The 57,671-nt window shown below is 69.6% G+C and carries 44 protein-coding genes (2 of these 44 running past the window's edge); 8 read left to right on the plus strand and 36 right to left on the minus strand.

What is annotated here, in order from left to right:
* Both OHA11_RS03455 and OHA11_RS03460 read left to right on the plus strand, forming a co-directional pair.
* Positions 1-611: the 3' portion of a mechanosensitive ion channel family protein gene (locus OHA11_RS03455; RefSeq protein ID WP_266491826.1), read on the plus strand. It extends 463 nt beyond the left edge of the window; only the last 611 of its 1,074 coding nucleotides appear in the window; its start codon lies beyond the left edge, outside the window; the stop codon is at positions 609-611.
* 107 nt (positions 612-718) lie between these two features.
* Positions 719-2,203: an FGGY-family carbohydrate kinase gene (locus OHA11_RS03460; protein ID WP_266491829.1), complete on the plus strand. Its 1,485-nt coding sequence runs from the start codon at positions 719-721 to the stop codon at positions 2,201-2,203.
* 34 nt (positions 2,204-2,237) lie between these two features.
* Here OHA11_RS03460 and OHA11_RS03465 read toward each other — a convergent pair whose 3' ends face one another.
* The 5 genes from OHA11_RS03465 to OHA11_RS03485 form a co-directional block, all read right to left on the minus strand.
* Positions 2,238-3,320 carry an Ldh family oxidoreductase gene (locus tag OHA11_RS03465; RefSeq protein ID WP_266491831.1) on the minus strand — a complete coding sequence of 361 codons (1,083 nt, stop codon included), beginning with the start codon at positions 3,318-3,320 and terminating at the stop codon, positions 2,238-2,240.
* A gap of 20 nt (positions 3,321-3,340) precedes the next feature.
* On the minus strand, positions 3,341-5,080 hold the full coding sequence (locus tag OHA11_RS03470; RefSeq protein WP_266491833.1) for a thiamine pyrophosphate-dependent enzyme: 1,740 nt from the start codon (positions 5,078-5,080) through the stop codon (positions 3,341-3,343).
* Between the two features lie 22 nt (positions 5,081-5,102).
* Positions 5,103-5,963, minus strand: a complete 861-nt coding sequence (locus tag OHA11_RS03475) for an amidohydrolase (protein ID WP_266491834.1) — start codon at positions 5,961-5,963, stop codon at positions 5,103-5,105.
* 148 nt (positions 5,964-6,111) lie between these two features.
* Positions 6,112-7,347 (minus strand): L-2-hydroxyglutarate oxidase, encoded by a 1,236-nt coding sequence (gene lhgO, locus OHA11_RS03480; RefSeq protein WP_266491835.1) that lies wholly within the window; start codon positions 7,345-7,347, stop codon positions 6,112-6,114.
* A gap of 78 nt (positions 7,348-7,425) precedes the next feature.
* On the minus strand, positions 7,426-8,874 hold the full coding sequence (locus tag OHA11_RS03485) for an aldehyde dehydrogenase (RefSeq protein ID WP_266491837.1): 1,449 nt from the start codon (positions 8,872-8,874) through the stop codon (positions 7,426-7,428).
* 232 nt (positions 8,875-9,106) lie between these two features.
* Between OHA11_RS03485 and OHA11_RS03490 the strand changes: the two genes are divergently transcribed.
* Positions 9,107-9,394 carry a putative quinol monooxygenase gene (locus OHA11_RS03490; protein WP_266491838.1) on the plus strand — a complete coding sequence of 96 codons (288 nt, stop codon included), beginning with the start codon at positions 9,107-9,109 and terminating at the stop codon, positions 9,392-9,394.
* Positions 9,395-9,451: 57 nt separating this feature from the next.
* Here the strand turns inward: OHA11_RS03490 and OHA11_RS03495 are convergent, their stop codons facing one another.
* From OHA11_RS03495 to OHA11_RS03550, 12 genes are all read right to left on the minus strand, one after another.
* A complete protein-coding gene (locus OHA11_RS03495; RefSeq protein ID WP_266491839.1) occupies positions 9,452-10,492 on the minus strand; it encodes a methionine synthase II (cobalamin-independent)-like protein in 1,041 nt (346 codons plus the stop codon).
* Between the two features lie 3 nt (positions 10,493-10,495).
* Positions 10,496-10,993, minus strand: coding sequence for a heme-binding protein (locus tag OHA11_RS03500; protein ID WP_266491841.1), 498 nt, complete (start codon positions 10,991-10,993; stop codon positions 10,496-10,498).
* 100 nt (positions 10,994-11,093) lie between these two features.
* Positions 11,094-11,879, minus strand: coding sequence for an alpha/beta fold hydrolase (locus tag OHA11_RS03505; RefSeq protein WP_266491842.1), 786 nt, complete (start codon positions 11,877-11,879; stop codon positions 11,094-11,096).
* Positions 11,880-11,905: 26 nt separating this feature from the next.
* Positions 11,906-12,277 carry a VOC family protein gene (locus OHA11_RS03510; protein ID WP_189839368.1) on the minus strand — a complete coding sequence of 124 codons (372 nt, stop codon included), beginning with the start codon at positions 12,275-12,277 and terminating at the stop codon, positions 11,906-11,908.
* Positions 12,274-13,062 (minus strand): fumarylacetoacetate hydrolase family protein, encoded by a 789-nt coding sequence (locus OHA11_RS03515; RefSeq protein WP_266491844.1) that lies wholly within the window; start codon positions 13,060-13,062, stop codon positions 12,274-12,276. The genes OHA11_RS03510 and OHA11_RS03515 overlap by 4 nt, the downstream gene beginning before the upstream one ends.
* Positions 13,063-13,068: 6 nt before the next feature.
* A complete protein-coding gene (locus OHA11_RS03520; protein WP_266491846.1) occupies positions 13,069-14,517 on the minus strand; it encodes an NAD-dependent succinate-semialdehyde dehydrogenase in 1,449 nt (482 codons plus the stop codon).
* Between the two features lie 34 nt (positions 14,518-14,551).
* The gene (locus tag OHA11_RS03525; RefSeq protein WP_266491848.1) at positions 14,552-15,472 is read right to left on the minus strand and encodes a VOC family protein; all 921 of its coding nucleotides are present in this window, start codon (positions 15,470-15,472) and stop codon (positions 14,552-14,554) included.
* Between the two features lie 129 nt (positions 15,473-15,601).
* Positions 15,602-16,513, minus strand: coding sequence for a LysR family transcriptional regulator (locus tag OHA11_RS03530; RefSeq protein ID WP_266491850.1), 912 nt, complete (start codon positions 16,511-16,513; stop codon positions 15,602-15,604).
* Positions 16,514-16,564: 51 nt separating this feature from the next.
* Positions 16,565-17,527 carry a sugar ABC transporter substrate-binding protein gene (locus OHA11_RS03535; protein ID WP_266491852.1) on the minus strand — a complete coding sequence of 321 codons (963 nt, stop codon included), beginning with the start codon at positions 17,525-17,527 and terminating at the stop codon, positions 16,565-16,567.
* 154 nt (positions 17,528-17,681) lie between these two features.
* Positions 17,682-18,710: an ABC transporter permease gene (locus tag OHA11_RS03540; protein ID WP_266491854.1), complete on the minus strand. Its 1,029-nt coding sequence runs from the start codon at positions 18,708-18,710 to the stop codon at positions 17,682-17,684.
* Complete coding sequence (locus tag OHA11_RS03545; RefSeq protein WP_266491856.1) at positions 18,707-20,194, minus strand: sugar ABC transporter ATP-binding protein; 1,488 nt, start codon at positions 20,192-20,194, stop codon at positions 18,707-18,709. The genes OHA11_RS03540 and OHA11_RS03545 overlap by 4 nt, the downstream gene beginning before the upstream one ends.
* Positions 20,191-20,754, minus strand: coding sequence for a carboxymuconolactone decarboxylase family protein (locus OHA11_RS03550; RefSeq protein WP_266506908.1), 564 nt, complete (start codon positions 20,752-20,754; stop codon positions 20,191-20,193). Before OHA11_RS03550 ends, OHA11_RS03545 begins: the two co-directional genes overlap by 4 nt.
* Positions 20,755-21,015: 261 nt before the next feature.
* Between OHA11_RS03550 and OHA11_RS03555 the strand changes: the two genes are divergently transcribed.
* On the plus strand, positions 21,016-21,420 hold the full coding sequence (locus tag OHA11_RS03555; RefSeq protein ID WP_266491858.1) for a cupin domain-containing protein: 405 nt from the start codon (positions 21,016-21,018) through the stop codon (positions 21,418-21,420).
* Positions 21,421-21,437: 17 nt separating this feature from the next.
* On the opposite strand, the gene OHA11_RS03560 is transcribed toward OHA11_RS03555, so the two are convergent.
* From OHA11_RS03560 to OHA11_RS03600, 9 genes are all read right to left on the minus strand, one after another.
* The gene (locus OHA11_RS03560; RefSeq protein WP_266491859.1) at positions 21,438-23,084 is read right to left on the minus strand and encodes a carboxylesterase/lipase family protein; all 1,647 of its coding nucleotides are present in this window, start codon (positions 23,082-23,084) and stop codon (positions 21,438-21,440) included.
* A 323-nt stretch (positions 23,085-23,407) separates the two neighbouring features.
* On the minus strand, positions 23,408-24,358 hold the full coding sequence (locus tag OHA11_RS03565; protein ID WP_266491860.1) for a catechol 2,3-dioxygenase: 951 nt from the start codon (positions 24,356-24,358) through the stop codon (positions 23,408-23,410).
* A 27-nt stretch (positions 24,359-24,385) separates the two neighbouring features.
* Positions 24,386-25,528, minus strand: coding sequence for a 4-oxalomesaconate tautomerase (locus OHA11_RS03570; RefSeq protein ID WP_266506910.1), 1,143 nt, complete (start codon positions 25,526-25,528; stop codon positions 24,386-24,388).
* Between the two features lie 8 nt (positions 25,529-25,536).
* Complete coding sequence (locus OHA11_RS03575) at positions 25,537-26,274, minus strand: 4-carboxy-4-hydroxy-2-oxoadipate aldolase/oxaloacetate decarboxylase (RefSeq protein WP_266491861.1); 738 nt, start codon at positions 26,272-26,274, stop codon at positions 25,537-25,539.
* Positions 26,271-27,056, minus strand: a complete 786-nt coding sequence (locus tag OHA11_RS03580) for a PIG-L deacetylase family protein (protein WP_266491862.1) — start codon at positions 27,054-27,056, stop codon at positions 26,271-26,273. Before OHA11_RS03580 ends, OHA11_RS03575 begins: the two co-directional genes overlap by 4 nt.
* Positions 27,057-27,307: 251 nt before the next feature.
* On the minus strand, positions 27,308-27,958 hold the full coding sequence (locus tag OHA11_RS03585; RefSeq protein WP_266491865.1) for a GntR family transcriptional regulator: 651 nt from the start codon (positions 27,956-27,958) through the stop codon (positions 27,308-27,310).
* 172 nt (positions 27,959-28,130) lie between these two features.
* Positions 28,131-28,907 (minus strand): FAD:protein FMN transferase, encoded by a 777-nt coding sequence (locus OHA11_RS03590; RefSeq protein ID WP_266506912.1) that lies wholly within the window; start codon positions 28,905-28,907, stop codon positions 28,131-28,133.
* Positions 28,908-28,930: 23 nt separating this feature from the next.
* The gene (locus tag OHA11_RS03595; RefSeq protein WP_266491866.1) at positions 28,931-29,644 is read right to left on the minus strand and encodes an FMN-binding protein; all 714 of its coding nucleotides are present in this window, start codon (positions 29,642-29,644) and stop codon (positions 28,931-28,933) included.
* A 10-nt stretch (positions 29,645-29,654) separates the two neighbouring features.
* Positions 29,655-30,995, minus strand: coding sequence for a ferredoxin reductase family protein (locus OHA11_RS03600; protein ID WP_266491868.1), 1,341 nt, complete (start codon positions 30,993-30,995; stop codon positions 29,655-29,657).
* A gap of 151 nt (positions 30,996-31,146) precedes the next feature.
* On the opposite strand from OHA11_RS03600, the gene OHA11_RS03605 reads away from it, so the two are divergent.
* Entirely contained in the window at positions 31,147-31,845 is a 699-nt protein-coding gene (locus tag OHA11_RS03605; RefSeq protein WP_266491871.1) for a response regulator transcription factor, read from the plus strand.
* On the plus strand, positions 31,842-33,278 hold the full coding sequence (locus OHA11_RS03610; RefSeq protein WP_266491873.1) for a HAMP domain-containing sensor histidine kinase: 1,437 nt from the start codon (positions 31,842-31,844) through the stop codon (positions 33,276-33,278). The genes OHA11_RS03605 and OHA11_RS03610 overlap by 4 nt, the downstream gene beginning before the upstream one ends.
* 47 nt (positions 33,279-33,325) lie before the next feature.
* Here OHA11_RS03610 and OHA11_RS03615 read toward each other — a convergent pair whose 3' ends face one another.
* Together OHA11_RS03615 and OHA11_RS03620 are read right to left on the minus strand one after the other, a co-directional pair.
* On the minus strand, positions 33,326-34,771 hold the full coding sequence (locus tag OHA11_RS03615; RefSeq protein WP_266491875.1) for a family 43 glycosylhydrolase: 1,446 nt from the start codon (positions 34,769-34,771) through the stop codon (positions 33,326-33,328).
* Positions 34,772-34,835: 64 nt separating this feature from the next.
* The gene (locus OHA11_RS03620; RefSeq protein ID WP_266506914.1) at positions 34,836-36,272 is read right to left on the minus strand and encodes a family 43 glycosylhydrolase; all 1,437 of its coding nucleotides are present in this window, start codon (positions 36,270-36,272) and stop codon (positions 34,836-34,838) included.
* 422 nt (positions 36,273-36,694) lie between these two features.
* Here OHA11_RS03620 and OHA11_RS03625 point away from each other — a divergent pair, with 422 nt between their 5' ends.
* Positions 36,695-41,911 carry a family 43 glycosylhydrolase gene (locus OHA11_RS03625; protein WP_266491877.1) on the plus strand — a complete coding sequence of 1,739 codons (5,217 nt, stop codon included), beginning with the start codon at positions 36,695-36,697 and terminating at the stop codon, positions 41,909-41,911.
* Positions 41,912-41,965: 54 nt separating this feature from the next.
* A complete protein-coding gene (locus OHA11_RS03630) occupies positions 41,966-42,958 on the plus strand; it encodes an RNA-binding protein (RefSeq protein WP_266491879.1) in 993 nt (330 codons plus the stop codon).
* Positions 42,959-43,391: 433 nt separating this feature from the next.
* Here OHA11_RS03630 and OHA11_RS03635 read toward each other — a convergent pair whose 3' ends face one another.
* The 8 genes from OHA11_RS03635 to OHA11_RS03670 form a co-directional block, all read right to left on the minus strand.
* Positions 43,392-44,270, minus strand: a complete 879-nt coding sequence (locus tag OHA11_RS03635) for a phosphotransferase (protein ID WP_323186513.1) — start codon at positions 44,268-44,270, stop codon at positions 43,392-43,394.
* Between the two features lie 200 nt (positions 44,271-44,470).
* A complete protein-coding gene (gene yjfF, locus OHA11_RS03640) occupies positions 44,471-45,493 on the minus strand; it encodes a galactofuranose ABC transporter, permease protein YjfF (RefSeq protein ID WP_266491881.1) in 1,023 nt (340 codons plus the stop codon).
* Entirely contained in the window at positions 45,493-46,584 is a 1,092-nt protein-coding gene (locus OHA11_RS03645; RefSeq protein WP_266506918.1) for an ABC transporter permease, read from the minus strand. Before OHA11_RS03645 ends, yjfF begins: the two co-directional genes overlap by 1 nt.
* A gap of 5 nt (positions 46,585-46,589) precedes the next feature.
* Positions 46,590-48,128 (minus strand): sugar ABC transporter ATP-binding protein, encoded by a 1,539-nt coding sequence (locus OHA11_RS03650; protein ID WP_266491882.1) that lies wholly within the window; start codon positions 48,126-48,128, stop codon positions 46,590-46,592.
* A gap of 181 nt (positions 48,129-48,309) precedes the next feature.
* A complete protein-coding gene (locus OHA11_RS03655) occupies positions 48,310-49,320 on the minus strand; it encodes an ABC transporter substrate-binding protein (RefSeq protein ID WP_266491884.1) in 1,011 nt (336 codons plus the stop codon).
* A gap of 138 nt (positions 49,321-49,458) precedes the next feature.
* Complete coding sequence (locus tag OHA11_RS03660; protein WP_266491885.1) at positions 49,459-50,517, minus strand: LacI family DNA-binding transcriptional regulator; 1,059 nt, start codon at positions 50,515-50,517, stop codon at positions 49,459-49,461.
* 624 nt (positions 50,518-51,141) lie between these two features.
* Positions 51,142-52,218, minus strand: a complete 1,077-nt coding sequence (locus tag OHA11_RS03665; protein ID WP_266491290.1) for an IS630 family transposase — start codon at positions 52,216-52,218, stop codon at positions 51,142-51,144.
* Positions 52,219-52,297: 79 nt separating this feature from the next.
* A protein-coding gene (locus tag OHA11_RS03670) for a toxin TcdB middle/N-terminal domain-containing protein (protein ID WP_266491886.1) crosses the window boundary here: on the minus strand, positions 52,298-57,671 show its 3' portion. 452 nt of this gene lie beyond the right edge of the window; only the last 5,374 of its 5,826 coding nucleotides appear in the window; the start codon falls outside the window, past its right edge — the gene reads right to left on this strand; it ends in the stop codon at positions 52,298-52,300.

Below are 57,671 nucleotides of genomic sequence, written 5' to 3' on the forward strand. Positions count from 1 at the left end.
TCGGGGTCGGCGGTCTCGCGGTCGCCCTGGCTCTCCAGGACACCCTCGCCAACCTCTTCGCGGGCATCCACATCCTCGCCTCGAAGACGATCCAGCCCGGCGACTACATCCGTCTCACCAGCGGGGAGGAGGGGTACGTCGTCGACATCAACTGGCGCAACACCGTCGTACAGAACCTCTCCAACAACCTCGTCATCATCCCGAACGCCCAGCTCTCCAGCACCAACATGACCAACTTCAGCCGTCCGGAACAGGAGATGACCCTCACCGTGCAGGTAGGCGTCGGCTACGACAGCGACCTCGACCACGTGGAGCGCGTCACCTCCGAGGTCGTCGCCGAGGTCATGACGGAGATCGAGGGCGCGGTTCCCGAGCACGAACCCGCCATCCGCTTCCACACGTTCGGGGACTCGCGGATCAGCTTCACCGTCATCCTGGGTGTCGGGGAGTTCAGCGACCAGTACCGGATCAAGCACGAGTTCGTGAAGCGGCTGCACAAGCGGTACCACGTGGAGGGCATCCGCATCCCCGCCCCCGCGCGCACCGTCGCCCTCCAGCAGAACGGCGTGGCGATTCCGCCGCAGCGCGACGGATCCCTGTCGATCCCGTAGAACATCGGGGTGGGGCGAGCCGCGAGTGAAGGCCGCCCCGCGCCGGGCCGGGTCGGACATGACCCAGCGCCGGGCCGCGTGGCGAGTGAGCGGGGAGACGTGAGCGTATGACGGTGGTCGGCGTCGACATCGGTACGTCCAGCGGCAAGGGCGTGCTGGTGGGCGAGGACGGAACCGTCCTCGCCACGGCTGTCCGCCCGCACACCGTCGCCCGTCCGCACCCCGGGCACGTCGAGATGGACGCACAGGTGTGGTGGGACGAGTTCACCTCCATCACCCGGGAGTTGCTGAAGTCCGCGCCGGACGGCACCTCCGTCACCGCGGTCGGAGTCAGCGGCACGGGCCCGTGCGTCGCCCTCACCGACGAGGCGGACACGCCGCTGCGCCCGGCGATCCTGTACGGCGTCGACACCCGGGCCACCGAGCAGATCGCCCGCCTTGACGCCGAGTTGGGCCGCGACGCCGTACTGCGGCGGTGCGGTTCCCTGCTCTCCACCCAGGCGGTCGGCCCCAAGATCGCCTGGCTGGCGGAGCACGAGCCCGACGTGGTCGCGCGGGCCCGGCGCCTCTACATGCCCAGCTCGTACCTGGCGGTCCGGCTCACCGGGGCCTATGTGCTCGACCACCACTCGGCGAGCCAGGCCGTCCCGCTGTACGACTCCGTGGCCCAGGAGTGGTACGAGCCGTGGACCCGGCACATCGCACCGTGGCTCGAACTCCCCCGCCTGCTGTGGCCGGGAGACATCGCCGGTCGGATCACGGCCGAGGCCGCCGACGCCACGGGGCTGCCCGCCGGGATCCCGGTCGTCGCCGGCACGATCGACGCCTGGTCCGAGGCGCTGAGCGTGGGCGCACAACACACCGGCGACCTGATGCTCATGTACGGCAGCACCATGTTCCTCATCAACACCCTGTCCGAGCGTCTGCTGGTGCCCGAGCTGTGGAGCACCGTCGGGGCGTTGCCCGGAACGCGCAGCCTCGCCGGTGGCATGGCCACCTCCGGCATGATCACGGACTGGCTCCGGGAGCTGTTCGGCACGCCCGAGCACACCGAGCTGCTCGCCGGGGCGGAGGCGTCCGGGCCCGGCGCGCGGGGGCTGCTGATGCTGCCGTACTTCGCGGGCGAGCGGACGCCGGTGGCCGATCCGTTCGCGCGCGGGGTGATCGCCGGGCTGACGGTGGAGCACACGCGGGGCGATCTCTACCGTGCCGCCCTGGAGGCGACGGCCTTCGGGGTGCGGCACAACGTCGAGGCGATGCGTGCCGCGGGCGCGGACATCCGCCGGGTCGTCGCGGTGGGCGGAGGCACCCGGGGCGGCCTGTGGACCAGGATCGTCTCGGCCGTGACGGGCCTGGAGCAGGAGATCAGGACCGTCACGCTCGGGGCGAGCTACGGTGCGGCGTTCCTCGCGGCGGACGCGATCGGCGACCCGCTCATCGACGTATGGAACCCGGTGCGCGAACGTGTCACCCCGGACCCGCAACTGCGCTCCCACTACGACGAGTTGTACGCGCTGTACCTCCGGCTGTATCCGGCGACGCGCGACATCACCCACGCACTGGCCGAACACCGGCGGCACACCGCCGGCTGACGGGCGGGACGCGGGGGCGGCCCCCGCTCTCCCGTCAGACGACCGGCGTGGGCGGGGCGATCCCGAACTTCTCCGCGCTCTCCGTCAGTTCGCGCCACACCTTCGGAGCCACCGGAACTCCCTTCTCAGCCCGCTCCACCGCGACGGCGGCACTGCGCTCGCCCGGGTAGAACACGCCCGCCGCGCCGTCCGCCGACGGCAGTCCCTTGAGGGTGCTCAGGGTGGTGCCGACGTCCGCGGTGAAGCGGTCCGGGTCGCCGAAGGCCGCCGGGTCCAGGGCGATGAGCAGGGCGTTCTGCCGGTGCTTGCGGGCCTTGGGGTCGTCCGAGTGGAAGGCGGAGAAGATCGGCGCACCGACGAGCACGCTGGTGAGCAGCTCGAACGCGAGTGACATGCCGGACCCCTTGGCGCCGCCCAGCGGCAGCGGCATGACGGCCTTCTCCGGGTCGGTGGTGGGCGTGCCGTCCTCGGTGGCGGCGGCGCCCTCGGGCAGCGTCGTTCCACTCGCCCTGGCCTGGCGGATCTTCCCGAGGGCGATGGTGGCGGTGGCCATGTCGAGCAGCAGCGGGGCGTGCCCCGACGACGCGGCGGTGGGTACGGCGATGGCGAGCGGGCTGGTCGCCACGGCGGCGCCCCGCACCCCCGTATAGCCCATGTTCGGCATTCCGGCGACGAACCCGATGCCGACCAGGCCCTGTTCGGCGATCTTCGACACGTAGTAGCCGATGGCGCCGGTGTGGACGGTGCCGCGCACGCCGACGGAGGCGATGCCGGTGGTCCGCGCTCGGCTCACGGCCTCCTCGGCGGCGGCGCTTAGGGCCACCGGGCCGGGGGCGCGGTCGGCGTCCAGGACGGCGGCGGCCGGCGTGGTCGACTCGACGGTGATCTCGGCCCGCGCGTTGGCCACGCCCTTGGCGAGGAGCTCCAGGTAGGCGGGGACGCGGGCGATGCCGTGCGAGTCGACGCCACGCAGGGCGGCCCAGACGAACACGTCGGCGGTGGTGGCGGCGTGCTCGGCGCTGAGCCCGCCGTTCTCCAGGAGGGCGGCGGAGAAGGTGCGCAGGTCCTCGGCTCGGACGCGGACCTTACCCGGCTTGGGGGTGGGGGTGTCGGTCATGGTGGCGAATGCCTCCTGGGTCAGCGGGTGACGAGGACGTCGACGACGGCGGTGGTGCCCTCGGACACGGCCTTGAGGGCACGCTCCAGCGCGGGAGCGAGCGCGTCCGGCGCGTCGACGGTCTCGGTGTGCATGCCGAACGGCTCGGCGAACGCGGCGAGTCGGGGCAGCCGGTGCAGCTCGGTGCCGAGCCACTCCCCCGTCTCGGCGGCGGCACCCTCGGGGTAGAACCGGCGATGGTTGAGGTTCATCGACTTGTAGGCGCGGTTGTTGAACACCACGATCAGCAACGGGAGTTCGTACGCCCTGGACGCGTCGTACGAGGGGATGACCGGGTTGTAGGCGAAGGCGCCGTCGCCGATCGTGAGCACCACCGGGCGTTCCTGGGCGGCGAGTTTGACGCCGAGCGCGACGGCGATGCCCTGGCCGAGGCCGCCCTGCACGTAGAAGTACGAGTCGGGTGCGTCGGTCCGCAGATGGCGCTTGACGATCCGGCTGTGGGTGATGGTCTCGTCGACGACGATCCCGTCCCGGCCGTCGAGCAGCGTGCGCAGGGTGGCGGCGAGGAGGACCGGGTCGATGCCTTCGGTCTGTTGCTCGGCCTTCGCCTCCGTAGCGGCGACGGCCGTTCGCTCGGCGGCGAACCGCGTTTCCTGCGCCGACCGGCGTTCGGCGACCGCCCTCTCGTCGAGATCCTTCGCCCGCTTGGTGAGCCGGCGCAGGGTGTTGGCGGCGTTGCCTTCCAAGTACGTGTCGGCGAACAGGACTTGGTAGACGACGTGCGGGCGTTGCGGCACCTCGTCGATGACGACGATCCGCGCTTTGGACGGCTGGCGCGAGGGCGGGTAGAAGGGCGCGCGGCAGTTGACGAGCAGGATCAGGTCCGCCTCGTCCATCCAGGGCCCGATGTCCGAGCCCGCGTGCAGCGGGTGGGTGCGCGGGAAGTTGCCGCACACCGCCGAGTCCGGCTCGACGACCGGGATGTGCCAGGCCTCGGCGAAGGCGACCAGTGCCTCGAAACCGCCCGCCTCACGGCCGGACGTCTCGGTCACGATCACGGGATCGCGGGCCTCCCGGATCAACCGCGCGACGGAGTCGGCCTCTTCGGGCGAACTGTGCGTGGAACCCGGCGGCACGACGGGCTTGGCCGCGCGGCCGTCCCAGTCCTCCAGGAGGATCTCCAGCGGGATGTTGAGGTACGCCGGTCCGGCCGGGGCGCGCCAGGCCAGTTCCGCCGCCCTCGTGATCATCGTGGGCAGGGTGTGGACGCTCGCGGCCTCGTTGGACCACTTGGTGAACGGCTGCGCGACGCCGTGCGGGCCGCCCACGATGGACAGGTTGCGGTACCACTGGCCGCCCGGGTCCTGGCCGGGCCCGTCGCCGTAGGTGGTCGACTCCGAGGAGGCCACCACCATCGGCACTCCGGCCAGCAGCGCCCCGTGCACGGCCATGGAGCCCTGCAGCAGGCCGGGAGCCGCGTGCAGCAGCACGCCCTGCGGCCTGCGCCTGACGAGTCCGTAGCCGGTGGCCATGCCGACGGCGACGGTCTCGTGCGTCAGGTCGAGGTACCGCGGACAGGGCAGCCCGTCGCGGTGGCGCCGGGCCAGGGACTCCCACACCGGGGCCCACTCGGACCCCGACGAGCAGAAGAGGTAGTCGGCGCCGACGGCGTCGAAGGCGGATACGAGAGCGTCGCCGCCGTCACCGCCATCGCCGCCATCAGCGCTGCCGGCGCCCGGGGTTTTCTGGGTGTCCGTCATCTCTGGCGCTTCCTCAGCTTCCTCAGCCCTCGATCGGCCAGTCGAGGACCTCGGAGATACCGCGGCCCATGATCCACTCAAGCTCCTCGGGCGTGAAGTCCCAGTGCTTGGTGAACTGTTCGATCGTGTCGGTGTACGTGATGCCGTGGCCGAGCAGCCGGGTGATGTCGGTGCCGTAGAAGCAGCGCCGCGGGCCCATCTTGTCGACCATCTCGCGCACGTACTTCTCGATGTTCTTGTTCGGGAAGGGCTGCGTCGAATAGCCGGGGAGCGCCGAGAGCTTGACGTAGATGTTCGGGTGCGCGTGCAGGTCGGCGGTCTCCTGGACCCAGTAGCCGATCGCGTCGTCGACGCAGCGGGCCATGATGCCCATGTGGTCGATGATGATCTTCAACTCGGGGTGCTTGCCTGCGATCCGGCCGAGCTCCCGCTTCCAGATCGGGGCGTGGACCATGGTGGGGACGCCGAGTTCCTCGGCGATCGGCCAGTACCAGTCGTTCGTGCCGTCGATCATCCAGTTGCGGTCCTGCGGGCGGTGGAAGGTGAGCCGGGTGCCCTTGATGTACGGGTTGCCGGCGAAGTCCTTGAGCAGGGCGGTGCCCTCGACCGGGTCGTCCTGGGGGACGCGGGCCATGATGCCGAAGCGGTCCGGGTGCGCCTCGCAGGCCTCCAGGGCGTAGTCGATGCGGTTGCCCTCCCACGACGGGGGCAGGATCAGCGCCCGGTTGACGCCCGCCTCGTCCATCAGCTCCAGGGCCTCCTCGTACGAGAAGGGGTCCTCGCGGTGGCCGTTGAGGCGGATGCGCTCCCGTGCCCCCGGGACCCAGGGGCGGTCCGGGGTCTCTTCCTTCCAGATGTGGATCTGCGTGTCGACGACGAACATGTCTTCAACTCTTCCTCTAGAACGACGTGGTGGGGTGGGGTGGGGTGGGGTGGGGTGTGGAAGGAACGCTAGGCGGGACGTGAGGCCTTGCAGAGCGCTGGGAGCGCAAGCTGTTGTTGCGCGGAAGTGCGGTGTGAACAGCGCGTTCTCAGGGGGCGGAGGCATCGCCGAGTACGGCGTCGACGATGTGTTCGGCGATCGCCATGGAGGCGGTGGCGGCCGGCGAGGGCGCGTTGCGGACGGCGGTGATCCGGCCCGCCCGGTGGATGCGGAAGTCGTCCACGAGCGTGCCGTCCCGGTCCAGGGCCTGGGCGCGTACGCCGGCTCCGCCGCGCACCACGTCCCGGACGCCGACGCCGGGCACGTACCGCTGGGCGTCCCTCATGAAGGCCGTCCTGGACAGCGAGCCGCGGTACTCCTTGATGCCCGTCCGCCAGTGCCGGGCGGCCATCTTCCAGGTGCCGGGGTAGGCGACGAGTCCGGCGAGGTCCCTGGGCGAGACGCTGCCGAGCCGGTAGCCCTCCTTCGCCAGGGCCAGGACGGCGTTCGGACCGACCTCGACGGAGCCGTCGACCCGCGGGGTGAAGTGCACGCCGAGGAAGGGGTAACGCGGGTCGGGCACCGGGTAGATCAGCCCGCGGACCAGGTCCCTCGACTCCGGTTTGAGGAGCAGGTACTCGCCTCGGAAGGGCACGATCCGCGGTTCCTTCCTGTCGTGGGCCAGCTTGGCGACGGAGTCCGAGTGGAGCCCCGCGCAGAGGATCAGCCGGTCGACGCGGACCCTCCCCCCGCCTTCGTTCCGATGAGCGTGTTTCTGCCCGGAGGCCACCTCGACGCCGCCCGGGACGTCGGTGATCGAGGTGACCGGGAAGCCGAGCCGCACCTCGCCGCCCGAGGCCTCGATGTCCTTGGCGAACTCCCGGGCGATCGCCGGGTAGTCGGTGATCGCGGTGCGCGGTGAGTGCAGGGCCGCGATGCCTCCGGCGTGCGGCTCGATCTCCTTGATCTCCTCCTTGGAGATCTTTCGGAGGTCGGGCACGTGGTTGTTCCGCGCCCGCCGGTAGAGGTTCTCCATCCGGTCCAGCTCGTCCTCGCGCACCGCCAGGACGAGCTTGCCGGTCTCCGCGTACGGCAGGGCCCGTTCCTGGCAGTACTCGCGGAGCATGGACACGCCCCGGACGCACAGGGCCGCCTTGAGGCTGCCGGGGGCGTAGTAGATCCCGGCGTGCACGACGCCCGAGTTGTGGCCGGTCTGGTGGACGGCGATCCGCTGTTCCTTCTCCAGCACCACGACCCGGGTGCCGGGGCGGCGCAGGGCGATCTCGCGGCCGGTGGCGAGGCCGACGATGCCGGCGCCGACGATGCCGATCGTCTCGTCAGCCATCGGCGTCCTCCTCTCTCCTTCTGCCGACGCCGGTCCTGCCGCTCCCCCGAGTCACGACCCGCACAACCGCCACGACCGTCACGCGCCGAAGTGGACGGCGACGGTCTTGACGCGGGTGGAGAAGCGCAGGACCTCGTCGCCCTGCTCCTTGTAGGCCGTTCCGGAGTCGCGGAACCCGCCGAACGGCAGGTGGACGTCCCAGCCGGTGGTGGTCGTGTTCACCGCGACCTGCCCGCACTCGGCCTCGTCGGCGAAGCGGTACGCGGCCGTGAGGTCGCGGGTGAAGACGGCGGCGGCGAGACCGAAGCCGGAGTCGTTGACCGCCTCGACGGCCCGGTCGAAGTCGTCGACCGCGCGTACGGCGAGGACCGGGCCGAAGACCTCCTCGCGCCAGATCGCCGTCTCGGGGGTGACGTCGGCGAGGACGGTCGGCCGTACGTAGCAGCCGTGGGCGCGGTCGCCCTCGGTGTCCGCGCCGCCGCCGGTGAGGACGGTGGCGCCCTGGTCGATCGCCCTGTTCAGGTCAGCGAGGACGCTGTCGCGCTGCTGGGGGCTGGACAGCGGGCACAGGGTGGTGGCCGGGTCGCTGCCCGGGCCCGTCGTCAGCGCCTCCACCTCGGTGACCAGGAGCCGGGTGAACTCCTCGTACACCGGCCGCTCGACGACGACCCGACTGGTGGCGGTGCAGCGCTGTCCGGCCTGGCCGAAGGAGGCCGCGACGACGGCCTTCGCGGCGGTCGGCAGATCGGCGTCGCGCAGGACGACGGAGGCGTTCTTGCCGCCGAGTTCGCCCTGGAAGCGGACGTTGCGGTCGGCGAGGCGGCGGCGGATCCGGTTGCCGACCGCGTTGGAGCCGGTGAAGGTGATGCCCGCGATCCGCGAGTCGTCGAGCAGCGCCTCCTCGATGTCGGCCGTGCGGCCCGTCACCACGTTCAGGACACCGGCCGGCAGGCCCGCGTCGTGCAGGGCTCGGGCGAAGTGCAGGCCGGAGAGGGGGGTCTGGGTGGCGGGCTTGAAGACGGCCGCGTTGCCGGCCGCGAGGAGCGGGGCGAGCTTGCGGGCCGGGGTGATCAACGGGTCGTTCCACGGGCTGATCACGAGGATCACGCCGATCGGCTCCCGCTGGGTGTGCACCCGGGTATCGGGGCGGACGTCGTGCAGCAGGGTGCCGTAGCCCTGGCGGGCCAGACCTGCGTAGTAGTCGAGGAAGTCGGCGGACTTGAGGGTCTCGCCGCGGGCCTCGGCGCCGGTCTTGCCGTTCTCGGCGGTGACGTCGGCCGCGATCCCGTCGGCCCGCTCCCGGATCAGCCGCGCGGCTTCGGTGAGGATCCGGGCGCGTTCGAAGGGGCTGGTGCGTTTCCAGGCGGCGAACCCGCGCTCGGCGTGGTCGTAGGCGCGGGTGACGTCCTTGGCGGCGAGGGCGGGTACGCGCGCGAACGGGGTACGGACGTCGGCGGGGTCGTGGACGTCGATCCACTCGCCGGTCGCCACCCACTCTCCACCGGAGAGGGTTTCCAGGGTTCGCATGAAGATCACTTCCTTCGTCCGCCGCGGCGCGGGTCCGCGGTCTGCACAGGGAGCACCCGTACGGGCCGGATGCGACAACACACCATGGGGGAACTGGCCACCAGCCCCGCGGAGGCAGTCATTGCTTGCGCCGCGCGCAGGTCGGCGGGCGGTTGATCCGTGCTGGAATCGGCAGGCCGGACGGCATGTGGCAGGCCGCCGGGAGCCGAGATTCCGCTGAGGAGAGACAGACATGGCGTACGCGGTCATCGCCCGCTACCACTGCGAGCCCGCCGACGAGGCATCGGTGCGTGCCGCGCTGCTGAAGGCGCGCGGGCACACCCGCGCCGAGCCGGCGAACCTGGCGTACGAGGTGCACGCCGAGGCGGACCGCCCGGGGAGCTTCGTGCTGTACGAGCAGTACACCGACCGGGCCGGATTCGACGCGCACAGGGCCACCGAGCACTTCGACGAACTCATCGTGGGGACGGTGTGGCCGCTGCTGACGGAGCGGACGGTGACCTTCGCCGAGGTCCTGTAAGGCCGTGCCCCGCCGGGAAGCGCGGGCGCTCTTCCCGGCCGTATCGGGGCCATCGGCTCAGAACTCGTTGCCCCAGCAGTAGCGGGCGACGGTCTCCACCAGGACCAGCTTGCGGCGCTGGTCCTCGGCGCTCAGCAGGGGCCGGGCGGCCGAGTCGGCGAAGCCGCGGGACGGTGCGACGGCCATGTCCTCGATGTCCTTGACCTCGGCCCCGGCGTCGAGGCGGGCCAACACCGTGTCGATGTCCTCCAGTTCGGGCACGGCCGGGTCCACCACGCCCAGGCAGGCGTCCCGGTCCTCGGGCAGCGCCCTGAGCAGGTCCAGCTCGGCGGCGGTGCCTTTGTCGTACGGCAGGATCCAGCGGTCGGCCGGGACCTCGCCGAACAGGCTCTCGGCCCCGGCCCGGTCCACCACCGCGGGCGCCGCCCAGCCCGGGCAGAGGCCGATGCGCACGCCTGTCGGTCGCACGTCGAGGCGTACGGCCTGTGCCTCCACGGCCAGTGCGTCCACGAAGGAGAGCGGGCCGGGCTCGGCCGGGTCGGCGGCGACCTGGCCGAGGAGGAGCGGGTTGTTCAGCTGGATCAGCCGGACGCCCCGGGAGACCAGCAGCTCGATCTCCGCGTGGATGATCTCCGCGAGGGCCTCGCCGAGTTCGCGGGCCGAGGCCGGGCCGCCGGAGCCGACCAGCTCCGGGGCGAAGGTGGTCGCGGCCAGGTAGGCCGGTGACGGCAGTGAGACCTTGGGCGCGATCACCGTCAGGTCCGCGATCCGCCCGGCCCAGTCGGCCGGCAGCGGGCCGTTGGCCTTGGGCAGGGACTCCGCCACCCAGCGGGGCAGCCCGTCGGCGGTCCGCTCCTCCGTACGCCGGAAGCCGGAGACTGCGTCGAGGACGGCACCGCGGAAGTCCTCGCGGGGGAAGTCGCCGTCGGTGACGACCGTGGAGCGCAGCCTGCGCTGGTAGGCCACCGCCTCCTCGACCGCGGCGAGTTCGGCCTTGTGCAGGGCCTCGGGGTCGCCCGCTGCCCGGGCCGCGAGGAGTTCGGTGGGGCGGACCAGGCTGCCGTGGTGGTCGATGCGGTAGTTGAAGGTGTCCGCCATGACTCAGGCCTCCTTTTCCGTGGTCCCGGCCTGTTCCGTAGCCCCGGCGGGCTTGCCCGCGACGCCCCACGCCGCGAACTCCAGCTCGTAGCCGAGGGATTCGAGTACGTCGTCGGCGACCTGCTGGTCCTCGTCGGCGGTGCCGCCCGCGATGCCGAGGCCGCCGATGATCTCGCCGTCCTTCTTGATGGTGACGCTGCCCTCGGTGGCCATGATCGGCAGGGCCGCGCCCGGGAGTTGGGACAGCTGGGCGAAGAAGACCGGCTGGCTCTCCTGCCACTTCTTCAGCATCTTGCCGGGCCGCTGCATCACGGCCGCGGTGTACGCCTTGGCGCGGGCGATGTCCGGCGTCAGCGGGCGGGCGCCGTCCGAGCGGCGGACGCTGATGACGAAGCCGCCCGCGTCCACCACCGCGACGCTCACCGCCTTCCCCAGGGACCGGGCGCGCTTCAGTGCGGAGTCGACGATCTCGTCGGCGGCGTCGAGCGTGAGGGTGCTCATGCTGCTTCCTTCGGTGCGGAGGTCATGCGGCTTCCTTGGATGTGGTGCTCATGCGGATTCCTTGGATGTGGTGCTCATGCGGCTTCCTTGGATGTGGTGCTCATGCGGCTTCCTTCGGTGCGGTGAGGGTGCGGCGCAGGCGGGCGACGGCGGCGTTGTACGGCTCGGGCGTCTCCCAGTACATGGAGTGCGGGGCGTCCGGGACGATCTCCAGGTGGGAGCCGGGCAGCAGTTCGTGGGCGCGGGTCACCGTCTTCACGCTGAGCACCGCGTCCCGCTCGCCGGCCAGGAAGGCGACGCGGATTCCCGAGTCCTGGATGTCGTCCAGGGACGGCCCGTCGGCGTCGAGGTTGCGCAGGTCGGCCATCTTCGCGACGTTGAAGGTGCCCATCTGCTGGAAGAGGAAGGTGAGGTCGGGGCGCTCCGCCTGGAACCGCTTGGTCAACAGGCGGTCGATGACGGGGAGTTTGACGGCCTCGGCGCGGTCGGCGGCGGCCAGCTCCCTCAGTTCGGGGTGGCTGATGCCGCCGAGCGAGTGGCCGAGGGCGACCGAGGAGACGCGTCCCGGGCGCAGGAGGGCGGCGCGCAGGGCGGCGACGGAGCCGATGGACTGGCCGACGAGCATGACGTCGGTGAGGTCCTCGGCGTCCAGTACCGCGACCACGTCACCGGGGAAGTCCTGGCCGTCGAACTCGGACATGGACGAGTCGGACGTGCCGAAGCCGCGCAGGTCCACAGTGAGGACCGTGAACTCCTCGCGCAGCGCGGCCACTTGCTGCCACCAGGCAGCGTGGTGCCCGCCGCTGCCGTGCACGAACAGGATCGCCGGACCGCTGCCGTGGCGTTCGTAGTAGATGGAGGTACCGTCGAAGTCGACGAGAGGCATGTGGGTGAACTCCCGGTCGTACGCGGTCAGTTGGGGCGCTTGCTGTGCCAGACCAGCTCGATCATGGTGTGGTCGGGGTCGTGGATGTAGCAGAACTTGGACTGGTTCTCGGGGCGTTGGATCGGGCGGGTGTGCCGGATGCCCAGGTCCTTGAGATGGGCGAGGAAGTCGTCCCAGTCGTCGACCTCGACGGCGAAGTGATAGGGCGCCATGCGCTCCATCTCCTCGACCGGGGTGAAGTGCAGATCGAAGTTGCCCCGGGTCATCAGCACCACACGGGTGTTGGACTTGGGCATGATCCGCTTCATTCCGAAGACCTTGGTGTACCACTCGGCGGTCCGGTCGGCGTCGGTGGTGGGGAAGTTGACGTGGTGGATGTAGCGGGGTGCGCTGCTCATGACTGCTGCTGCCTTTCCGTGACGGGGGCTTCTCCTTGGACCGGGTTGGACAGGACGCCGATGCCGCTGATCTCGATGTCCACGGTGTCCCCGGGTTCGAGTTGGCAGGTGGACTCGGCGCCCATCCACAGCACGTCGCCCGGGTGCATGGTGATGTGTCTGGTGATCTCGACGATGTGGTCGAAGGGGTCGAAGACCATGTCGCCGGTGGCGAACGAGACGCGGACCTCCCCGTTCACACGGAGCGTGGTGGTCTGTGCGAGGGCGTCGACGTCGGTCTCGATCCAGGGGCCCATCGGCTTGAACGTGTCGCTGTTCTTGCTGCGCCAGAAGGTGCGGTCCTGGTGCTGCCAGGTGCGGGCGCTGACGTCGTTGCCGATCGTCCAGCCGAAGACGGACGCGCGCGCTTCCTCCTGGGTGGCGTGCCGCAGCGTACGGCCGATGACGGCGACGAGTTCCGGTTCGGCCTCGAACCGGCCCTCGACACCGGCAGGCCTGACGATGGGCTGCCCGTGGCCCGTGAGCGCGTTGTTGGCCCGGTAGCCCACCTCCGGGCGGGCGGGCATCTCGGCGCGCGCGTGCTCGATGTGCCGCCGGTAGTTCATGCCGACCGCGTAGAACACGGGCGGGACGACGACCGGCAGCCAGGTCGCGGTGGCGCGCGGCACCGTGCCGGTCACGGAGGGGTCTCCGTCGATCGGGGACCCGGACAGCAGCTCGATGTCCTGCTCCGCCACGCGTCCCCACACCGCCCGGCCGTCGGCCGAGACCCGGGTGTACCTCATGGCTTCTCAGCCCGCCAGCAGATGGGAGACGCGCTTGGTGACCAGGTAGGCGTCCAGGGCTTCGGGGCCGCCCTCCCTGCCGTAGCCGCTCTCCTTGACACCGCCGGAGGGCGCCTCGCTGACGGAGCCGCCGCAGTGGTTGAGGGAGAGGATCCCCGCCTCCAGTTCGCGTACGAGCCGCTCGGCGGTGGCGGCCGACTCCGTGAAGCCGTACGCGGCCAGTCCGTACGGCAGTTCGTTCGCGGTCGTGAGGGCCTCGTCGAGGTCGGTGAACGGCACGATGGGTGCGATCGGCCCGAACGGCTCCTCGCGCATCAGGTCCGCGTACGGCGGTACGTCGGTGAGGACGGTCGGTGCGAAGAAGTACCCGGCACGGTCGAGCCGTTCGCCGCCCGTGCGTACGGTGGCGCCACGGTTGACGGCGTCCGCGGTCAGGCGCCGCATCGCCCGCAGCCGGCGGTCGTTGGCGAGGGGCCCCATGGTGGTGCCCCGGGCCATGCCGTCGCCGACGACGACCGCCTCGGCGGCCTTCACGAACTCGGCGGTGAAGTCCTCCACGAGGCTTTCGTGGACGAGGAAGCGGCTCGGCGAGGTGCACACCTGGCCGGCGTTGGCGAACTTCGCCTGTGCGGCGCGGCGGGCGGCCACCGCCGGGTCGGCGTCGGCGCACACGATCACCGGGGCGTGCCCGCCCAGCTCCATCACGGAGGGCTTCATGACCTTCCCGGCCTCGGCGGCGAGCAGCTTGCCCACGGGGACCGAGCCGGTGAAGGCGACGAGGCGGGTGACCGGGGAGGCGATCAACTGGGCGGAGACTTCTGCCGGTTCACCGAAGACGAGGTTCAGCACCCCGGCCGGCAGACCCGCGTCCACGAAGCAGCGGACCAGGGCCGCGGCGGTGGCGGGCGTCTCCTCCGAGGCCTTGATGACGATCGAGCAGCCGGCGGAGAGCGCGGAGGAGATCTTCCGCATCGGGCCGCCCGCGGGGAAGTTCCACGGGACGAACGCGGCGACGGGGCCTATCGGTTCACGTCGTACGGAGAGCAGGGTGCCGGGTGCGGACGGGATGATGCGGCCGTACGCGCGGCGGGCGTCGTCGGCGTGCCAGCGCAGGGTGTCCGCGACGCGGCGGGCTTCGCCGGTCGCCTCCGCGAGGGGCTTGCCCTGTTCCAGGGTCATGGTCCGGCCGACGGCGGCGGCCCGCTCGGTGAGCAGGTCGGCGGCCGTGTGCAGGATCGCGGTGCGCCGGGCGACGGGCGTGTCCCGCCAGGTCCTGAAGCCCTCGGCGGCCGCGTCGAGGGCGCGGTCGAGGTCGGCACCGGTGGCAAGCGGTACGTCTCCGATCGTCTCCTCGGTGGCGGGGTTCACGATCGGGGCGGTACGGCCGGTGCCGCCCTGACGCCACTCGCCCGCGATGTACATGCGGACGGCGGGACAGCCGTGGTCGGTGGTCATGGGTGGGTGCCCTCTCAGGCCGGCTGAAACGGGATCAGGAGGCGGGTGCGTCCTGCTGGTCGCGGTTGGTGCGCAGCGACCAGATGTGGTGGGGCGGCGTGGTCTCGTGGACGCGGGTCCCGTACGTGTCGTCGACCCGGTCCATGTCGGCGGCGTACTCGACCCGGCCGCCGCAGGGCGCGTGCAGGAAGCGGAAGACGTTGGATCCGATGGTGTGGCGGCCGAGTTTGCGGGCTTCCCGCCACCCCTGGTCGATCATGTGGTTGCCGCCTTCGACGACATCGTCGAAGCCCGGGACCTCGTACGCGATGTGGTTGACGCCGGGCCGGTCGGGGCGGTGGCAGAGCAGCATGGTGTGCTGGTCGTCGTCGCCCGGTGCCTGGAGGAAGACGCCCATGGGCTCGACGACGTCGGTGGGCCGGAAGCCGAGGCGCTCCGCGTAGAAGGCGACGGCTTCCGCGCGCCCCCGCTTGGCGATGTTCAGGGCGACGTGGCACATGCGCAGCGGGCGTACGCGGGTGATCGGCTCCAGTGCGGTGTTCCAGCGGTTGACGTTGCCCAGTGCGTTGGCGGGCCTGGGGGTGACGGGCGTGGCCTTCGGCCGGGCCAGGGCCAGTCCCACTCCGAAGCCGGTCTCGTCCACGGTGTGGTGGGCTCCGTCGGCGCTCTCGTGGACCTTGCGGTCCCGGCTCGCCGCGGCGACCAGGCGCTCCAGTTCCCGCGGGGTGTCGACGCCCCACACCACCTCGCGCAGGGTGGGTCCGGCTTCCACCGGTGGCGGCAGGTGCGGGCCGGGGCGGGTGTCCAGGTGAAGGGTCTGTCCGGTGAGCGTCTCGAACACCGCGTGCTCGTCGGTCCGCTCCACCGGGAACAGCCCGAAGTCGTCGAAGAAACGCACGCATTCGTCGACGTCGTCGATGCCGTAGGTGACCGATTCGATGCGCTGGATTCCCATGGATGCCTCGTTTCGCGGGTCGCCTGGCGAGCGTAGATTTCGAGTGGGGAAGGCCTCAATGACCTGAGCTCTACGGGATGCGCAATCGTTTCTTGCGGACCGGCCCTAAGACCGGCCCTAAGACCGTCCCTAGGACTGGATCGTGGGAATCGGATTCTGCGAGAACCACGTGGCGAGGAAGTCCAGGAACACACTGACCTTGCGGGGCGTCGCCTGACCCGGGCCGTAGATCGCGAACAGGGGGCGGTCGGGCACCGCCAGTTCGGGCAGCAGCACCTGGAGAGCGCCGGACACCAGGTCGTCGTATGCCGAACGCTGCGGCAGCAGGGCGATGCCACGGCCGTGAACGGCCGCTTTCTGCAGGGCGAGGTACGAGTTGGACGAGAACGCGATGTTGCGGATCTTGTGGAGGGTGCTCGCGTGTCCGTGCCCGATGCGCCAGACCGGGTCGTTGACGTGCACGAGGCAGTCGTGGTGGGCGAGGGCGTTCGGCTCGGTGAGCGGGCCCTCGCGGTCCAGATATTCCTTTGCCGCGCAGAGCACGAACGGCAGCGAGGCGATCTTCTTCAGGCGGACGCTCGAATCGCGCAGATCCCGGGTGTGAAAGGCGATGTCGAATCCGCTGTCCAGAAAGTCGTAGGTGCGGTCGGACATACCGCCGAGCTCGAAGCGGACGTGGATTTTCGGATGAGCGGCGGAAAAGGCGGCGATCGCGTCTCCGAGGTCCAGGCTGCCTATCCACTTGGGGCAGATGATGCTGAGCGAGCCCTCGGCGCGGTCGTGGAGGTGCGAGAGGTTCGCGTCCTCGGCCTCGATCTCGTCGAGGATGCGCGCGGCGAACTCGGCGTACCGCTGGCCGGGTTCGGTGAGGCTCACCGACCGGGCGGTGCGGTTGACGAGGCGCACGCCCACCTGTCGTTCCAGTTCGGCGACGTGCCGTGACACCAGTGAGCCCGAGGAGCCCAGCTTCTTGGCGGCTCCGCTGAAGCTGCCGGCCTGCGCGACGGTGACGAAGCTGTGCATGAGGAGCAAGCGATCCATGATTCCTCCGAAGGACGGGTGCGACGGCCACCGCTTCCCGATGGGGCCCGCTCACTTGGGGCAGTACTGGGGTGCCTCGCCCACGTTGTCCTTGGTCACCAAGACAAGAGGAATGTTGGCAATTTTGTCAACACCTTGTTTCTCGTCCAGCAGGCCGATGGTGTTCTTCACCGCCGTCTGCCCGATCGTCATCGCCGAGTTGGCCACGGTCGCGGAGAACTTCCCGCTCGTGACGGCGGCCAGACCCTCGTCGGTGCCGTTGACGGTCACGATCTTCACGTCCTCGGCGCCCGCCGTGTCGAACGCCTTGCGCACGGCGAAACCCATCTCCTCGTTGGCCACGAAGGCGTAGTCCAGGTCGGGATGGGACTGGATCATGTTCTCGGCGACGTCCTGTGCCTTGGCCGGGTTGAACATGCCTGGCTGGTTCGCCACCACTTTGGCGGTCGACGGCAGGGCGTCCTTGAATCCGCCCACGAGCAGGTCGGAGGCGGCGCCGGGGGCACCGGCGACGATTCCGACGTTCACGTTCTTGCCCGCCGCGTCCTTCTCGATCCAGCCCGCGTCCAGGCTGCCGGCCTTCTTGAGGTCGACGACCGCGGCACCGAGTACGTCCGACATGTCGTCCGTGGCCACGGAGGTCAGGTAGATCGGGATACCGGCGCTCTTGGCCTTGGCTATGTCCCCTTCCAGGGCGTCGACGTTGACGGTCTGGACGATCAGCGCGTCCACACTCCGGGAGATCATGTCCTCGATGTTGGACAGCTCGGTCCCGGCGTCCTGCTTGGAGTTGGCCGAGTAGATCTTGGCCCCGTCCGCCTTCGCGGTCTCCTCCACCGACTTGAGGAGACAGGTGTGGAAGTGGGTGTTGGCTCCGTTGACGAACCCGAGGGTGACCGAGCCGTCGGCCGCGCCCGCCGCGTCGTTCTCCGAGCCGCATCCGGAGAGGATCAGCGCGGCGGCGCCGACGAACGAGACCGCGGTGGCGCGGCTGGAGCGGACCGTGGGCTTCATGGGGTTGGCCTTTCCTTCGTCATTGAAGAGAGGTGCGTGGCGGAGTACGGGAGGGGAGCGCGCGAACGCCGGAGGTCGCGCGCACGACGTCCCGTGTGGGGCCGCGCGAGCGAGACGGGTGTTCCTGACCTGACCGGCCCGGCCCGGCCCGGCGCTAGTGCCCCGGCTCCGTCTTGCGCTGGAACTCGTTGATGATCGCCGCGACGAGCAACACCCCACCGGTGACGACGAATTGGTAGTAGCTGTTGACCTGGAGCAGGTTGAGCGCGTTGGCGACAACACCGAGCAGCATCACGCCGAGGACCGTGCCCACGACGGTGCCGTGGCCGCCCGCGAGCGAGGTGCCGCCGATCACCACCGCGGCGACGGCGGTCAACTGGAGTTGCAGGCCACCGGTGTTGGGGGCGGCGGCACCGAGCCGCGAGAGCAGCATCAGTCCGGCCAGACCCGCGAGGGCGCCCGCGAGCGCGTACAGGGCGAGCTTGCGTCCGGAGACGTTGATGCCGCTGAGCCGTGCCACGTGTTCGTTGCCGCCCATCGCGAAGGCGTCGCGGCCGAAGGTGGTGAACCGCATGGCCAGTCCGACCGCCGTGAGCACGAGCAGCGCCACGATCAACAGGTAGGGGATACCGAGGAACTTGGAGTTGCCCAGCGCGGACATCTTGTCGCCGATGGTGACGCTCATGCCGTTGAGGACCAGAAGCGCGACGCCGTCGAGCAGCATCGCGGAGGCGAGCGTGGCGACGAAGGGGGCGACCCGGGTGAACGTCACGACCAGGCCGTTGACCAGGCCGACCGCCGTCGCGAGGAGCAGGCTGATCAGCACGGTCAGGGGCGTGGACCAGCCGTCGTGCAGCAGTTGGGCCGCCACGGACACGGTCACGGCCGCGTTGCTGCCCATCGAGAAGTCCATGCCGCCCGCGGTCATCAGCAGGGTGAGCCCGCCCGCGATGACGGCGGTCACGCTGATCTGCCGCAGCACGTTGAGCAGGTTCTGCGAGCTGGTGAAGGAGTCCGCCTGCAGTGCGGTGAACAGCGCCACCAGGACGAGGACGGCGATCAGTCCGGCGTGCGGGACCCTGAGCAGAGCCCGGGGTGTCAGGCGGTACGCGGTGCGTGCGGGCGGACTGTCCACGACTTCCGGGGAGGCAGGGGAGGCGGCGGAGGGAGTCTTGAGGCTCACTGGGGTTGACCTCCGAGAGCGGTGGCGACGAGCTCGTCGCGGGTGATGGCGGTGATGTCGTGCTCGGCGACCGGGCGGCCGGCGCTGACGACGACGACACGGTCGGCGAGGCGCATCACCTCCTCGGCGGAGGAGGAGGCGAGCAGCACGGCCACCCCGCTTGCGGCGAGGTCGTCCACGAGGGCGTGGATGTCGGCCATGGCCGACACGTCGACGCCGTTGGTGGGGTCCTCCAGGAAGCAGGCGACCGGGTCGGTCTCCAGCCACTTGCCCAGCAGGACCTTCTGCTGGTTGCCGCCGGACAGCGCGCCCACCGGCGGATTCCCGGCGAGGGCGACCACTCCGTAGCTGCTGCGCAAGGGGGCCGCCCGGCGGGCGAGTTCGCTGCGGCGGTGCAGCCTGCGTCGTGCGAGGCGGTCGCCGGCGAGCATCAGGTTCTCGTCCAGGGACAGCCCTTGGACCAGGCCCAGGCTCCGGCGGTCGCCCGTGACGCAGCGCAGTCCACCGGCGAGCGAGGCCGCCACCCGGCCGAAGGGGACGGCTCTGCCGTCGATCCGCAGTTCGCCGGCGTCGGGGCGCCGCCGTCCGGACAGCAGGTCGAAGAGCCGCGACTGCGCGTCGCCCGCGGGCCCGAGGACGGCGACGATCTCGCCCTTGCGTACGTCGACGGTGAAGTCCCGCACGGCCTGTCCGTGGCTCAGTCCGCGGACGGAGAGACCACTCTCGTCCTTCGGTGCGGGACGCTCGGAACGCCGCGAGACCACGTCCCGGCCGACCATGCTGCGGACGAGTCCGCCGTGGTCCATCGCGGTGACCGGTGCGGCGGCCACCACCGCCCCGTCGCGCAGGACGGTGAGGCGGTCCGCGACGGCCATGACCTCGTCGATGTAGTGCGAGATGTAGACGACCGCGACACCCTCGTCGCGCAGCTTCCGCACCAACTCCCGTATCCGGTCGGCGTCCTTGGCGCTCAGACAGGCGGTCGGCTCGTCGAGGATCAGGATCCGCCCGCCGCGGCGGACCTCCCGGGCCACCTCGACCATGGTCTGTTCGGCGACGGTGAGGGATCCCGCGACGCGCCGGCCGTCGATGTCGATGCCGAGTGCGGACAGTGCCGACCTCGCCTCGTCCCTGACCGCCTTCCAGCGCACGACGCGGCGCCGGGTGGGCAGATCGCCGAGCAGGACGTTCTCGGCCACGGTCAGGCCCATGGCGAGTTCGCGACGCTGGGGCACGGAGGCGATGCCGAGTCGACGGGCCTTGCGTACGGTCAGTGAGGTATGCGGCTGTCCGTCGACCTCGATGGTGCCCGCGTCGGCCTGGTGGACCCCGGAGAGGATCTGCACCAGCGTCGACTTGCCGGCGCCGTTCATGCCCATCAGCGCATGGATCTCGCCGGGGTACAGATCGAGGTCCACGTCCTTCAGCGCGGCCGCTCCGCCGAAGCTCTTGGTGACGCCTCGTACGCGCAGGAGGGGATTCACGGCCGCGGCCGGTCGGCGCCGGGGACGACCCGCTCGTAGCCGCGGATGTCCGGGAAGGGGGGTTCGCGGTCGGCCTGCAGGTCCACCTGGAAGGTGTTCAGGCACATGCCGAGCATGGTGAAGTTGCCGAGCGCGCCGATGGTGTCGACCAGTCCCTTGGGGCCGAAGTGGCCGAGTGCGCGGGCGAAGGTCTCGTCGGTGACGAAGTGCTCGTCGAGGATCTCGCGGCAGAACTGGTAGAAGGCCTGGTCCGACTCGGTGTCGAAGACCGCCTCGCGCTTCTCGGCGATGGCCTTGACGGCGGCCTCCGGGATGCCGGCCGCGATCGCCTGGCGCACATGCGCGTTCCAGGAGTACTGCGCGTCCCAGTTCCGGGCGGCCATCAGCAGGGTGAGTTCGCGCAGGTGCTCGGGCAGCGCGCAGTCGAAGCGGGCGAAGGCACCGAGGGACTCGGCGCGTTCGCACATCTCCGGGCTGTGCAGCCAGACCCGGAAGGGACCGCGGACCCCGCCGCGGCGGCCGGCGATACGGGCGGCCAACTCCTGCTGCCGCGGATTCATTTCCTCATCGCTGAGAACGGGGAGCCTCATGTGGCCGATACCTGCCTTTGCTTTCCGGCGCGTTGTCGGCACGGATCGAGAAGCCGTGCGGTGGCAGCCGACGGTACAACCGGGTTCGAGAAGCTCACCCCTCCCGGAGCGCAAGGTAAAACTGCACGCCGGAGGGCACCCATTCACGGGCGCGCGACCTAACGTCGTTCGACGCAGCATCGCGAAACCCGAGAGACCCGAGAGTCCCCGGAGAACGGTGAGGAACCCTGGATGACCACCATCGTCAAAGTCGCGTCCGTGCCCCCGCTCAGCCGGGGCGGTGCCGTCGTGAGCACACCGCTCATCACGACCACGTCGGCGGGCGGGGAGAACCGGATCACCAGCGGGATGAGCGTGTATCCGGTCGGCTCCGGGGCGCCGTTGCACTCGCACAACTGCGACGAGCACGTGACGATCCTCGAAGGAGAGGCGGAGGTGGTGGTGGACGGTGAGGTGACGAAGCTGGAGCGGTTCGACACGACGTACGTCCCCTCCCCCCTCCCCCATCTCTTCCGCAACACCGGCGACACGCCTCTGCGCATCCTGTGGGTCTATACGTCGGGGACGGTGACCCGCACGTTCACCGAGACCGGGGTGACGGTGGAACACCTGTCGGCGCAGGACCAGATGGGGTGAGGCACCACGTCCCGGGTTCAGGAGGCAAGACTCCCCCAGAACTCCGTGTTGTGCTCGGTGCCGAACCGGTCGGTGGTCTTGGAGCACGCGGCCGGAGGCAGACCGGTGGCCGGTGAGGTGTCGCAGGCCGACAGCGACATCATCGCGTCGGTCCTGGGGTCGTACTTCGGCCACTTCGGGGTGTGTTCGCCGTTCGGGTCACCCTTCGCCGCGAACCTGCCCCAGTACCGGATCATCTGGTCGGACAGCTCCAACTGGTCGTCGCTGTACGGCAGGGTCTGCCCGAGGTATTCCCACAGGTAGCCGAGGTCGTCGACATGGGTGGCGCCGAACGGGAACTTACGGGCGACCTCGCTGTTCTGCTGGATCAGGTAGATGGACGTGAACTGCGGTGTGTCGCTCTCGGTGAACTCATAGGCGTACGTGGGCACATACCGCGCCAGCTGTCCCATGATCTGCTGACGGGTGTACGAGGTCGAGTCGTTCTGCACGGTGGTCCATGCCACCCCTGGGGAGTCGAATTCGGTGACGGGATACTCGGCGAGGACCAGGTCCGCGTCGGTGCCGTACGTCGACTTCACCAGTGCCTCGTACTGCGGCGCGGTCAGCGGTTTGCCCAGGTAGTCGTAGTTCTGGAAGGTGAACAGCGACCGCTCGCTGCTGACTTGTCCGAGCATGACCGGAACGCGGTTGAACTTCCCGGCCGGGACCGCGACCGCGGGATCGGCCGGGAAGGCGGCGCCACCGAGCGAGGGCCGGACGCCCGCCCTCTGCTGGGCGGTGACGATGTCGGCGGCGGGCTTGCCGCGCAGACACGCGAGGACGTCCGAGGCGGTCGAGCAGCCAACCTCCTTGACGAACGCGAGACTTGACGTCTCCCCCGCGCCAACGGACTGGAGACTGCAGCCGCCGCTCATGATGACGGCCCGTGAGAAGAGTCCCTTGGCGGTCGGTGAGGCCAGCTGTGCGCAGACCGACGAACCGCCGGCGGACTGGCCGGCGATGGCGACGTTCCGTGCGTCACCGCCGAAGCGGCCGATGTTGGCCTGTACCCAGCGCAGGGCCGCCTGCTGGTCGAGCAGCCCGAAGGTGCCGGGGCCGTCGGCGTTCTCCTTCCGCAGCTGGGGCAGGTTCAGGTATCCGAGGGCGCCCAGCCGGTAGTTGACGGTGACGACGACCGCGTTCGCCTGCTGTGCGAACTTGCGGGGGTCGGTGTCCTGGCCCGCGCCGCCCGTGAAACCACCGCCGTGGATCCACACGAGTACCGGAAGCCGTCCCCGGGCTCCGTCCGGCGTGTAGACGTTGAGCGACAGGCAGTCCTCGGTGAGCGTCGGGTCTTCGTAGCCGGGGTCCCAGCCACTCGCCTGGGCACAGCGGTCGCTGAACCGCGTGGCGTCACGCACCCCGGTCCATCGCGCGGCCGGCCGGGGAGCGGTCCACCGCAGCTTCCCGGTCGGGTCGGCGGCGTACGGGATGCCGAGCCACTGGTCGTACCCGGTCCGGCTGCTGCCGCGTACCTTGCCGTTCGTCGTCTCCACCAGCGTGGACGTGGGCCGGGCCGAGTCCTGTGCGGACCGTGTCTGCGCCACCCCCGGGGACAGCAGCCCGAGGCCGATCAGGCTCGCGCTCACGAGGGCGGTCACAGCTGAGCCGAGTGGTCTCATGCGTCGCATCGATCCCTGCTTCCTGTTGACGTGCCGGGCATGAACAACCAGGAGAGGTGGGCTTGTTGAGGGCGGTCTCGGTGGGCGGCGAGAGGCCGGCTCCGTGACGGTGAACGTAACCGCGTGACCAATGCGTCGGCAAGATGCAGAACGAGATTGTTGACAATTCTTGGGGCGGGTGAGGTGGCTCGGTTTGTCTGGATGAGTACCGATACGCTCGTGGGCCGAGGGACCGCGCGGGACCGCGGAGGGAGCGCTGAAGGACGGCCGGGCGGCACACGGCAGAGGCGTGCCGCCCGCGAAGAGCAACGGGGATGCCGGTGTCAGCCGACCGGCGGTGTTCCGTGGGTGTGGAAGGACTCGATGGTCTTCAGGCCCCAGGCCTGGCCCTTCTTCCGCTCGTCCTCGGTCCAGGTGATCAGCGGCCAGTCGGGCGCCAGGACGAGGCGGGTGAGCGGGTTGCACAGCTCGACGCGGTTGCCGCCGGGCTCGTAGACGTACAGGAAGAACGTCTGCTGGATGGCGTGCTTGTGCGGGCCGGTCTCGATGAACACACCGGTGTCCAGGGCGAGATCGGCCGCCCGCAGGATGTCCTCACGGGTGTCCGTGGCGAACGCGATGTGGTGCAGGCGTCCGCGGGAGCCGGTCCAGTCCTCGGTGTAGACGATGTCGTACGACTTGCTGCTGAAGGTCAGCCACTGGGCGGCGATCTTCCCGCTGTTGAGCTGGATCTGCTCGGTGGGGCGGGCACCGAGCACCTCGTGAACGAAGTCTCCGTTGGACGCGACATCGGCGGCGAGGAAGTTGACGTGGTCCAGGCGGCGTACGCCCACGCCGTGGCCGGGCTTGGCCTGTGGCTGGTTCTTCAGGCCGGGCTTCAGCTCGTCCGGTGCCTGGTACCACTCGCTCTCCCAGTAGAGGGCGAGTTCATGGCCGTCGGGGTCGGTGGTGACGTACAGCGGGCCGAGGCCCGGCTCGTCCTCGGTCCAGCGGCCCGTGCGGCCGTCGTTCTCGATCTCCTTGACCCGGCGCTGGAGCGCTTCCTCGCTGGAGGCGCGCAGGGCGGTGCGGCGGATCCCGGACGTCGCGTGGGCGGTCAGGGTCAGGCTGTGGTGCTCGTAGTCGTCCCAGGTCCGCAGGTAGACGGAGTCTCCGGAACGGCCGTTCTCGGTCAGGCCGAGGTAGTCGGTGAAGAACCGGACGCTGGCGTCCAGGTCGGGGGTGAGCAGTTCGACGTGCCCGAGGTGGGCGATATCGCCGAGCGGCGGGGCCATGGGGCCTCCTCAGGGGTGTGATACGGCTCAGGCAGGCCGGGGAAAGACCGTGCCGTCGAAGATCTTGCGTGCGGTACGGACGACGGCGGTGCGCCGGGCCACCGGGACGGCGCCCGGGGCAGCGCCCGAAGCGAGACTCGAGGTGGCGCCCGTAGCAGCCTTCGACACAGCACTCGATGCGACGCCCGGTTCGTCGTACGCGATGGTCGTTTCTATGTCGAGGAATCCGGTGGGGTGCTCGATGCGCACCCGGTCCCCATGGGTCGGCGGGCGTGCCACCTGCCGTCCGACGCCGCCCTCGATGCGCAGTCCGGCGGCGACGCTCGCGGCGCCCAAGACCCCGATCGAGGTGTGGCAGCGCACCGGGATGAAGGTGCGGGTCATGACCGCGCCGCCGTCCAACGGCGGTGCCAGCAGGCTGAGTTTGGGCACGGTGGTGCCCGTGACGTCACCGAGCCCCATCAGCTTTCCGGCCGCCAGCCGGATCTCCCGGAGCCGTTCGGCGAGGGCCTGGTCCTGCTCCAGGGCGGCGGGGGTCTCGTAGCCGGTGACGCCGAGCGAGGACGCGGCTATCAGCACGGTCGGCATGCCGTTGTCCACGCAGGTCACCGGTGTGTCGGCGATCACGTCACGCACCCGGCCGGTCGGCAGCAGCGGACTGCCGCCCTGCGGGAACTCGATGACCACCGGCGCCGCGGCCCCCGGCACCCCGGAGATCTCGGCGGAGCCGGTGTAGTCGACGCGACCCTCCGGAGTGGGGAACGACGCGACGGCGAGGTCTCCGGTGTTGAGCATGCGGATCCGCACCCACGTACGGCCCTCTCCGGCGGCGACCAGTCCGCGTTCGACGGCGAAGGGGCCGACCCCGGCGAGGAGGTTCCCGCAGTTCTGACGGTCACTCACTTCAGGTGTTCCGACGCCGACTTGGAGGAAGAGATAGTCGACCTCCGCCTCGGGGTCGGTCGAGGCGGAGACCACCGCCACCTTGCTGGTCAGGGGGTGCGCCCCGCCCAGACCGTCGATCTGGTGCGGGTCGGGGCTGCCCATGACACGCAGCAACAGGTCGTCGCGCGGGGCGGGTTCGGCGGGCAGGTCCCGGGCCAGGAAGTAGGCACCCTTGGAGGTGCCGCCGCGCATGAGCATGCAGCGCACCTCCTCGGGCCCGGTCACAGGCCCGGTCACGAGCCCGCTCCGTCACCCGGGTCCTGCCGCTCCCCCAGTTCCCGCCGGTACTCCTCGTACGGCTGGTAGCGCACGCCCAGGCGTGCCAGGGTCTCGCGCAACCCATAGCGGTCCAGGCCGAGTTGGCCCTCGGTGAACGCGGCCCTGGTGGCCTCTTCCTTCGCCGTGCGCGCGGCGGACGCCTCGACGGCCTCGCCGGACCGCTCGCGGGGCACGACCATCACACCGTCGTCGTCGGCGAGGATCACGTCACCGGGCCGGACGCTCTGTCCACCGAGGACCACGGGTACGTTGACCGATCCGCCGGTGGCCTTCACGGTGCCCTGCGCGGACACGGCCGCCGCCCAGACGGGGAAGCCCATCGCACGCAGTTCCTCGGTGTCCCGCACGCCGGCGCCGGTCACCAGGCCGCGTACGCCACGGCGTCGCAGCGCGGTGGCGAACAGTTCGCCGAACATGCCGTCCGTGGAGGGCGAGGTGGTGGTGACGACGAGGAGGTCGCCCTCGCCGCACTGTTCCACCGCCGCGTGGATCATGAGGTTGTCGCCGGGCCAGCTCAGCACGGTGACGGCGGTGCCCGCGACCCGTACGCCCTGCTGGATCGGACGCAGGCCGCTGCCGAGAAGGCCGGTGCGGCCGAGCGCCTCGTGCACGGTGGCCACGCCGTACCCGGCCAGCGCCTCGACGTCCTTCTCTGGCGCCTTCGGCGGGTTGGTGACGATCAGGCCGCTCATGCCAGCACCCCCGTGACCTGCGGGTACGGGCGCATGTACGCCTCGGCGTAAGTGGTGTGCGGCAGGCCGAGGTTGGGGCCCGCGTTGCGCTTGAGCTGCACACCTCGGCGGACGGCGAGGTCGGTGTAGTAGTCCCACAGGTGGCGCTGGGCGGCCAGGCACTCCATGGCCTTGCGCTTGGTCTCCCACACCTCGGAGATGTCGAGGAGGACCTCCGGCTTGAAGCCGCACATCTCGGGCTGGTGGGGCTCGAAGAAGAACACCGGCGGGGCACCGATGATCTGCCCCTCGGCCGGGTAGCCGATGGCCTGGGCGAGTACGCGCGCGTCCAGGGCCATCCGGGCCGCCGCCGGGTGGTCGCCGTTGTACGGATCGTCCAGCGGGTGGGTGAGGACGATGTCCGGCTGTGCCTCGCGGTAGACGACCACCAGCCGGTCCGTCAGCTCGGGGGTGACGGTCAGGGGGTAGTCGCCGGCGTCGAAGAAGACGACCTCGGCGCCGAGCGTGGCGGCGGCCGCCTCGGCCTCCGCGCGGCGTATCCCCTTGATCTCCTCCAGCGACCTGCCCTCGCGCCACGCCTTCGCGGACTCACCGCGCTCGCCGTAGGTCAGGCACGCGATGGTGACCTTCTCGCCACGGGCGGCGGCGAGGGCGATGGCGCCGCCCGCCCGCCACACGAAGTCCCCGGCGTGTGCGGTGATGACGAGGGTGGATCGTGGGGTGGGGGGCGGTGGGGTGGGGAGCGTCGAGGATGGAGTATCAGGCGCGTTGCCATGCGTCATAGATGCAATCACTCCTTATTTCAGGCTCGGTTCACCTCCGGGGCGCTACAGCCGGTGTCGAGAGCACGACCGTGCTCGCCCCTCCTTCGTCGGGCCTCCGCGCTCCCCCACTCTCGGCTTCTCCCCCACTCTCGGCTTCGCTCGAGCGGGGGGACCCCCATGAGCGGGGGGACCCCCATCGCTCTCGACACCGGCGCGCCCCTTCGGCTCACTCGCCTTGCTGGACAGGCCAGTTGGCCCACCGCGCGGTGTCACTCGCGCAACGCGTCGATCACTCCCGCGAGGTGGGCGCGGACGGCTGCTTCGGCCGCCTTCGGGTCCCGGGCCCTGATCGCCTCGATCATGGCCAGATGCTCACCCAGGGACTTCTGTGGCCGCCCCGGCCTCAGCGCGAGCTGGAAACGGTGGCGCACCAGCTGCCCGTTGAGCCGCTCCAGCAGTTCCACGGCCGTCTGCTGGCCGGAGAACTGCCTGATGAGGGCGTGCAGTTCGTGGTTGAGGTCGGAGTAGGTCACCGGCTCGCCGTCGGCGACGGCCTTGGACATCGCCTCGCCCACGTCGACCAGCCGGGTCAGCTGCTCGTCCGTGACCGCGGCTGCCGCCTTGGCCGCGCACAGCCCTTCGAGGGCCATGCGGCACTCGGTGATGGCGACCGCTTCCTCGACGGTCACCACCCGCACCCGCGAGCCGCGGTTGCGGATCCGCTCGACCAGGCCCTCCGACTCCAGCTCGATCAGTGCCGCCCGGACACTGGCCCGTGTCACACCGAACTGCTCGGCGAGTTCGTTCTCCACCAGCCGCTGGGCCGGTGCCATCTCGCCGCGCAGGATCGCCTGCCGCAGCTGCGCGAGCGCGTGCTGCCTGGCCTGCTCTCCGGTGCTCGGACGGGCTTGTTTCGCCATGTGTGCCCCCTGAGTGAGTGCCTGTCGAACCTAAATCTAGACGAACAAGATTGTCAACAAATTTGTTCCCCATATGGCACGGGCACACCAACGAGGGCCCTGGCACCCGCGGTTGCGGATACCAGGGCCCTCAGTAGTTCGTACGAGCGGTTCCCCCAACCGTTCCCCGCGATCAGGCGGCGACGGGGAACCCCGACGTGCGGAAGACGCGGCGCTCGGCGTCCACCGCGAACACCTCGCAGCTTTCGCGCGCGGCGGCCCAGTCGATCCCGTCCGCGCCCATCGCGAACGCCGCGGTCGCCGTCGCGTCCGCCTCGGTCAGGGACGGGGCCACGACGGTCAGACTGAGCAGTCCGGTCGCCGGACGTCCGGTGCGGCCGTCGAGGATGTGGTCACCGCGCTCGTACCGCCCGGAGGTCGCCACCGCGCCGTCGGTGATCTCCAGGACCGCGCACAGCCGGTCGGCCTGTTCCGGGTGGCGCACTCCCACCCGCCACGGCCGGCCCGCGGAGACCACATCGCCGCCGGCGTTCAGGCAGAACGTCGTGACGCCCTCGGCGAGCAGCAGCTCCGCCGCCCGCTGGACCGCCCAGCCCTTGACCATCGCGCACGGGTCGAGGCCGCGGCCGGGCAGCCGTACCTGGAACGCGCCCCCGCTCGCAACCCGGTACTCCTCGCACAGGTCGAGGACCTCGACGAGATCGGGGCTGAGCTCATGAGGTTCGAGCTCTCCCCTGCCCAGCCTCGACACCTCGCTGTCGGCGATGAAGGGGCTGAAGTTCGCGTCGACCTCTCGCAGCCACGCGAACACCCGGTCCGCCGCCATGGAAGCGCTCCCGTCGGAGTCACCCCCGTGAAGGTCACCGCCGTCGCGGTCGGCGCCATCGCGGTCGGCGTCTTCGATCCGCAGGGAGATCGGCAGCCCCATGATGTGCTCGACCCGGCGCACTTCTTCAGCCCTTGGCATCGCGATCAGCCCTTCGAGTCGATGGCGGCCTGGAGGGACTCGACGTACCCCTCGCTCGTGATCGTGGCGCCGGACACCGCGTCGATGTCGGCGCTCTGCGCCGTGAGCGTCTCCGCGATCAGCTTCGGCACGGCGGCCTTGGTCTGCGGGTGGTTCGGCTGCTGCAGCATCCGTACGGAGCTGATCTCGTCGCCCTCGAAGGTCACCTCGACCTGCACGGCACCCTTCTCGGTGTCGACGGTCGGACCCGCGACGACCTGGGAGGCGGCGGCCGAGGCGGACGGCGAGGACGAGGAGGACGAGGACGAGGAAGATGCCGGCTTCGCGTCGATGGCGGCCTGGAGGGACTCGACGTACCCCTCACTGGTGATCGTGGCGCCGGACACCGCGTCGATGTCGGCGCTCTGCGCCGCCAGCGTCTCCGCGATCAGCTTCGGGACCGCGGCCTTGGTCTGCGGGTGGTTCGGCTGCTGCAGCATCCGTACGGAGCTGATCTTGTCTCCGTCGAAGGTCACCTCGACCTGGACGGGGCCCTTCTCGGTCTTGATGGTCGAACCGGCGACGACCTGGTTCGAGGTACCGCCGGAAGTGGACGTGGAAGGTGTCGAGGCGGGTTCGGCGACCTCCGTGGTGGACGACGTGTCGGTCGAGGGCGCGTAGCGCCAGACCGGGATCAGACCCGCGACGGTCAGGACCAGGACAGGAATGGCTCGTTTCACGGTGTCTCTCTCATCCCGCCAGGCTGAAGCGCTCGAAGTGGATCTGCTGCTTGGGCACGTTCAGCTCGCGCAGACTGCCGAGCACCGCGTTCATCATCGGCGGCGGCCCGCACAGGAAGACGTCCCGGTCGCCGATGTCCGGCACGAGCCGTACGAGCTCGTGCGGCGCCAGCTTGTCGGGGCTGACCGGCCCGGACACCAGGTGCAGCTCGGCGCCCTTGGCCTGGGCGAGTTCCCGCAGCTCGTCGAAGAGGACCGCGTCCCGGTCCGTGGACACCCGGTAGATGACCACCGCGTGCCCTTCCACCTCCTCCAGCAGGGCCCGGATGGGGGTGACGCCCACACCGCCGGCGATGAGCACGGACTCCGGCCGGGTGCGATGCATCGCGGTGAAGGCGCCGTACGGGCCCTCGGCGAAGACCCGCGTGCCCACCTTCAGGTGCCGCAGGGCCGCGGTGCCGTCACCCGCCGTCTTGGCGGTGAGCCGCAGCGTCCGGCCGTCCGGCGCCGCCGACAGCGAGAACGGGTTTGCCTGCCACCACCGGTCCTTGGTCAGGAACCGCCACAGGAAGAACTGGCCCGCGCGCGCCGGCAGCCGGTCCAGGTCGCGCCCCGTCATGTAGATCGACACGACGTTGTCGGACTCGGGCACCACGGCCGAGACCCGCAGCTGGTGGCGCATGTTCCGCCACAGCGGCAGCACCAGCCGGCCCAGGGCCACGGCGCCGAGCGCCACGCCCCACACGCCGTACCAGTACGCCGTGGCCAGGGACGACGCGGTGAAGGTCGTACCCACCGCGACCTGGTGCGTGAACGCCAGCACGACCGCGAGGTACGTGTAGAGGTGGATGAAGTGCCACGTCTCGTAGGCCAGTCGGCGGCGGGCGAAGCGGGCCGAGACGCCGCCGATCACGAGGATCAGCACCAGCGCGACGATGGCGCGCAGCACGCCCTCGACGGTCTCGGCGAGGTCCACCAGCTGGTTCACCGGATCCAGGCCGGAGGAGTCGGCGTAACCGAACGTGATGAACACGGCGTGGCCCAGCAGCGTCCACAGCAGGCCGAAGCCGACCCAGCGGTGCCAGGAGGTCAGCCGATCCATGCCGATGCGGCGGTCGAGCCAGGGCAGCCGGGCGACCAGCAGCAGCTGGAAGGCCATGAGGAGCGCGCCGTACAGGCCGAGCAGCCGGCCCACCACGATGAGGGTGTTCGAGGCGAAGCCTGCCTGCACGAAGAACACGGTCACCACGCCCACGTTCACGGCCAGCACGCCGTACAGGCCGGCACGGGCCACCACCTTGGGGCGCACAGCCGCGGAAGGCGGCGGAACGGTCGTCTGGACAGTAGTCACGGACGGCAACTCCTAGATCGGGTCCTGGGACTCCGAGCCTGCCTGGCGGGGGCTGTCGTTTTCCTGTCGGTCAACTTTCAAGTTTTTATCGATATGAAGTAGACAGGCCCGCGGCTATGGCGTCAGGAGGCGCGTGAAGCACTATGGGCACGTGGAAAAAGTACGACTTCTCGTCGTGGACGACGACCCGCCCATCGCCGACCTGGTCGCGACGGTCGCCCGCTACGAGGGCTGGGAGGCGGTCACCGCGAACTCCGGCGAGGAGGCGCTGAACCGGGCCGCCGAGTTCCATCCCGACATCGTGGTGCTCGACCTGATGCTGCCCGGACTCGACGGCTTCGCCGTGCTCGACCGGCTGCGGCTGTCCGGGACGATGGTGCCCGTGGTGTTCCTGACCGCGCGGGACGGCGTGGCCGACCGGGTCGCGGGCCTGACCAGGGGCGGCGACGACTATCTGGTGAAGCCGTTCGCGGTGGAGGAGCTCATGGCCCGGCTGCGGACCGTGCTGCGCCGCAGCGCGGGACCGGCCTTCCAGCGGTCGGTGCTGAGCGTCGCCGACCTGACGATGGACGAGGACACGCGCGAGGTGCGCCGCGGTGACCGGCTGCTGACGCTCACCCCGACCGAGTACGAGGTGCTCCGCTATCTGATGCGGAAGTCGCCGACCGTGCTCACCAAGGCGCAGATCCTCGACCATGTCTGGGAGTACGGCTTCGGCGGCCGGTCGAACGTGGTGGAGCTGGTCGTCAGCCGGCTGCGCCGCAAGCTCGACGGCAGCGACGAGGACGAGGCGCCGCTCATCCACACCGTGCGCGGCGTCGGGTACGTGGTGCGGCAGGTCTCCGAGTGATCCGCCGCTTCCGGGAGACCTACCGCAGGCTGCGGCTGGGCACCCGGCTGGCCCTGGGCATGGGCGTGCTCTCGCTGCTCGTGTTCGCCGTGGTCGGGGCGTCGCTCTCGATGTCCATGCGGGACTACCTGGAGCGCCAGCTCAACGACCAGATGAAGCTCGTCCAGCTCACCCAGTCCAAGGACGTCGAGGCGTACGGCACCGTGCAGGGCAAGCCGTACTACGGCTGGTACACCGCCTCGTACGAGGTCTCGGCCGGCCGGGCCGTACTCCGCGAGCCCGCCGACGTGCCGGCGGACGCCGACGAACTCGCCGCCGTCGCCCAGGCGGTGCGGGACTCGGGCGACGACCCCGTCTTCCGCACCACGCACATCAAGGGCGAGGGCATGTACCGGCTGCGTGCCTGCGAGCCCGAACCCGGGGTGGTGCTGGTCACCGCGGCGCCCATGGACGACATCGAGGACACCATGGACCAGCTGACCACGGTCCAGGTCGTCGCCTTCGCCCTGGCGCTGGTGGGGCTCGTGGTGTTCGGCCGTGCGGTGCTGCGGCGGGGCCTGAAGCCGCTCAGCGACATGGCGCACACGGCCCGCGGCATCACCTCGCACGACTTCACCGACTCGGCGCGCCTGCCGGTGCGCGCCGACCGCGGCAACGGCGGCCCGGAGGTCGAGGAGCTGCGCACCGCCTTCAACACCATGCTGGAGCACATCGACGACTCGCTGGCCGTCCGCACGGAGGCGGAACAGCGGCTGCGCCGTTTCGTCGCGGACGCCTCGCACGAGCTGCGTACGCCCCTGATGTCGGTACGCGGCTACGCGGACCTCTTCCAGTACGCGGCGGCCAACGAACCCGAGGAACGGGAGAAGCACCTGGCCCGGCTGCGTGCCGAGGCGGCCAGGATGGGCGTGCTCCTCGACGACCTGCTGCTGCTCGCCCGGCTGGACGCCGCCGAGGTGGAGACGCCGCTGCGGCTGGAGGACGCGGACCTGGTGGAGCTGGTGCGCCAGGCCGGGGACGCCTTCCGCGCGGCCCGGCCGGACCATCCGCTGACCGTGACGGCCGGTCCCGAGCCGGTGCGGCTGCGCATCGACGCCCTGCGCATCCGGCAGGTCCTGGACAACCTGCTCACCAACGCCGCCGTGCACACCCCGGCGGGTACGAAGGTGTCCACGGAGGTGTCCGTCGCGTCCGGGGTGGCCGTGGTGCGGGTGACGGACTCCGGTCCCGGCGTTCCGGCCGCCGACCAGGAGCGCGTCTTCGACCGCTTCTTCCGCATCGACAAGGCGCGCAGCCGCGACCGCGGAGGCAGCGGCCTCGGCCTCGCGGTCGCGCGGTCACTGGTGCGGGCCCACGGCGGCACCATCGAACTGACGAGCCGCCCGGGCACGACGACGTTCACGATGCGGATTCCACTGGTCCGCGCAATCTGACCGGCGGTCCGGCGGCGCCCCGCAGCGGACGGGGCCGCCGCCTCCGCCTACTCGGCGTAGAACGTCGCGTCCGCCCTGGCCGTCGTCGTGTCGGCGGGCTGGGTGTAGAGCAGGTAGTTGTAGTGCCGGAGGTAACTGCCCGCGACGTTGTACGACTCGAACGAAATGCCCGCGGACGCGTCGGCCAGCCCCGCCCGCCGATAGAAGCTCGCGTCGCTCTTGAAGGCCGTACTCCCATCGCTCTTGTCCACCCAGACCTCACCGTTGCTCCGGTGGCGGAGGTAGTAGCCGGGGAAGTTCGCCGATTCCAGGGAGACGGTCCCGCTGCCGGCGAGGCCGGTCACCACGCGGAACTGGGAGTCGGCGAGGTTGGTCACGTTCGGCTCGATCTTCGCCCGGTACTCCCAGTGCCGGATGAACCGGTCGGGGAAGTTGTACGAGGAGAAGCGGACCGGGGTGACGCCGTCGGCCACCGGGATACCGAAGTTGGGGGTGCCGTCGGCGTTCCAGTACAGCTTCTGGTAGCGCGTACGGCGGTTGGGGTCGCCCAGCGGGTCGCCGCTGATGTCCTTGTAGTTGCGGTCGTGGTAGACGAGGACGTCGGACTTTCCGTCCTCGGACGTGGTGAAGGTGTTGTGGCCGGGGCCGTACTGGCCGGTCGCGTCGTTGCTCTTGAAGACCGGAGTCTGGGTCTTCGTCCAGGAGGCCGGGTTCATCAGGTCGGCGGTGGCGTTGGCGGTCAGCAGGCCGAGGCAGTAGTTGGCGTCGGTGGCGCTGGCCGAAAAGGTCATGAAGACCTTGCCGTTCCGCTGGATGACGGCCGGTCCTTCGTTGACGCGGTGGCCCACGATCTCCCAGGAGAGCGTCGGGGTCGAGATCCGCGCCGGAGTGCCGCTGATGGTCCAGGGGTTGGACATCGGGGCGAGGTAGACGCTGGTTCCGGTGCCGACCGCCGGGTCGTTCTGCGCCCAGCTCAGATAGCGGGTCCCGCCGACGGTGAAGGTCGTCGCGTCGAGCGAGAAGGTGTCCAGTGGCAGGGCGATCCGGCCCTTCTCGGTCCAGGTCCCGGTGAGCGGATTGGCGGCGCTGGTCTCCAGGACGTACGGCCGGATCTTCCAGATGTCGCCCGAGGCACCGGCGGCGAAGTAGACGTACCACTTGCCGTCGATGAAGTGGATCTCCGGCGCCCAGATGTGCGCGCCCATCTCACCACTGGCGTGTTTCGTCCAGATCGTCGTCTCGGCGGCCGTGGCCAGCCCCTGGAGGGTGGTGGCCCGCCGCATCACGATCCTGTCGTACGCGGGCACGGTCGCCGTGAAGTAGTAGTAGCCGTCCGTGTGCTTGAAGATGTGCGGATCGGCGCGCTGTTCGGCGACGGGGTTGGTGAAGGTGACGGCGGGCGAGGCGGGGGCGGCGGCCTCGGCGATGCCGGAGGTCAGCGCGGCCAGGGTGGCGAGCAGTGCCGTGAGCACTCTTGCGATCGTGCGTCTCACTGAGTTCCTCTCCATCACGTCGAAAGCGTCGGTCGAGCCGGACGCGCGCCTGTCAGGTCGTCGGTCAGGTCGTGGGCTTGAACTGCCACTGCTGGCAGGCGTTGTTGAGCCAGGTCCACTGGCGTACGTCGGCGCCGTCACCCGTACCGCAGTTGGCGACGTCGGCGACCTTGCCGGTGCTCTCGTTGACGATCCGCACGTAGTCGCCGGTCGCGGTGTACACGAGGCGGTACTTCTGGCAGTTGTTGTTCAGCCAGGACCACTGGGCGATGTCGGTACCGTCGGCGGCGGCACACCCGGCGGTGTCCATCACCTTGCCGGTGGCCACGTTCACCAGCCGGCTGGTGTCGTTGCCCTGGTCCTCGATCCGCCACTTCTGGTTGGCGCCGCCGGTGCAGGTCCACTGGAAGATGTTGGCGCCGTCCGCGGTGCTGCCGCCGGCGACGTCCAGGCACTTGCCGCTGTTGCGGTTCACCAGGGTGTACGCCGTCGGGGTCACCGCGGTCTCGCCTGCCGGGCCGGGGAGTGTGGTGCCGAGGGCGACCGGGGTTCCGAAGTTCGGCGTGCCGTCCGCGTTCCAGGTGAACTTCTGGGCGCGGGTCGTCCGGCCGTTGCCGCAGCCGCCGTTCGCGGTGTTGTTGCCGTGGTAGACGATCCAGTTCTCGGTGCCGTCGGGCGAGGTGAAGAACCCGTTGTGGCCAGGCCCGTAGACACCCGCCGCGTCATTGCGCTGGAAGACGGGGGTCTGCTTCTTCGTCCAGGAGGACGCCAACAGCGGGTTGGTGCCGGTCAGTTCGAGCTGGCCGAGTTTGTAGTCCGCGGTCTGGCAGTGGCTGGCGGAGAAGGTGAGGAAGGTGCGGCCGTCGTGGTACAGCGGCTCGGGCCCCTCGTTGACAGCGCCGCCCGAGGTCTCCCAGCTCAGCGTCGGGCTGGAGATGACGCTGAAGGCGGAACTGCTCAGCGTGTACGGGTTGCTCATCGGCGCGATGACCAGGCTCTGCGTACTGCCGTTGATGAAGCCGCTGCCGACCAGGTACAGGTTGTTGCCCTGCTTCAGGACGCTGGCGTCGATGAGCCAGCCGCCGGGGTTGAGGTTGGACCCGGTGAGCTGGTTCTTGAAGGTGTACGGACCCATCGGATCGGTGCCCGCGCTCTCCAACACGTAGGTGCGCTGGGAGTCGCAGCAGGCGACACCGCCCTGCCCCGCGGAGTAGTACAAATACCAGTGCCCGTCGAAGAAGTGCAGTTCCGGAGCCCAGAAGTTGGTGTTGCGGGTGGATGTCGTGTCGCTCCACACCTGGACGCTCGGGGCCACGGACAGCCCGGCCAGGGTCGGCGACTTCCGCATGGTCAGCACACCGGTGAACGACGTGGTGACCAGGTAGTAGTTGCCGTTGTAGTACTCCAGCCAGGGGTCGGCGCCCTTCTGCGCCTTGACCGGGTTCGTGTACGGCCGCCCCTCCGCGGCGGTGGCGGGCTGCGCGGCGACGGACGCCAGCATCACGAGCAGCGCGGCCACGAGGGAGCACCAGTGACGGACACGGAACACAGTGGATCCCCTTCCGATGAACACGACGTTCGTGACGTTCGAAATCCCGTACGGCGTACGTAACTTCGACCAGAAGATAGGTACGCGCGGGGTACGCGTCAACGCTTCTGACGCGTTTGGTTCCAGTCGGCTTTCCGTGACGTAAAACCCCAACGCGGCACGGACCCACGGGAGTTACGAGGAACCTCCGGCCGTTCGACCAGCCGGACATTGTTCGGAACCCCTTGACGCCCCCGTTCACGCCGCTTCACACTCTCGCAACGCGACGTCACACACGCGAAACGGCGCAGCCCGCTGCTGAGACCTCGCGGTCCTTCCTTCCGGTCCGTTCCTTCCGGACCTTCCAGCATGTCTCAGCAGAGGAAGTGGAAACGATGCATCTCCCGAGACCCCGCAGCCGTGCGAGACGTTGGGCAGAAGGACTCGCCGGACTGACCGCGGCATCACTGCTTTTCGGGCTCGCCGGGCCCGTCACCTCCGCCCGCGCGGCAGACAGTGCAGACAGCGCGGAGAGCGCGGACATCACCGACGGTCTGGCCCTCTGGTACAAGCTCGACGCCGCCTCCGGCACCACGGTGGCCGACGCCTCCGGCAACGGCCGGACCGGCACGGTGATCGGCACCGCCACCTGGTCGGACGCCGGTGAGGGGCTCTCTTTCAACGGCTCCGACACCTACGTCAAGGTGCCGGACAACATCATGAGCGGCATGGACTCGATCTCCGTCTCGATGGACGTGAAGGTCGACTCCGCGCAGAGCACCCCGTACTTCATCTACGGCTTCGGCAACACGAGCGGCTCGGCGGGCAACGGCTACCTGTTCACCACCGGCAGCACCTTCCGGACCTCCATCGCCTCCGGCAACTGGTCGACGGAGCAGACCACCCAGCCCTCCCCCGCCCGCGCCATGACCCGCGCGGTGTGGAAGCAGGTCACGTACACCCAGACGGGCACCACCGGCGTCCTGTACGAGGACGGCGTCGAGGTGGCCCGCAACACGGCGGTCACCATCACACCCGGCTCCATCGGCTCCGGCACCACGACCGCCAACTACATCGGCAAATCGGTGTACCCGGGCGACAAGCTCTTCAAGGGCAGCGTCCGCGACTTCCGGGTCTACGACCGGGCGTTGGCCGACTCGGAGGTCGAGCAGCTCTCCCTCCCCGTCGCCACGCAGGGAGTCGCCGATGACAAGACCGCCCTCACCCTCGGCGACACGAGCGCCGTCGTCACGGACCTGACCCTGCCGACCACGGGCACGGCGGGCGGCTCCACGATCGGCTGGAAGTCCGACACCCCCTCGGTGGTGTCGGACTCGGGTGCCGTCACCCGCCCCGCCGCCGGGGAGCCGGACGGCCACGCGAAACTCACCGCGACCCTGAAGAAGGGGTCGGTGACCGACACCAAGTCCTTCGACATCACAGTCCCGCCCGCGTTCGACGACGCCACGGCCACCGAGCAGGCCGCCGAGGCGCTGAAGGTCGACAACCTCGACGACGTACGCGGCAACATCACTCTGCCGACGACCGGTTCGTACGGCACGAAGGTCGGCTGGACCTCCGCGAAGCCGGACGTCGTCTCCGCCGACGGCGTCGTCCACCGCCCGGCGCACGGCGAGGGCGGCACGACCGTCGAGCTGACCGCGACCATCACCAAGGGCGACGCGCGGGCAACCCGCGTCCTCACCGCGAAGGTGCCCGAACTCCCCACCGAGGCACCCCTCAAGGGCTATATGTTCAGCTACTTCACCGGCGAGGGCACCTCGGACGGCGAGCAGCTCTACGCGGCCCTCAGCAAGGGCAACGACCCGCTGAAATGGCGGGAGTTGAACGACGGCAGGCCCGTCCTGACCTCCACGCTCGGCCAGAAGGGCCTGCGCGACCCGTTCATCATCCGCTCCCCCGAGGGCGACAAGTTCTACCAGATTGCCACCGACCTGCGGATCTACGGCAATGGCAACTGGGACGCGGCGCAGCGCACCGGCAGCAGGTCCATCATGGTCTGGGAGTCCACCGACCTGGTCCACTGGACCGACCAGCGACTGGTCAAGGTCTCCCCCGACTCGGCCGGCAACACCTGGGCGCCCGAGGCGTTCTACGACGAGCAGCTCGGCTCGTACGTCGTCTTCTGGGCGTCGAAGCTGTACGACAACCCCGAGCACTCGGGCGACACGTACAACCGCATGATGTACGCGACCACCCGCGACTTCCGCACCTTCAGCGAGCCCGAGGTGTGGATCGACCGCGGTTACTCGGTCATCGACTCGACGATGACCAAGCAGGGTGACACCTACTACCGTCTGTCGAAGGACGAGCGGAACAACTCCTCGTCGACCCCCAACAGCAAGTTCATCTTCCAGGAGAAGAGCGACTCGATCCTCGACGAGTCCTGGGACTTCGTGGCCGAGGGCATCGGCAAGGGCGCGATGAGCGCCGCCGAGGGACCGCTGGTGTTCAAGTCGAACACCGAGGAGAAGTGGTACGCGTTCCTGGACGAGTTCGGCGGGCGCGGCTACATCCCTTTCGAGACGACGAACCTCGCCTCGGGCAACTGGACCCCGTCCACGGGATATGACCTGCCGTCAAGACCGCGCCACGGCACGGTACTTCCGGTCACGCAGGCCGAGTACGACCGGCTGTTGAAGGCGTACCAGCCGGACCAGATCGTCGAGTCGGTCGAGGACGTCAAGGTGACGACGGGCATCGGTGACGCCCCGGTCCTGCCGGGCACGGTCATCGCCGAGTACGCGGATGGGGTCAAGCGCCCTGTCTCCGTCACCTGGGACGAGGTCCCGGCGTCGGCGTACGCGCAGGCAGGCACGTTCACGGTGAAGGGCAGCCTGCCGGACGGAGCCGCCCTCAAGGTCGAGGCCGAGGTCACGGTCTCGGCGGAGGGCCCCGAGGTGCCCGCCGACCTGCTCCTGCACTACGGCTTCGACGAGACGACCGGCAGCATCGCCCGTGACTCCAGCGGCCATGGCTACCACGGCACGTACGTCCGTACGCCCGACTTCGGGACCGGCGTGGACGGCGGCTCGTTCAGGATGACCGGCGGCCCGAGCAGCTCGACCACCTCTCCGTACGTGCGGATCCCGAACGGCGTACTGAAGGACGCCGACAGCGTCACCGTCTCCACGTACGCCAAGTGGAAGGGCGGGGACAACTTCCAGTGGCTGTTCGGTCTGGGCCCGGACAGCGACAAGTACCTCTTCGCCACTCCGTCCAACGGCGGCGGCAAGCTCTTCTCCGCGATCACGAAGGCCACTTGGTCGGGCGAGAAGCAGATGATCGGCGGCTCGCAGCTCACCCCCGGTGAGTGGCAGCACGTCACCGTGACGGTGAACGGCGCGACCGAGACGGCGGTCCTCTACGTGGACGGCGTCGAGGCGGCGCGGGCGACCGGGGTCACCATCAAGCCGTCCGAGCTGTACGACGCGTCGAAGGGCTACTCCGGCTACATCGGCAGGTCGCTCTACTCCCCCGACCCGTACTTCGGCGGCGAGGTCGACGACTTCCGGATCTACAACCGGGCGCTGTCGCCCGCCGAGGTCCTGGAGCTGAGCGGGAACACCACAGGGATCGCCTCGGCGACCCACCCGGCACTGAAGGTCGACGCGATCATCGACGACGCGGCCGGCAGGATCACGCTTCCGCTCACGGCCGGCAGTGATGTCACGGCCCTGGCACCGGAGTTCGGCCTCGCCCACGGGGCGTCGATCAGCCCCGCGTCAGGCTCGCTGCACGACTTCACCGAGCCGGTGACGTACGAGGTGACCGGCTCGGACGGCAGGAAGCGCACCTGGACGGTCCGGGCCCTGGAGATGAAGAGCCCAGTGCTGCCGGGGCTGAACGCCGACCCGAACATCACACGGTTCGGCGACACCTTCTACATCTACCCGACCACGGACGGCTTCCCGGGCTGGAGCGGCACGCGGTTCAAGGCGTACTCGTCGAAGGACCTGGTGCACTGGGAGGACCACGGCGTCATCCTCGACCTGGGTCCGGACGTCAGCTGGGCCGACAGCAGGGCCTGGGCCCCGGCGATCGAGGAGCGGAACGGCAAGTACTACTTCTACTTCTGCGCCGACGCGAACATAGGTGTCGCGGTGTCCGACTCGCCCACGGGCCCGTTCAAGGACGCGCTGGGCAAACCGCTGCTGAAGGCGGGCCTGTACCCGGGCCAGATGATCGACCCGGCGGTCTTCACGGACGACGACGGCACGTCGTACCTGTACTGGGGCAACGGCAGGGCGTATGTCGTCCCCCTGAACGACGACATGGTGACTTTCGACGCGTCGCAGGTCACCGACATGACTCCCAGTGGCTACAACGAGGGCACCTTCGTCATCAAGCGCGAGGGCACCTACTACTTCATGTGGTCGGAGAACGACACCCGGGACGAGAACTACCGCGTCGCCTACGCGACCGGCGCCTCTCCCACGGGCCCCTGGACCAAGCGGGGCGTGATCCTGGAGAAGGACCTGTCCCTGGGCATCAAGGGCCCGGGCCACCACTCGGTGGTGAAGGTGCCGAACACCGACGACTGGTACATCGCCTACCACCGCTTCGCGATCCCCGGCGGCGACGGCATGAACCGCGAAACGACCATCGACAAGCTGGAGTTCGACGCCGACGGCTTGATCAGGAAGGTCGTGCCGACGCTGTCGAGCATCGACCCGGTCACCATCGTCCGGGCGGGTCCGGACGCGATGGGCACCGAGGGGAGCGCGATCCCGGTCACCGGCACCATCTCCGGCGCGGGCAAGCCCCGGTGGACGGTCGAGGACGGTTCACCCTGCACCTTCGCCGACCCCGACGCAGTCCTCACCTCCATCACCTGCGCCGACGACGGTACGTACGAGGTGACACTGACCGGGGGTCGCAGCAGTGACACGCTCACCGTGACCGTGGACAACGCGGCGCCGGTGATCACGTCGGCGACGGGGCCGAGCGCCCCCGTGTCGGTCGGCAGTAGCTCGGCCGTCAAGGCCCTGTTCACCGACCTGGGGTCCGACGACTCCCAGACGTGCAAGGTCGACTGGGAGGACGGCACCGAGGCGTCCACGGGCACCGTCACGAGCGCGGGCTGCGAGGCGACGCACACGTACAAGAAGGCGGGCATCCACCGTCCGGTGATCACGGTCACCGACGACGACGGCGGCAAGGACAGCACCCAGTTGCCGGAGCTGGTCGTCTACGACCGCGCGGCGGGTCCGATCGCCGGGGTCGGAGTCATCTCGTCCCCAGCGGGCGCGTACCCGGCCAAGCCCAAGCTGACGGGGCTGGCGGGCTTCTCGTTCGGCGCCGCGTACAGGAAGGCGAGCGACACCGTACCCGTCGGCAACGCGACCTTCGACTACGCGGCGGGCAGGGTGAAGTTCCGCTCCACCGCCTCGGACTGGCTGGTCGTCACCCGCAAGGAAGCCCAGTACCAGGGCTCAGGCACGCTCAACGGCACCGGCGGCTACGCCTTCCGCATCACCATCACCGACTCCCCCGACACCTACCGCATCAGAATCTGGAAGAGGTCGACCGGCGATGTGGTCTACGACAACCTGACGGGCACGAAGGCGTACGGGATCGTGTTCGGCTGAGGACTGGGGCTGACGGCTGAGGGCGGTGTCAGTGCCGTGCTGGAAGATAGGGGCGTGCAGCTTCCCTACGTCTATCGCGTCACCAAGTACGACCCCGTCGACCGTGACGAGCGCGGGCACTACACCGGCACCGAGGACACCGTCAGCGATCACGGTGAGGTCGAGGCGGCCTACCTTCGGGCGGTCGAGGCGTTCGCCGTGGAGGCCGGTGTCGATCGCTTGTCCGTCCGTGAGCCCCAGGTTCCGTCCCTCGCGCACTTCAGTGTTGAGCGGCCCCTGGACGGCTTGGGGCTTGTGGGGCTCTTTCCGGCTGGTCTTGCCGGTGTCTACGACGGAGCGGAGGTGCCGCTCGCCATTGGGCTGGCGCTGGTGCGGCTCATGCTGCGGGACAGCGGTGTCTGGTGTCGTCTGGAGGCGGAGGGGACGTTCGCTGTGCACGTCGGGTGGGACCAGTACCTCTACATCGGCAGTCGCCGGTTCTGTGCGGAGGCGCTGACACAAACCCGCGCGCTCGGGCTGTTCCCGGAGCGGCTGGACGCCTCCCCGTACGACATGGAGGCCAACGGGGAAGACGTCCAACGGCCAGGTGATGAGGATTTTTGGGCCCGTCTCCGCCGGGCAGTCGCCGCCGGCCGCGCCGGGCTTCTGGAGGAGATGTACCTTGAGGGCGCCTCGCGGTGGCACCATCTCGCCCTCGACACCATCGACACAGTTCGCGCCGGGCTCGCTCCCCGCGCGCGGCTGGCCGTGTGGCCCGACCTGTCCTCCGACGTCGACGCAGTTCTCAGTGCCCTTCCCGCCGAGGGCCTCGTCGAGTGTGTCTGGCAGGGCAAGGACGGCCGGATCCACAGCGCTGTCGCTGACGAGGAGGCGTTCCCGGAGCTGACCGCCCGGATATCCGGTGCCGATACCAAGGCCAGTGCCGCGATGCTTCTGTCCGTGTATGCCGGTGAACGTGCGCCCCTGCTCACCGCTGTCATGCCTGACAGCGACGGGGTGGTACGGGCCCGCTGGCAGGCCCAGGCGGCGCCGAGCGACCGGGACTGAGTGTTCCTGAGACCCTTCACCGAGGTGAGATCGTCACTGCTGCGATCAGGACACGGCGCCCATGGATCAGCGACCGGACCTCAGGCGATCGACCCAGCGGCCAAGGCCCCGGCGTGAGCGGCGCGGGCGCGGCTGGCGAAGGCGACGATCCGCTGCGTGGACCTGGCCGGTTTCGCCAGGGCCGCGTCCCCAGTGATCGTCCGGTGACAGGATCGGCGCCTTGCGTTCTGCTTGGGCTCGGATCTCAACGTGAGATTCGTGAGCGGTGACGCGGAATGCCTCTTCGTAGGAGGCCAGAGCGGCGCTCAGGGCCCCGCCCCCAAGGCCCCGACGACGAATGCGCGCGGCCAGCCACGCAAGGAAGCCCAGAACAACGGCGAGGCCGCCGATCAAGATCAGGAACGGTAAGAACACATCGGTCTCCCTCACGGCCTCAACTCACCCGTTGTTCGGCCAAGTCCAGCCAGCGCTCCACGTCGGCCGGGGTGAAGTGTCTGATGGCCCAGTCGACCATGCGTAGGCTCATGTGAGCCCACGAGGGCCGCAGGATGTTCTCGGGGAGCGAGTCGAGGACGGCGTCGAGATGTTGCGTCACCCCCGGGTCGGCATCCTTGGTGTGGATGCCGAAACGCAGCGTGACCAGGTCGAATCGCCGGTCACCACGGGCGGCACCGTCCCAGTCGATGACCCCGGAGATGGCGCCATCTATCGCCAGAATGTTGCCTGGGTGGAAATCCATGTGCACGGCGTCATGCCCGGCCAGTTGAGCAGAGGAGTCGGCGCCTACAGCGGCGATCCAGTGTTCGAGGGCGGCGCTGCGGCGGTTGTGCTCACGCAAGGGCTCGTGCAGACAGTAGCCAGGGCCGTCCTCCAGCAGGTGAAGTTCCACCGCTGGGACATCGGGGCGGTCTGCAAGCCGGTCCGCCTGCAACTGGTTGAGTTCGAGAGCCTGTTCCAGACCGCGCTGGTCGAGATGGTCGATCGTCGTGCCCGGCAGGAGCTCCTGGACCATGACCACCGCGTGGCCGACCTGGGCGATCAACTCCGTGGCCGGTGCCGGATAGCCTGCCAACCGCAGCGCTTCGGTGACGGCGAGTGCTCCTGCCCGCATGTCCGCCGCCCGGCTGTGCGGTCGCCACTTCAGGACGGAGCGGTGGTGGTCGGGCCAACGCACAAAGGCTGCGCCGACTTGCCCGCCTGGGCAGGGGCCGTCCAGTGTCAAACGGACACCGGTCTGGGTGTGAAGGTCGTCGAGCGTCCGGGCGGCATCAAGCCGCTCGGCACGCGCCCAACTCTGCGAGGAAGAAGTCACTGGGCCGAGTATCGCCGCCCGCCTCGCAGCCGTCAGACGGATCAGGCCGCCTGCTCACCGCGCAAGTGGGCCGTGAGTCCCAGCGACGCGCCGTAAACCCGGCGTGTCGCTGGGACTCACGCGACAATTACTTCGCCCGGCGGGTTCGCCAACCGCATCCGAGGTCAGGGCGGGCCCAACGGCCGGGAACTGTCGGCGAGTCAGGTCTTCCTGCGGCTCGTCATCGCGCGCTGGATCAGGATGAACGCGCACAGAAGCACGCCCGTCGCGATCTTCGTCCACCAAGAACTCAGCGTGCCCTCGAACTGGATGAGGCTCTTGATGAGGCCCAGGACCAGGACACCGAACAGCGTGCCGATCACGTAGCCCGAGCCGCCCGTGAGCAGCGTGCCGCCGATGACGACCGCGGCGATCGCGTCGAGCTCCATGCCGGTGGCGTGCAGGGGGTCGCCGGACTGGATGTAGAGAGTGAAGAGCAGGCCCGCCAGGGCCGAGCAGAAGCCGCTCACCGTGTACACCGCGATCTTCGTGCCGCCCTGCGGAAGGCCCATCAGCATGGCCGACTGCTCGTTGCCGCCGATGGCGTACACCCGGCGTCCGAAACGCGTGTAGTGCAGGACGTAGAACGCCGCGGCCAGCACCACCAGCGCGACGATGGCCCCGATGGAGAGGAAGGCTCCGCCCAGTGACACCTGGGTCTGGGCCATGCTGCTCACGGAGGAGTCGCCGATGGAGATGGACTCCTTGCTGATGACCAGGCACAGGCCCCGGAAGAGGAACAGGCCGGCGAGGGTCACGATGAAGGGCTGGATCTCGAAGTTGTGGATCACATAGCCCATCAGGAAGCCGCCGAAGGCACCCACGGCGAGTGCCATCGGTATCACCACCACGATCGGCAGGCCCTGACGTTCCACCAGCCATGCCGTGAACATGGTCGTGAAGCCGATCACCGACCCGACCGACAGGTCGATACCGCCGGAGAGGATGACGAACGTGGCGCCGACCGCCGCGACCAGCAGATAGCTGTTGTCGATGAACAGGTTCAGGAAGACCTGCGCCTCGGCGAAGCCGTAGTTCTGGTACCGGCTCAGGCCGATGGCGTACATCACGAGGAAGAGGACGGCCGTCACCAGGACGGGCAGCCGTCGGTCGGCGAGTACGCGCGCGGCCTTGCTTGGCGTACGGCTGTCCGGCGCCGTCGGGCGCTGGGTGGTCGTGCTCATCACGACACCTCCATCTTTGGAGCGGCGTCGGCCGCCGGGGCCGTGTCCGCCGGGGCCGGTGCCGCGGCCTGCTTGCCGCCACCCCTCGCGCCGAACACCTTGGCGCGGAACTTCGGGGACTGCATCAGGCAGACGATGATGACGACGGCGGCCTTGAAGACCAGGTTGGTCTGGGTCGGTACGCCGATGGTGTAGATCGTGGTGGTCAGGGTCTGGATGACGAGGGCGCCCACCACTGTGCCGCCGATCGAGAACCGGCCGCCGAGGAGTGACGTGCCGCCGATGACGACCGCCAGGATCGCGTCCAGTTCGATCCACAGACCGGCGTTGTTGCCGTCCGCGGCCGAGGTGTTGGAGCTGATCATCAGGCCCGCGATCCCGGCGCACAGCGCGCAGAAGACGTAGACCATGATCTTGATGCGGCGGGACCTGATGCCGACCAGGCGGCTGGCCTCGGCGTTCCCGCCGACGGATTCGACGAGCAGGCCGAGAGCCGTGCGGCGGGTCAGCGCCACGGTCACGGCGACCACGGCGGCCACGACGAAGATGGAGAACGGCAGCGTCAGCCAGTAGCCGCCGCCGATCAGTTTGTACGGCTCGCTGTTGACGGTGATGATCTGCCCGTCGGTGATGAGCTGGGCGACTCCGCGCCCGGCGACCATGATGATCAGCGTGGCGATGATCGGCTGGATGCCCATCCTGGCGACCAGGAAGCCGTTCCAGAGGCCGCAGACGACCGCGGCCACCAGGCCGATGGCCATCGCGAGCAGCACCCCGGAGAGGGCTTCCTGGTCGGCCTGGTCACTGAGGTACGAACAGGTCAGCGCCCCGGTGATCGCGACGACGGCGCCGACGGAGAGGTCGATGCCGCCGGTGGCGATGACCAGGGTCATGCCGACCGCGACGAGGATGAGGGGCGAGCCGAACAGGACGATCGAGACGAGGCTGCCGTAGAGGTGGCCGTCCGTCATCTTGATGGCGAAGAAGTCGGGTGTGAAGGGGACGTTGACGAGCAGCAGGACGACCAGCACGGCGACCGGCCAGAACAGGTGATGGTGTGTCAGCGCTCGCCATCGGGGAGTGGTGGTCACGGTGGTCACTGGTGCTCTCCGCTCGCGATGGTCTCCAGGATCCGGGTGGGGGTGATCTCGGGCCCGTTGGCGAGCTGCGCCACCAGTTTGCGGTCACGCAGCACTCCGATGGTGTGGCTGAGCCGGAGTACCTCCTCCAGCTCGGCCGCGATGTACAGCACGGCCATGCCCTCCTCGGAGAGCGAGACCACGAGTTTCTGGATCTCGGCCTTCGCGCCGATGTCGATGCCGCGCGTCGGCTCGTCCAGGATCAGCAGTTTCGGCTGGGTGATCAGCCAGCGTGCCAGCAGCACCTTCTGCTGGTTGCCGCCGCTGAGTTGGCCGACCCTGGCCTCGGGGTTGACGGGCCGGATGTCCAGGGCCTTGATGTACTTGGCGACGAGTTCGTCGCGCTGGGCGGCCGGGATGGGGCGGGTCCAGCCGCGGGAGGCCTGAAGGGCGAGGATGATGTTCTCCCGCACCGTCAGGTCCGGTACGAGCCCTTCGGTCTTGCGGTTCTCCGAGCAGAACGCCACGCCCGCGGCGATCGCGTCGTTCGGGGCGCTCATTGAGACCTGTTCGCCGCCGATGGTCACCTTGCCGCTGTCGGGCTGGTCGGCGCCGAAGAGCAGCCGGGCGAGCTCGGTGCGGCCCGATCCGAGGAGTCCGGCGAGTCCGATGACCTCGCCCTTCTTGATCTCCAGGTCGAAGGGGGCGATGCCGCCGGTCCGGCCGACGCCGTCCGCCGTGAGCAGTGACTCCCCCACGTCGGAGTGGAGTTGGTGGTCGTGCAGTTCCTCCAGCTGGTCCAGGGCTTTGCCGATCATCAGCTGGACGAGGCCGACCTGGTCGAGGTCGCGGACCATGTGCTCGCCGACCAGGGTGCCGTTGCGCAGGACGGTCATCCGGTCGCAGACCTCGTAGATCTGGTCCAGGAAGTGCGACACGAACAGGATCGCGACGCCCTCGTCCTTCAACCGCCGCATCAGGCCGAAGAGTTCGAGGACCTCGTCACGGTCGAGGCTGGAGGTCGGCTCGTCGAGGATGAGCACCTTGGTGCCCGCCCCCTGGCCATCGGCGTCTCCGGTGCCCACCGACCGTACGATCGCGACCAGTTGCTGAACGGCCAGCGGGTACGAGGACAGCGGCGCGGTGACGTCGATGTCGAGGCCGAGCCGGTCGACCAGCTCGGCGGCCTCCCGGCGCAGCCGCTTCCACTGGATGCGGCCGAAGCGGGTGGGTTCGCGTCCGATGAAGATGTTCTCCGCCACCGACAGGTTGGGGCAGAGGTTGACCTCCTGGTAGACCGTGCTGATACCGGCGTGCTGCGCCTGCGAGGGGCTGGCGAACCGCACGGACGTGCCGTTGAGGGTGATGGTGCCGCCGTCCAGGGAGTGGACGCCGGTCAGCACCTTGATGAGGGTGGACTTGCCGGCGCCGTTCTCGCCGAGCAGGGCGTGGATCTCGCCGGGGAAGAGCCGGAAGTCGACACCCGACAGAGCCCGTACCCCCGGAAACTCTTTGACTATGCCCGTCATCTCCAGGACGGGCAGCGGCTCTGCCATGGCAGCGCTCCTCATGGATTTCGTTCAGGCCCGCGGGGAGCCCCCTGGGCAGCCCTCCGGGCGGAGGACTCGGCCGGGCGAAACTCGGCCGGGAGGGGGCTCCCTGGCGGTGGGTGCGGTCGGTCAGTACGTGCGGGTCGACACCCGCGCGTCAGTACGTGCGGGAGTCGGCACCCGCCGGTCAGTACTTGCGGTTCGGGAGCGCGGCCTTGGCCTGGTCCTGCATGAAGTCGCTCTCCTCGGTCTTGATCCAAGGCTCGACCGTCTCGCCGTCCTTGACCTTCTGGACGACCTCCATCAGCTGGGGGCCGAGCAGCGGGTTGCACTCGACGATGGCGTTGATCTTGCCCTCGGACATGGCGACGAAGCCGTCCTTCACGCCGTCGACCGTGACGATGAGGATGTCCTTGCCGGGCTTCTTGCCGACCGCCTCGATGGCCTGGATGGCGCCGATGCCCATGTCGTCGTTGTGCGCGAACAGCACGTCGATGTCCGGGTTGGACTGCAGGAAGGCCGCCATGACCTGCTTGCCTCCGGCGCGGGTGAAGTCACCGGTCTGGCTGACCACGATCTTCCAGTCGTCCTTGTGGTCCGCGTCCATGACCTCCTTGAAGCCCTTGGCGCGCTCGATCGCCGGGGCGGCACCGGTGGTGCCCTCCAGCTGTGCGATCTTCACGGCGCCCTTGTGGCCGGCCTTCTCCAGGACCTTCTCCAGGATCTTGGCCGCGCGCCGGCCCTCGTCCGTGAAGTCCGAGCCGACGAGCGTGACGAACAGGGACTTGTCGTCGGTCTCGACGGAGCGGTCGGTGAGGACGACCGGGATCTTCTTGGCCTTGGCCTCCTTGAGCACCGCGTCCCAGCCGGTGACGACGACCGGCGAGAAGGCTATGACGTCCACCTTCTGGGCGATGAAGCTGCGGATCGCGGAGATCTGGTTCTCCTGCTTCTGCTGCGCGTCCAAGAACTTGAGGGTGTAGCCGGCCTCCTTGGCCGACGCCTTCACCGAGTCGCTGTTGGCGGTGCGCCAGCCGCTCTCCGAGCCGACCTGGGAGAAGCCCAGGGTGAGCTTCTTGCCGCCGCCGCTGCTGCTGGAGTTCGAGGAGCCTCCCTCGTCCTCCTTGGCGCAGGCCGCCAGGCCGCCCGCGGCCGCGACGCCGACCGCCGCGGTGAGGAAGTTCCTTCGGTTGAGCATGTGTCTTCTCCTTTGAAGAGCCGGCCCGGAAGGGCCCGCTGGTACGCGCTTGCTACTCGGCGGGACAGGCTGCGCAACGTCCAGCCTGCCGATCATTGTTCGAAATATCGGGCAAAATGATGGGGCGAAATCCGGCCGTCAGGTGCCGCGCCGGCCTGGAGGAGCGCCCTGGTCGGAGGTGTACGGGAACGTGCTGGCCCGGACGACGAGTTGGGGCTCGATGGCCAGCCGGGGCGTCCCGGCCGGGTCACGGCCCTCGATCAGGTCCAGGAGCAGGGCGATGCTCCGCTTGCCCACCGCCGCGAAGTCCTGCCGGACGGTGGTGAGCGGTGGGGCGAAGAACTCCGACTCCGGGATGTCGTCGAAGCCGGCCACCGCGACGTCCTGGGGAGTGCGCACGCCCGCTTCCCGCAGGGCCCGTAACACCCCAAGCGCCATCTGGTCGTTGGCGACGAAGACCGCGGTCAGCCCCCTGCCCACCCAGCCGGCCAGCTCCTGGCCCGCCCGGTAGCCCGACAGTGGGCTCCAGTCCCCGCGCAGGGACATCGGCGGTTCGACTCCGGCCTCGTCGAGGGTCGCCCGCCAGCCGGCGGCCCGGTCGGCCGCCTCCTGCCAGTCCTCGGGTCCGGCGAGGTGCCAGACCGTACGGTGGCCCGCGGCCAGCAGGTGACCGGTGGCCAGTCGTGCGCCCAGGTGCTGGTCCACGTTGACGCAGGGAATGCCCACGCCAGGGCCGCTGCCCACGGTCACCACCGGGAACGGGTGGCGGAGTCCGGCGAGTGCCTCGACCGCCGACCGCTGCGGAGCGATGGCGACCACTCCCTCCACGCCGCCCTCGCTGAGGTGGTCCAGGGCTTCGGACAGCTTCTCGACAGTCAGTTTGCGCAGACTGACCGTGGAGACGAGGTAGCCCTCGGCACGCGCCGCCTCTTCGAGTGCGAACAGGGTGCTGGCCGGACCGTAGAGCGTCGTGTCGGAGGCGACGACACCCAGGGTCCGAGTGCGCCGGGTGACCAGGGCTCGTGCGGAGGAGTTGCGGCGGTAGCCCATTTCCTCGATCGCGTGCAGCACCCTGGCCCGAGTCTCGTCCCGCACGTTGGGGTGATCCCCCAGCACACGGGAAACGGTCTGGTGGGACACGCCCGCCAGTCGCGCGACATCGGCCATGGTGGGCGGCCGAAGCTGCGATTGTGCCATGGCCGCACCTCCTTGGCGGTCGTATACCGGAAGATCCCTGTGACCCGCGTGGACGCCTCCGCAGGGTCGGGCCCGGCCCGCGACGACGGTAACCGGCCGACACGGCTCACCCGGTCGGCCCGGAGCCCCATGTCGTTTGCCACGGAGGCGAGTTGGGACGCGGTGAGCGCCATGGTCGTTCCTCCCTGGAGTCGGCGGGTGATTGCGGAGGTCATTGTGAGCGCTAACAATTCACCTCGGTCAAGGGGTTCAGCAGCAGGAGGGCGTCACGTTTGAGTAACGCGGCGGAAGCACGCGGAGTTTGAGCCACGGCCCTCAACACCGGTTCACAGCAAGGGTATTGACGTGCCTCGGGCACGGCCCTATGTTTCAGCACCGAAACTTCGAACCACGGACGAAATATCGGACGCCGACTGGGAGGTCGACAGGGAGAGGGAGGCCTCAGGGAGTTGGTCCGGCCGGAGTGCTTCATCGGTGGTGGTTCATGAAAGGCGGGTGCGGCGTCGGCGACCCGTGAAACGGGCACGGAGCCGCGCGCGCAGCGACAGTTCGTTCGGCAATCGGGTCGGCGGTTGTCGGCCTGGTTCAGCAACCAGGCCGACAACCGCCGACCGCGGACACGACCTAGTGTCCTGCGCCAGAGATCCGTCGGCAGAAGCGGGCGAGGGAGTCGAGGATCTCTTCGGCGGTCTTGGTCCAGATGAACGGCTTGGGGTCTTGGTTCCAGTCTTTGACCCAGGCGCGGATGTCGGCTTCGAGGGCCTGGACGTTCTTGTGTGCGCCGCGGCGGATCATTTGGTGGGCGAGGTAGCCGAACCACCGCTCGACCTGGTTGATCCAGGAAGAGCCGGTAGGGGTGAAGTGCAGCTCGAACCGCGGGTGCTTGGCCAGCCATGTCTTGATCGCCGGGGTCTTGTGGGTGCCGTAGTTGTCCACGATCAAGTGGATCTGCAGGTGAGCGGGCACCTCCTTGTCGATCCGGATGAGGAACTTCTTGAACTCCACGGCCCGGTGCCGGCGGTGCAGGGCCGTGATGACCTCGCCGGTGGCGACATCGAAGGCGGCGAACAGAGTGGTCAGGCCGTTGCGGACGTAGTCGTGGGTGCGCCGCTCGGGCATGCCCGGCATTATCGGCAGCACCGGCTGGGACCGGTCCAGGGCCTGGATCTGCGACTTCTCGTCCACCGAGAGCACCACCGCACCCTCGGGCGGGTTGAAGTACAGGCCCACGACGTCGTAGACCTTCTCCACGAACAGCGGGTCTGTCGACAGCTTGAAGGTGTCCGCGAGATGCGGCTTGAGCTGGAACTGGCGCCAGATCCGGCCCACGGTCGACTTCGACAGGCCGCTGTGCTGGGCCATCGATTTCCTGGACCAGTGGGTGGCGTTCTTCGGCAGCTGTTCCAGCGTGGTGACCACTACCGCTTCCACCTGGTCGACGCCGATGGTGGGCGGCCGGCCCGGCCTGGGCTCGTCGACCAGACCGTCCAGCCGCTCGGCGAGAAACCGGCGCCGCCACTTGCGGACCGTGTCCGCGGCCACCCGCAACTCCCGGGCGACCGCGACAATCGGCGGTACTTCCGGCCCCGCACACGCCAGGACAATCCGAGCCCGCAGCGCCAGGGCCTGGGCCGATGTCGCCCGACGTGTCCACCGCTCCAACTCCGCCCGCTCCTCCCCGGACAGCAGCAACGGCTCCAATTTGGGACCCCGACGAGGAACTGACGCACCAGCAGTAGTAGTCACACAACTACTAACGATCAACTACTGGCGCAGGACACTAGCTCCACATGGGAAGCGCCGTCGAGGGCCTCGACGCCGGTGGCTCATTCCCGTCGGCCAGCCGTTCGGAGAAGGCCCGGCTGCGGTTGCCGAGGAGCACCTCGTCGACGAAGCCGATCAGATGGAAGGCGCTTCCGAAGGCCGCGAGGTTGAGGCTGTGCCCGGCCTCGTGCTCGAGATGGTCGTCGGTGGAGTCCTTGTGGATGAAGGCGAAGTTGCCCATGTTGAAAGCGGTCTTGTACTTGTTGAGATTGCTGATCCACCCGCCCTTCAGGAAGATGGTGCCGGTCTTCCAGTCCACCCTGATCTTCTGGATGTTCAGCGCGTCGACCTGGCCCAGGGTGAAGGCCCAGCCGAGGACGTTGAGGACGAAGAAGACCAGTCCGAGGCCCACGACGAGCCACGACATCGGCATGAGCCAGTTGCCCCAGCCGAGGAAGCCCTGGTAGACGTCGCTGCTCGCGATGGAGTCGAAGGAACCGAGGAAGATCAGCACGCCGATGGCGACCCCGACGACGCCGAGGCCCATCGCGGTGAGGAGCGTGGCGTTGAGTCCGGCGTTCAGGCCGATGAGGAAGCCCCGCATGAACTCGCCGAAGCCGTTGCCGGCGTTCGCCGAGGCCAGTGCGTAGCCCGCGGTGACCAGTCCGATCAGTCCCGCGATGGCCAGCAGCCCGAATCCGATGCCGCAGGCGAAGGCCGCGACGATGAGGACCGCCGCCACCACGCCGACGATGACCCCGACGATCGCGCCGACCACGCTCCAGAACGAGGTGCCGGTCGGATCGACGTTGTTCAGCGGGTCGTTGCCCACATAGGTGTAGAGCGACAGCGTGCGCGGGTCGTCGACGCCCTGTTCCGGCCGCAGCAGATAGAGCCCGTCGGGTGTGACGAAGCGGCCGAGGTCGGGGGCGTAGTAGCGGCGGCGCATGAAGAAGAGGCCCGCTTCGTCGTCCCATTCGTGCAGGGCGAAGACGACGTGCGGGGCCGTCCCGGCCGCCGTCTTGCGGTTCCCGAAGGGTGTGTAGCGCAGCCGGGCCAGTTCGGTGCCGGTGTCGGAGGTGAAGTAGGTCGCGCTGCCCAGTTGGTCGGTGTGGATCCATGTGGTGGCCGGGCCGCGCAGGAGTGCGACGCGGACCATGCCGAGTACGGCGAAGCGAGCGAGTACTCCGCCGCGTATCTCCGCCCAGCGCCCGAGAAAGACGGTGTCGGTGACGACCGCGTTGCCGCTGGACCGGTCGACGACGCGTTTGTGTACCCGCATGCCGGTGTGGTCGTAGGCGTAGTCGCTGATGACGGACGGGCGCTCGGCGCGGGACAGCTGGTTCTTGGCGTCGTAGGAGAGGGTGCGGCCGGGCAGAACGGTGAGGTTGCCGTTGGCGTCGTAGGTGAGCGCCTCCGGAGTGCCGCCCGCCTCCGTGACCGAGGTGGGCCGGCGTGGGTGCGCGGTGTCGCCGTACGCGAGGAGCGCGTCGCGCTCGCCGAACGCACTCAGGTCACGGCCGGAGTACGTGTAGTCCGTGCGCTGCGGGGTCGTCCCGCCGTGCGTGGTCTCGGACGTGGCGACGAGTTGGGCGAGCGGGTCGTAGGAGTAGTCGGTGACGGTCGTGCCGTCGTCGGCGCGGATGAGCTGGGTCAGTACGTCGTAGGAGTAGCGGGCGTCCTCCAGCACGGTGCCGTCGGGCGCGACCGCCCGCTGGTGGGCCACCCGTCCCGGTCCCGCGGTGTAGGTCATGGTGGTCTCGACGCCGTTGGCGTAGCGCACCCGCACCGGCAGCATGCGGGCGTTGTACTCGATGTCGTCGATGATCCCCTCGATGGCGACGACCACGCCGTTGGGGCTGTACGTGTAGCGCAGCTCCGAGCCGTCGGGGTAGGTGACCGCGGTGATCCGGCCCAGCCCGTTGTGGGCGAACTCCAGCCGGTGCGGCGCCGGGTGCCCGTCGACGAACCACTCCTGGGTGGTCACATCGCCCCGCGCGTCGTAGGCGAAGCGCTGGCCGCCTCCGGGGTAGCTCACCTCCCGCAGCCTGCCGAGCCCGCCGGTCGCGAGATCGTCGTACGTGTAGCTCTCCAGCACCGCCCCGTCCGCGCGCACCTCTGTCATCCGCTCGGAGTCGTCGAAGTCTGCGCTGATGTCGACGCCGCGCGCGTCGATGGTGCGGACGACCCGTTTGCCCGCGTCGTAGAAGAGGGTGCGCTCTCCGGCCTCGCGGGAGTCGACGGTCAGCCGGTTTCCGCAGGCGTCGTAGGTATGGCTTGTCGCGACGCCGTGCTGGTCGGCCACGGCGAGCAGTTCGCCCAGCACGCCGACCGTGTACGTGGTGGTCATGGCGGTGCCCGCCGGGTCCTCGACCACGGCGACCCGGCGGTGGGCCGGGTCCATCCGGTCCAGTCGGGTACGGCCGAGGCCGTCGCGGCTCTCCGCCTCGAAGGGGCGGTAGACCACGGTCGACACGCCGCCGCCGTAGTCGACAGTGCGCACCGCGCGTCCCTGTGCGTCGTAGAAGAACCTCCGCGCCGCCCCGGTCGTGGGCCCGGCGGCGTAGTCGAGGCCGGTGGCGAAGGACGGTTCGTGCTCGGCGAGCGGGTCGCCCCACGCGTTGGGCTGCACTGTTCCGGAGACGAGTACGGTGTCCGGCCGCGCCCGGACCCGCCGCTGGATCTCCTTGGAGAGTCCGTCGAAGTAGACGGCCGTTTCCAGCGTGTCCGCCGCACCCGGTGTCAGCCGGTAGGACACCCGTACCGCGTGCGGCACCACGTGGTCGTGGTAGGCGTAGCTCCGGGTCGGCAGGTCCTCGGTGTCGCCGGGCAGGATCAGCGCGGCCAGCCGGCCCTGCGCGTCGTAGCGCATGGCCGTTTCCACGCCGTCGGGGGCGCGGGTGAGCAGGATCTGCCCGGTGCCCGGGTCGACCTGACGCTCGGTCAGGCCGAGCGCGCCGTCCTCGCGCACCCGGAAGACGCCGGAGGTGTCGTAGCCGAAGCGCGTCTCGACACCGAGCGGTGTCCTGGCCGCGATCTCGCGCCCGGCCGCGTCGTACTCGCTGCGGGCACGCGGTGCGAAGACGGACTCGCGTCCGTCGGCGTCCGTCGCGATGACGTATCCGAGATCGGCGAGGTCCATGCCGGTGTAGTGCGCCTCGATGTCGGCGCGAGTGCCCGCCCATTCCAGTTCGCGGGTGAGCAGTCCGCGGTCCGCATCGCCCAGCGGCAGGCCGGTGAAGGCCGGGCCGTCGTAGTGCTTGCGCAGGTCGGCCAGCAGCGTTCCCGAGGCGTCGCGCTTGACCAGCCGGCAGGGCCGGTCGATGAGGTTGCGTGCCTCGTTCGACACGTATTCGACGGTGCTGCGCACCAGTTGCGGCGGCTGTTCGACGCCGTCGCGGGTGCCGGAGGCCCGCCATACGTCCTCGACGACGTTGCCGGCGTCGTCGTAGGCGTAGGTGTGCTCCTCGATCCGCTCGTCGAGCGTGCGTTCCCGCCAGCGGCGGCGGCTTCGCCGTACGGCGATCCTGATCCGCTCCCGGCCGTCGGGCAGCACATCGAGTACGTCGAGTTGGTGCTCCGACTCCTCGATCAGGAGCGGCAGTGGCTCGGCCGCTGTGCCGTCGAGCTGATAGACCTCGTTGCGGTGCTGGAGGCGGTTGAGCGCGGCGTGCCGCCGGGTGTTGCCGGGTTTGCGGTCCTCGCCGATGAGGAAGCGCAGCACGGTGAGTGTGTCGGGTCGGCTGGCGTCACCGATCTCGCGTTTCTCGACCCGCCCGAAGCCCTGGAACTGCCTGGTCACCGGGTCGAAGTGGCCGTCGCTGTACGCGTACCGGCTCTCCGCGACCCGGCCGGTCACCGTGTCGTGCTCGCTCGTGGCGGCGACGACGGTCACCGGAAAGGGCAGATGGGTCGGCCATGGCTGCCCCGCCGCCCGGTCGCGCCGGGCGTCGTCGACCGAGGAGCGATAGCTGATCCGCGAGACGAGCCCCGCGCCGTTGTCGACACTCGTCAGCACGTACGGAGGGGTCTGGGACCCGAACTCGTAGGCGACGTATGCCTCCAGTCCCGCCCTCGGTGAGTTCCAGACCAGCGCGGCCCTGCCGTCTGAGGCGGTGTCCGCGGCGCGCAGCGTGCCCGGCACCGGGGGCGGCACCAGCGGATCGAAGTGCGGCGGGGACCAGCCCTGACCCGACCGGTTCAGCCAGACGCGTACGCCGTCGCCGTCGACCTGCACCAGATCGCCGCACCCGTCGCCGTCGATGTCCACCAGCAGCAGTGCGGAGGCGTCGGCCCGCAGCCGCGGGGAGCCGGTCATCACGACGACGGCGCCGAACCGGCCGTGCCCGAGGTTGGGCCAGTACTCGATCCGGCCGGAGCGCAGCCGGACCAGGTCGGGCAGTCCGTCGCCGGTCATGTCGGCCAGGCGCACCAGCGGATCGGCGAGGTCGACGTCCGGGCCGTCGACTCCGTCTCCCCTCGGCACCGCCGTCGGTTCGTGCCAGCCCGCGGCGCCCGCGTTGCGGAACGCCGCGTACCCGCGGGTGCCGCCGCGGACGGCGTCGATGCGGCCGTCGCCGTCCAGGTCGGCCAGCCGTACCCGGGGGTCGGTGAAGGACGGCAGTGCGCGGGCGTCACGCGGGTAGGCGACGAACCGCCGGAATCCGTCCGGGCCGCCGTTCTCGTAGTAGCCCTGCAAGGTGCGCGGGCCGGACGCGACCAGCATGTCGACGGAGGCGTTGCCGTCGAGGTCGAGCAGCACGGTCTCGCCGGACAGTGCCGAGGCGTGCGGGGTGTTGACCGGACGCGGCGGACTCCAGGTGCCGTCGCCGCTCGCCGGCCAGTACACGTGCCTGCCGCTCGCCGCGCTGAGCACGCCCGGTACCGGCAGGTCGTCGAGCTGAACCAGCGTGGTCTGCGGGTCGCTCAGCGAGGGCGGCGGCGCGCCCTCCGGCCGGATGAACCTGGCGTGCGCCGTGCTCAACTCCAGCTGCGCGTACCCGAATCGCTGCGGCCGTCGCACCACGTCCGGCCCGGTGGCGTCCGAGCCGTGCGAGACAAGGCCCACCGAGGAGAGCAGCGACACACCGCTGCCCGCGGCCTGTTCGTAGCCCAGTACCCAGGTCCGGGTACGACGGGGTCCCGCGGCCTCCTCGACGTACAGCTCGATCGCGGTCGCCCGGCGGGTGAGCGTCCGCAGGAAGCCCGCCCGGCCGTTGCGGTGGACGTCGGGCCGGTTCTCGTAGGTCAGGCGCGCGGTGTGGTGCGCCCAGGTGACGGACTTCAGGTACGGCGTGCCGTCGACGATGTCCCATGTGTAGCGGATCTCGTTGCCCGAGGTGTCGATGGTGCGTTCCAGCAGCCAGGACACCACGCGCTCGGGGTGGCCG

The organism is Streptomyces sp. NBC_00878, assembly GCF_026341515.1.
GTDB lineage: Bacteria > Actinomycetota > Actinomycetes > Streptomycetales > Streptomycetaceae > Streptomyces.

Bases quoted from the DNA above. Each gene is read 5' to 3' on its own strand.
- OHA11_RS03460 (WP_266491829.1), top strand. From the start codon at position 719: ATGACGGTGGTCGGCGTCGACATCGGTACGTCCAGCGGCAAGGGCGTG.
- OHA11_RS03465 (WP_266491831.1), bottom strand. From the start codon at position 3,320: ATGACCGACACCCCCACCCCCAAGCCGGGTAAGGTCCGCGTCCGAGCC.
- OHA11_RS03470 (WP_266491833.1), bottom strand. From the start codon at position 5,080: ATGACGGACACCCAGAAAACCCCGGGCGCCGGCAGCGCTGATGGCGGC.
- OHA11_RS03475 (WP_266491834.1), bottom strand. From the start codon at position 5,963: ATGTTCGTCGTCGACACGCAGATCCACATCTGGAAGGAAGAGACCCCG.
- lhgO (WP_266491835.1), bottom strand. From the start codon at position 7,347: ATGGCTGACGAGACGATCGGCATCGTCGGCGCCGGCATCGTCGGCCTC.
- OHA11_RS03485 (WP_266491837.1), bottom strand. From the start codon at position 8,874: ATGCGAACCCTGGAAACCCTCTCCGGTGGAGAGTGGGTGGCGACCGGC.
- OHA11_RS03490 (WP_266491838.1), top strand. From the start codon at position 9,107: ATGGCGTACGCGGTCATCGCCCGCTACCACTGCGAGCCCGCCGACGAG.
- OHA11_RS03495 (WP_266491839.1), bottom strand. From the start codon at position 10,492: ATGGCGGACACCTTCAACTACCGCATCGACCACCACGGCAGCCTGGTC.
- OHA11_RS03500 (WP_266491841.1), bottom strand. From the start codon at position 10,993: ATGAGCACCCTCACGCTCGACGCCGCCGACGAGATCGTCGACTCCGCA.
- OHA11_RS03505 (WP_266491842.1), bottom strand. From the start codon at position 11,879: ATGCCTCTCGTCGACTTCGACGGTACCTCCATCTACTACGAACGCCAC.
- OHA11_RS03510 (WP_189839368.1), bottom strand. From the start codon at position 12,277: ATGAGCAGCGCACCCCGCTACATCCACCACGTCAACTTCCCCACCACC.
- OHA11_RS03515 (WP_266491844.1), bottom strand. From the start codon at position 13,062: ATGAGGTACACCCGGGTCTCGGCCGACGGCCGGGCGGTGTGGGGACGC.
- OHA11_RS03520 (WP_266491846.1), bottom strand. From the start codon at position 14,517: ATGACCACCGACCACGGCTGTCCCGCCGTCCGCATGTACATCGCGGGC.
- OHA11_RS03525 (WP_266491848.1), bottom strand. From the start codon at position 15,472: ATGGGAATCCAGCGCATCGAATCGGTCACCTACGGCATCGACGACGTC.
- OHA11_RS03530 (WP_266491850.1), bottom strand. From the start codon at position 16,513: ATGGATCGCTTGCTCCTCATGCACAGCTTCGTCACCGTCGCGCAGGCC.
- OHA11_RS03535 (WP_266491852.1), bottom strand. From the start codon at position 17,527: ATGAAGCCCACGGTCCGCTCCAGCCGCGCCACCGCGGTCTCGTTCGTC.
- OHA11_RS03550 (WP_266506908.1), bottom strand. From the start codon at position 20,754: ATGAATCCGCGGCAGCAGGAGTTGGCCGCCCGTATCGCCGGCCGCCGC.
- OHA11_RS03555 (WP_266491858.1), top strand. From the start codon at position 21,016: ATGACCACCATCGTCAAAGTCGCGTCCGTGCCCCCGCTCAGCCGGGGC.
- OHA11_RS03560 (WP_266491859.1), bottom strand. From the start codon at position 23,084: ATGAGACCACTCGGCTCAGCTGTGACCGCCCTCGTGAGCGCGAGCCTG.
- OHA11_RS03565 (WP_266491860.1), bottom strand. From the start codon at position 24,358: ATGGCCCCGCCGCTCGGCGATATCGCCCACCTCGGGCACGTCGAACTG.
- OHA11_RS03575 (WP_266491861.1), bottom strand. From the start codon at position 26,274: ATGAGCGGCCTGATCGTCACCAACCCGCCGAAGGCGCCAGAGAAGGAC.
- OHA11_RS03580 (WP_266491862.1), bottom strand. From the start codon at position 27,056: ATGACGCATGGCAACGCGCCTGATACTCCATCCTCGACGCTCCCCACC.
- OHA11_RS03585 (WP_266491865.1), bottom strand. From the start codon at position 27,958: ATGGCGAAACAAGCCCGTCCGAGCACCGGAGAGCAGGCCAGGCAGCAC.
- OHA11_RS03620 (WP_266506914.1), bottom strand. From the start codon at position 36,272: ATGCTGGCGTCCGTCGCCGCGCAGCCCGCCACCGCCGCGGAGGGGCGG.
- OHA11_RS03625 (WP_266491877.1), top strand. From the start codon at position 36,695: ATGCATCTCCCGAGACCCCGCAGCCGTGCGAGACGTTGGGCAGAAGGA.
- yjfF (WP_266491881.1), bottom strand. From the start codon at position 45,493: ATGAGCACGACCACCCAGCGCCCGACGGCGCCGGACAGCCGTACGCCA.
- OHA11_RS03650 (WP_266491882.1), bottom strand. From the start codon at position 48,128: ATGGCAGAGCCGCTGCCCGTCCTGGAGATGACGGGCATAGTCAAAGAG.
- OHA11_RS03655 (WP_266491884.1), bottom strand. From the start codon at position 49,320: ATGCTCAACCGAAGGAACTTCCTCACCGCGGCGGTCGGCGTCGCGGCC.
- OHA11_RS03660 (WP_266491885.1), bottom strand. From the start codon at position 50,517: ATGGCACAATCGCAGCTTCGGCCGCCCACCATGGCCGATGTCGCGCGA.